Origin of the sequence: Mesorhizobium sp. M7D.F.Ca.US.004.01.2.1 (genome assembly GCF_003997785.1) — a bacterium.
GTDB lineage: Bacteria > Pseudomonadota > Alphaproteobacteria > Rhizobiales > Rhizobiaceae > Mesorhizobium > Mesorhizobium loti.
The window spans coordinates 1-44,109 of sequence record NZ_RZRQ01000011.1 but is presented as its reverse complement, the minus strand read 5'-3'; the positions used below and the strand labels follow the sequence as shown (position 1 = coordinate 44,109).

30 protein-coding genes, 3 pseudogenes and 1 riboswitch are annotated in these 44,109 nt (G+C 63.7%); of the genes and pseudogenes, 15 read left to right on the top strand and 18 right to left on the bottom strand.

Annotated elements, in window-relative coordinates:
- From EN993_RS04115 to EN993_RS04080, 8 genes and pseudogenes are all read left to right on the top strand, one after another.
- Positions 1–243, top strand: a pseudogene (locus EN993_RS04115) (sarcosine oxidase subunit beta); the annotation flags it as partial.
- 17 nt (positions 244–260) lie between these two features.
- Positions 261–536, top strand: coding sequence for a sarcosine oxidase subunit delta (locus EN993_RS04110; RefSeq protein ID WP_127262461.1), 276 nt, complete (start codon positions 261–263; stop codon positions 534–536).
- Positions 536–3,517, top strand: coding sequence for a sarcosine oxidase subunit alpha (locus tag EN993_RS04105; RefSeq protein ID WP_127262460.1), 2,982 nt, complete (start codon positions 536–538; stop codon positions 3,515–3,517). Before EN993_RS04110 ends, EN993_RS04105 begins: the two co-directional genes overlap by 1 nt.
- A complete protein-coding gene (locus tag EN993_RS04100; RefSeq protein WP_127262459.1) occupies positions 3,510–4,133 on the top strand; it encodes a sarcosine oxidase subunit gamma family protein in 624 nt (207 codons plus the stop codon). The genes EN993_RS04105 and EN993_RS04100 overlap by 8 nt, the downstream gene beginning before the upstream one ends.
- 267 nt (positions 4,134–4,400) lie before the next feature.
- A complete protein-coding gene (locus EN993_RS04095; protein ID WP_127262458.1) occupies positions 4,401–6,770 on the top strand; it encodes an aminomethyltransferase family protein in 2,370 nt (789 codons plus the stop codon).
- 255 nt (positions 6,771–7,025) lie between these two features.
- Positions 7,026–8,735 (top strand): APC family permease, encoded by a 1,710-nt coding sequence (locus EN993_RS04090; RefSeq protein ID WP_127262457.1) that lies wholly within the window; start codon positions 7,026–7,028, stop codon positions 8,733–8,735.
- 180 nt (positions 8,736–8,915) lie between these two features.
- The gene (locus EN993_RS04085; RefSeq protein ID WP_127262456.1) at positions 8,916–11,018 is read left to right on the top strand and encodes an FAD-dependent oxidoreductase; all 2,103 of its coding nucleotides are present in this window, start codon (positions 8,916–8,918) and stop codon (positions 11,016–11,018) included.
- Positions 11,019–11,088: 70 nt separating this feature from the next.
- Positions 11,089–12,627, top strand: a complete 1,539-nt coding sequence (locus EN993_RS04080) for a trimethylamine methyltransferase family protein (protein WP_109661961.1) — start codon at positions 11,089–11,091, stop codon at positions 12,625–12,627.
- Here the strand turns inward: EN993_RS04080 and EN993_RS04075 are convergent.
- From EN993_RS04075 to EN993_RS04025, 11 genes are all read right to left on the bottom strand, one after another.
- On the bottom strand, positions 12,624–13,304 hold the full coding sequence (locus EN993_RS04075; protein ID WP_127262455.1) for a TetR family transcriptional regulator C-terminal domain-containing protein: 681 nt from the start codon (positions 13,302–13,304) through the stop codon (positions 12,624–12,626). The genes EN993_RS04080 and EN993_RS04075 overlap by 4 nt on opposite strands.
- A 43-nt stretch (positions 13,305–13,347) precedes the next feature.
- On the bottom strand, positions 13,348–14,910 hold the full coding sequence (locus EN993_RS04070; protein WP_127262454.1) for an ABC transporter substrate-binding protein: 1,563 nt from the start codon (positions 14,908–14,910) through the stop codon (positions 13,348–13,350).
- 1 nt (position 14,911) lies between these two features.
- A complete protein-coding gene (locus EN993_RS04065) occupies positions 14,912–15,940 on the bottom strand; it encodes an ABC transporter ATP-binding protein (RefSeq protein WP_127262453.1) in 1,029 nt (342 codons plus the stop codon).
- Positions 15,937–16,902, bottom strand: a complete 966-nt coding sequence (locus EN993_RS04060; RefSeq protein ID WP_109661953.1) for an ABC transporter ATP-binding protein — start codon at positions 16,900–16,902, stop codon at positions 15,937–15,939. The genes EN993_RS04065 and EN993_RS04060 overlap by 4 nt, the downstream gene beginning before the upstream one ends.
- A complete protein-coding gene (locus tag EN993_RS04055) occupies positions 16,899–17,786 on the bottom strand; it encodes an ABC transporter permease (RefSeq protein ID WP_127262452.1) in 888 nt (295 codons plus the stop codon). The genes EN993_RS04060 and EN993_RS04055 overlap by 4 nt, the downstream gene beginning before the upstream one ends.
- Positions 17,770–18,720 carry an ABC transporter permease gene (locus EN993_RS04050; protein ID WP_109661951.1) on the bottom strand — a complete coding sequence of 317 codons (951 nt, stop codon included), beginning with the start codon at positions 18,718–18,720 and terminating at the stop codon, positions 17,770–17,772. The genes EN993_RS04055 and EN993_RS04050 overlap by 17 nt, the downstream gene beginning before the upstream one ends.
- A 19-nt stretch (positions 18,721–18,739) precedes the next feature.
- Entirely contained in the window at positions 18,740–20,749 is a 2,010-nt protein-coding gene (locus tag EN993_RS04045; RefSeq protein WP_127262451.1) for a CocE/NonD family hydrolase, read from the bottom strand.
- Positions 20,750–20,942: 193 nt separating this feature from the next.
- Positions 20,943–24,089: an efflux RND transporter permease subunit gene (locus EN993_RS04040; protein ID WP_126068296.1), complete on the bottom strand. Its 3,147-nt coding sequence runs from the start codon at positions 24,087–24,089 to the stop codon at positions 20,943–20,945.
- A gap of 202 nt (positions 24,090–24,291) precedes the next feature.
- Positions 24,292–25,434 carry an efflux RND transporter periplasmic adaptor subunit gene (locus tag EN993_RS04035; protein ID WP_109661945.1) on the bottom strand — a complete coding sequence of 381 codons (1,143 nt, stop codon included), beginning with the start codon at positions 25,432–25,434 and terminating at the stop codon, positions 24,292–24,294.
- 46 nt (positions 25,435–25,480) lie between these two features.
- Positions 25,481–26,086: a TetR family transcriptional regulator gene (locus tag EN993_RS04030; protein WP_109661943.1), complete on the bottom strand. Its 606-nt coding sequence runs from the start codon at positions 26,084–26,086 to the stop codon at positions 25,481–25,483.
- A gap of 188 nt (positions 26,087–26,274) precedes the next feature.
- The gene (locus EN993_RS04025; protein ID WP_109661941.1) at positions 26,275–27,915 is read right to left on the bottom strand and encodes an acyl-CoA synthetase; all 1,641 of its coding nucleotides are present in this window, start codon (positions 27,913–27,915) and stop codon (positions 26,275–26,277) included.
- A gap of 190 nt (positions 27,916–28,105) precedes the next feature.
- On the opposite strand from EN993_RS04025, the gene EN993_RS04020 reads away from it, so the two are divergent.
- Both EN993_RS04020 and EN993_RS04015 read left to right on the top strand, forming a co-directional pair.
- Positions 28,106–29,071, top strand: coding sequence for a sugar-binding transcriptional regulator (locus tag EN993_RS04020; RefSeq protein ID WP_127262450.1), 966 nt, complete (start codon positions 28,106–28,108; stop codon positions 29,069–29,071).
- A gap of 91 nt (positions 29,072–29,162) precedes the next feature.
- On the top strand, positions 29,163–31,217 hold the full coding sequence (locus EN993_RS04015; RefSeq protein ID WP_127262449.1) for a bifunctional aldolase/short-chain dehydrogenase: 2,055 nt from the start codon (positions 29,163–29,165) through the stop codon (positions 31,215–31,217).
- A gap of 54 nt (positions 31,218–31,271) precedes the next feature.
- Here EN993_RS04015 and EN993_RS04010 read toward each other — a convergent pair.
- From EN993_RS04010 to EN993_RS03995, 4 genes and pseudogenes are all read right to left on the bottom strand, one after another.
- Positions 31,272–32,116 (bottom strand): annotated as a pseudogene (locus EN993_RS04010) (acyl-CoA thioester hydrolase/BAAT C-terminal domain-containing protein).
- Between the two features lie 98 nt (positions 32,117–32,214).
- Positions 32,215–33,267 (bottom strand): substrate-binding domain-containing protein, encoded by a 1,053-nt coding sequence (locus tag EN993_RS04005; protein WP_127262448.1) that lies wholly within the window; start codon positions 33,265–33,267, stop codon positions 32,215–32,217.
- Between the two features lie 50 nt (positions 33,268–33,317).
- A complete protein-coding gene (locus EN993_RS04000; protein WP_127262447.1) occupies positions 33,318–34,313 on the bottom strand; it encodes an ABC transporter permease in 996 nt (331 codons plus the stop codon).
- An 82-nt stretch (positions 34,314–34,395) separates the two neighbouring features.
- Entirely contained in the window at positions 34,396–35,907 is a 1,512-nt protein-coding gene (locus EN993_RS03995; protein ID WP_127262446.1) for a sugar ABC transporter ATP-binding protein, read from the bottom strand.
- 135 nt (positions 35,908–36,042) lie between these two features.
- Between EN993_RS03995 and mtnK the strand changes: the two genes are divergently transcribed.
- Both mtnK and mtnA read left to right on the top strand, forming a co-directional pair.
- Positions 36,043–37,317 carry an S-methyl-5-thioribose kinase gene (mtnK, locus tag EN993_RS03990; protein ID WP_109663260.1) on the top strand — a complete coding sequence of 425 codons (1,275 nt, stop codon included), beginning with the start codon at positions 36,043–36,045 and terminating at the stop codon, positions 37,315–37,317.
- On the top strand, positions 37,314–38,408 hold the full coding sequence (gene mtnA / locus EN993_RS03985) for an S-methyl-5-thioribose-1-phosphate isomerase (RefSeq protein WP_127262445.1): 1,095 nt from the start codon (positions 37,314–37,316) through the stop codon (positions 38,406–38,408). Before mtnK ends, mtnA begins: the two co-directional genes overlap by 4 nt.
- A 10-nt stretch (positions 38,409–38,418) precedes the next feature.
- Here mtnA and EN993_RS03980 read toward each other — a convergent pair whose 3' ends face one another.
- A complete protein-coding gene (locus EN993_RS03980) occupies positions 38,419–38,958 on the bottom strand; it encodes an Lrp/AsnC family transcriptional regulator (protein WP_127262444.1) in 540 nt (179 codons plus the stop codon).
- Positions 38,959–39,007: 49 nt separating this feature from the next.
- Between EN993_RS03980 and EN993_RS03975 the strand changes: the two genes are divergently transcribed.
- Complete coding sequence (locus EN993_RS03975; RefSeq protein ID WP_127262443.1) at positions 39,008–40,177, top strand: MFS transporter; 1,170 nt, start codon at positions 39,008–39,010, stop codon at positions 40,175–40,177.
- A gap of 67 nt (positions 40,178–40,244) precedes the next feature.
- Positions 40,245–40,389: riboswitch (FMN riboswitch) on the top strand.
- A 77-nt stretch (positions 40,390–40,466) separates the two neighbouring features.
- A complete protein-coding gene (locus EN993_RS03970; protein WP_127262442.1) occupies positions 40,467–40,940 on the top strand; it encodes a 6,7-dimethyl-8-ribityllumazine synthase in 474 nt (157 codons plus the stop codon).
- Positions 40,941–41,210: 270 nt separating this feature from the next.
- Here the strand turns inward: EN993_RS03970 and EN993_RS36925 are convergent, their stop codons facing one another.
- Entirely contained in the window at positions 41,211–41,408 is a 198-nt protein-coding gene (locus EN993_RS36925; RefSeq protein ID WP_164757530.1) for a hypothetical protein, read from the bottom strand.
- Positions 41,409–41,857: 449 nt separating this feature from the next.
- Between EN993_RS36925 and fba the strand changes: the two genes are divergently transcribed.
- On the top strand, positions 41,858–42,922 hold the full coding sequence (gene fba, locus EN993_RS03960; RefSeq protein WP_127262440.1) for a class II fructose-bisphosphate aldolase: 1,065 nt from the start codon (positions 41,858–41,860) through the stop codon (positions 42,920–42,922).
- 60 nt (positions 42,923–42,982) lie between these two features.
- Here the strand turns inward: fba and EN993_RS03955 are convergent.
- Positions 42,983–43,999: pseudogene (locus tag EN993_RS03955) on the bottom strand (VWA domain-containing protein); the annotation flags it as partial.
- Between the last annotated feature and the right edge of the window lie 110 nt (positions 44,000–44,109).

The window sequence follows — 44,109 nt, the reverse complement described above, 5'->3', positions numbered from 1 at the left end:
ATCATGGACATGTCGATGGACGGCTCGCCGATCATCGACAAGACGCCGGTCGACGGGCTCTATCTCAACGCCGGCTGGTGCTATGGCGGCTTCAAGGCGACACCGGGCTCCGGCTTTGTCTTTGCCCACCTTCTGGCGCGCGATGAATCGCACGAAGAGGCCGCACGGTTCCGCCTCGACCGGTTCCGGCGCGGTGCGATGATCGACGAAAAGGGCCAGGGCGCCCAACCGAACCTGCATTGAAGGCGGTCTAGAACAGCATGCGCATTGTCTGTCCCTTCTGCGGCGAACGCGAACTCGGCGAGTTCACCTATCTCGGCGACGCCAAGCCGGTACGGCCGGTGGCCGGCGCCTCGGAAGACGAGGTCTTCGACTATGTCTATCTGCGCGACAATGTCGCCGGCGAGACCAGCGAATACTGGTATCATGGCGGCGGCTGCCGGGCCTGGCTGAAGATCACCCGCAACACGCTGACGCATGAGATTTCTTCAATCGAACCGGCGGCGGGCGCCGGCGCCGCGAAGGTTGGCGCGTGATGGCCGGCGCGCAGACACACCGGCTCGGCAATGGCGGCCTTGTCGACCGTTCGGCACCGCTGAACTTCCGTTTCGACGGCAAGGCTTTCTCCGGCTTCCAGGGCGACACGCTCGCCTCGGCGCTGATCGCCAACGGCGTCAAGCTGGTCGGCCGCTCGTTCAAATACCATCGCCCGCGCGGCATTCTGACCGCTGGTTCGGAAGAACCCAACGCGCTGGTCGAGTTGCGCAGCGGCGCAAGGCGCGAACCGAACACCAAGGCGACGACGGCGGAGCTCTATGAAGGGCTCGAGGCCGCCAGCCAGAACCGTTGGCCGTCGCTGCGCCATGACGTGATGTCAGTCAACCAGTTGTTCGCGCCGATCTTCGTCGCCGGCTTCTACTACAAGACCTTCATGTGGCCGGCGAAATTCTGGGAAGCGATCTACGAGCCGGCGATCCGCCGTGCCGCCGGCCTTGGCCGCGCCGCCGGCATCGCCGATCCCGATCATTACGACAAGGCATGGGCGCATTGCGATGTGCTGATCGCCGGTTCAGGCCCGGCCGGGCTGGCGGCCGCGCTTGCCGCCGGCCGCGCAGGCGCCCGCGTCATCCTGTGCGAGGAAGATTTCACGCTCGGTGGCCGCCTGCTGTCGGATGGCGGCACGATCGATGGTGTGCCGGCAGCCGAATGGCTGTCGCGGATGCTGGCTGAACTGGCTGACATGCCCGACGTCCGCATCATGACCCGCACGACGCTGTTCGGTGTCTATGACGGCGGTACCTATGGCGCGATCGAGCGGGTCAACGACCATTTGCCCTCGCCGCCCGAGCACCAGGTGCGCCAGCGGCTGTGGCGGATCGTGGCGAAGCGCTGCGTCGTTGCGGCCGGCGCCATCGAACGGCCGATCGTCTTTGCCGGCAACGACACGCCCGGCGTGATGATGGCCTCGGCGATGCGAACCTATGTCGCGCGCTATGCGGCGACACCGGCCAAACGCCTCGCGCTGTTCACCAACAATGAGGATGGCTGGCGCACGGTCGAGACGGCGCTCAGTGCCGGACTGCAGATTGCCGCGGTCATCGACGCGCGGCCTGACGTATCGCCGGCGCATCGTTCGCTGGCCTCCAAGGGCGGCTTTCCGGTGCTGCACGGTTCCGTCAGCGGTGTCGATGGCGGCAAGGACGGTGTCAGAAAAATCGCGGTGTCGCTCACCGGCGGCGCGCGCGCCGAAGTCGAAGCCGACGGGCTCGCCGTTTCCGGCGGCTGGAACCCGGCGGTCGGGCTGACTTCGTATCATCGTGGCCGACCAAAATGGCGCGGCGACATCTCCGCCTTCGTGCCCGATGGCGCGCCTCCAGGCATGGTTGCCGCAGGCGCCGCCAATGGCGATTTCGGCCTCGGCGGCTGCCTGAGCCAGGGATTTGCCGCCGGCGGGGCAGCGGCGCGTGACACGGGACATAGCGGCACAGTCGGTAACGCGCCTGTGGCCGATGACGAGGCCTTTTCGCTGACGCCGCTCTGGCATGTTGCCGGCAAGGGCAAAGCTTTCGTCGACTACCAGCATGACGTGACGGCATCCGACATCGAGCTGGCGCAGCGCGAGGGCTTTGAATCGGTCGAGCACCTGAAGCGCTACACGACGCTCGGCATGGCGACCGACCAGGGCAAGACCTCGAATGTCGCCGGCCTCGCCATCATGGCCGCGGTGAGCGGCCGGTCCATTCCCGAGACCGGCACGACGATCTACCGGCCTCCTTACGTGCCAGTCGCCATCGGCGCCTTCGCCGGCCACCATCGCGACGAGACTTTCCATGCGACGCGGCTGACGCCGTCGCACCACTGGGCCGTGGAACAAGGCGCAATCTTCGTCGACACCGGCCTGTGGAAACGGGCGCAATGGTATCCGCGCACCGGCGAGAAAGACTGGCTGGACTCGGTGACCCGCGAGGTCAAGGCGGTGCGCGGCGGCGTAGGCTTCTGCGATGTCTCGACACTCGGCAAGATCGACGTGCATGGGCCTGATGCCGGCGCCTTCCTCGACCGCGTCTACATCAACACCTTCTCCAGCCTCGCTGTTGGCAAAGCGCGCTACGGGTTGATGCTGCGAGAGGACGGCATCGTCTATGACGACGGCACCACGTCGCGGCTGGCCGAGGACCATTACTTCCTGACCACCACAACGGCTAAGGCCGGACTGGTGATGCAGCATCTCGAATTCTGCCGGCAGGTGCTGTTTCCCGAACTCGATGTGCAGCTCACATCCGTCTCCGACCAGTGGGCGCAATTCTCGATTGCCGGCCCGAAAACGCGAGACCTGCTGAGGGAAATTCTCGACCCGGCGGAAGACCTGTCGAACGAAGGCTTTCCGTTCATGGGCGCGCGCGAGGTGACGTTGCGTGGTGGCCTCAAGGCGCGGCTGTTCCGCATCTCGTTCTCCGGTGAAATGGCGTTCGAGATTTCGGTGCCGGCGCGCTTTGGCGATGCCATGGCACGCAATCTGATGCTGGCCGGCGCGCCATTTGGCGTGACGCCTTACGGCACCGAGGCGCTCGGCGTCATGCGCGTCGAAAAGGGGCACATCGCCGGACCGGAACTGAGCGGCACGACGACGGCGGCCGATCTCGGTCTGGGTAAGATGATGTCGACCAAGAAGGATTATATCGGCCGCGTCATGGCCGGCCGCGAGGCGCTGGTCGCGCCGAATCGCCAGGTCGTTGTCGGCATCAAGCCGGTCGACAAGGCGCGCCGCCTGCGCTCCGGCGCGCACATCATTCCGAAGGGGCAGACACCCGGCCCAGGCAATGACCAGGGCTATGTCACTTCGGTCTGCTTCTCGCCGACATTGGATCAGTGGATCGGGTTGGCGCTGGTCGAACACGGCCGCGAACGCATCGGCGAGATCGTCCATGCGCATGATCCGTTGCGCGGCGAAGACTATGACGTCGAACTCTGCAATCCCGTCTTCTACGATCCGGATGGAGGGCGCCAGCGTGGTTGAGTTTTCCTGGGCTTCCCGCAGTCCCCTTGAAAAGGCACTGGTCACAGGCGCGCATGGTGCACGCGGTATCGAGGCCGGCGTTTCGCTGACCGAGATTCGCAATTTCGACCTGATCCAAGTCATGGCGCGGCGCGGCAAAGCGGCTGACATGGCCAAGGCTGCGAAGGTTCGCTTTGGCGTTGCTGCTCCGGATGCGCCGAAGGCGATGACTCCGGATGCCACGCTGATCTGGTCGGGACCGGATCAGTTCTTCGTCTTGTCGAAAGGCGACAAGCACGCGATGCAGACGTTGGCGCCGGCATTGTCCGGATCTGCCTCGCTGTCCGATCAGTCGCATGCACGCGCCCTGATCAGCATTTCCGGAACCAAGGCGCGTGCCTTGTTGGCCAAACTGTCGTCGATCGATTTGCATCCCACGACATTCCGGGTCGGCACGGCGGCGGCAACGTCGATGGATCACACCAGTGTCACGCTGTGGCGTGGGAATGATCGAGATGGATTGGCCGTGTTCAATCTCCTGGTGTTCGCGACCTTTGCCGAGAGCCTGTGGCACACGATGCTGGACTCGGCCGCAGAGTTTGGTGTGGACATCAGCCACAGCGAGAACTTGGCGTAGCGTTTGTGCGCGCCCTTCCCTTCTCCCCTTGTGGGAGAAGGTGGCCTCGCGAAGCGAGGTCGGATGAGGGGTGCTCCAGCTTGGCAAGGACGGTGCTCCGGCCAGCACCCCTCAACCGTCTCGGCGCTGCGCGCCGATCCACCTTCTCCCGCAAGGGGAGAAGGGAAGAAGTGCGCTTCACCTTGCCAAACGCACGCGCACTGCTATTCTTGCTGCTAAAGTAATTTTACACACAGGCAAACTTGTTTCTCGAACCGCAAGGCTGAGATGAGCCAGTCGCCCTACCCCGCAATTGCAGCCGGACCGCCCAAGCCCAGCCTCATCCTGAGGCCCGGCCAAATCGCGCTGCCGCCCGGCATGGAGCGTTATACGATCCAGGGCAACGGCGCGGTGCTCATCGATATCGAGGCCGGCGACACGATCACCGTGCGCAATGTCGAGGGTGGCCAGGCCTGCGAACTTCTGGCCTGGGACAAGACAGGCGCGACCGATCCCGGCATTTTTGGCGAAACATCGAACAGCAATGCCGCCGGCATCAAGGCGCTGCTCGCCGAGGGCGACGACAGTCTCGCAGCCCTGCGTCGCGGGCTCGCGCGCTGGCAGGTGCAGCTTGACCATGCCAAGGCGGTACGCGTCTTCGGCGGCACGACGCCGGCCGGCACCGAACAGAGTTTCACCGTCATACGCGACGGCGCGATGCTGATTGCCGCTCCCGGCGGGCCGATGCTGGTCGATGGTCACGACACGGCAACGCCCCTCACCGTCATCGTTCGCCGCACCACGATCCGTCCGGCGGCGAAATCGCAGCTGGCCGATCCGCTTGCCGATCCGGTGCTCGACCTGCGCGTCCATTCGGCGACGGCGGAATCCTATTTCGTCAAGGCCGGCGACTATCTGCAGATCATCGATGTCGACGGCCGCCAGTGCACCGATTTCCAGTGCTTTTCGGCGCGCAAGCTGGACAGGGGCCTTGACCATCCGCTCGACGTGACGACGACGCGCACGCTGATGGGTGCGAGCTACCCGATGCCAGGCCTGCATTCGAAATATTACGACCAGGACATGGAGCCGCTGGTCGAGGTGGTGCAGGACACATGCGGACGGCACGACGCATTCGCGCTCGCTTGCGCCGCAAAATATTACGACGACATCGGCTATCCCGGCCACACCAACTGCTCGGAGAACTTCAATCGCGCGCTGGCCGACAAGGGCGTCACGCCCCGCGCAGGCTGGATGGCGATCAACTTCTTCTTCAACACCGCGATCGACGCGCATGGCGTCATGGTGTCCGACGAGCCATGGTCACGGCCGGGCGACTATGTCCTGTTGCGCGCGCTGACCGACATCGTCTGCGTTTCCTCCGCCTGCCCCGACGACACGACGCCGGCCAATGGCTGGAACCCGACCGACATCCATGTGCGAACCTATTCCGGCCAGCACAAATTCTCGCGAGCGATCGCCAGACGCATGACGCCTGATTCGGAACCGAAAATGACCCGCGAGACTTCATTTCATTCGAGCTTTGCCAAGCACACCCGCAACTTCGCCGAGTACCGGGGCTACTGGCTCGCCAATTCCTTCGCCAAGGACGGGCCGATCGCCGAATACTGGGCCTGCCGCCAGGACGCGGTGATCATGGACCTGTCGCCGCTGCGCAAATTCGAGGTCACCGGCCCGGATTCCGAGGCGCTGCTGCAGTACACGCTGACCCGCGACGTCAAGAAGCTTGGCATCGGCCAGGTGGTCTATTCGGCCATGTGCTACGAGCACGGCGGCATGATCGACGACGGCACGCTGCTGCGGCTCGGCAAGGATAATTTCCGCTGGGTCGGCGGTGACGACCTGTCCGGCGAATGGCTGCGCGAGACGGCGGCGAAGCTTGGCCTCAACGTTCTGGTGCGATCGTCCACAGACCAGATGCACAATGTCGCCGTGCAGGGCCCGAAGAGCCGCGACATCCTCAGGGAAGTGATCTGGACCTCGCCGCTACAGCCGTCGATCGATGAACTCGAATGGTTCCGTTTTGCCGTCGCCCGCATCGGTGGCGGCAACGGCATTCCGGTGGTCGTCTCGCGCACCGGCTACACCGGCGAACTCGGCTACGAGATCTGGTGCCATCCGCGCGACGCCGAAAAGGTATTCGACGCCATCTGGGAGGCCGGCCAGCCGCATGGGCTGAAGCCGATGGGGCTGCAGGCGCTCGACATGGTCCGCATCGAGGCCGGGCTGATCTTCGCCGGCTACGAATTTTCCGACCAGACCGATCCGTTCGAGGCGGGTATCGGCTTCACCGTGCCGCTGAAGAGCAAGACCGACGATTTCATCGGCCGCGAAGCGCTGATCCGCCGCAAGGAGCACCCGCAGACGAAGCTGGTCGGCCTCGACATCGATGCCAATGTCGCCGTCGGCCATGGCGACTGCGTGCATGTCGGCCGCGCCCAGATCGGCGTGGTCACATCAGGCATGCGCTCGCCGGTGCTCAACAAGAACATCGCGCTGGCGAGGCTCGACGTCACCCATTCGGCCATTGGCACCGAGGTCGAGATCGGCAAGCTCGACGGCCATGCCAAGCGGCTGCCGGCGCGCGTCGTTGCCTTTGCGCATTACGATCCGCAGAAGGCCAAACCGCGCTCCTGAAAGCCGCTTTCGCAGCTGACAAGCCGACCGGCTGGCGATGTCACCGGGCGTTTGAGTCTGTGCGCTCACAAGCGTGATGTGCATGGCGCCACAAAACGCTTGACCTGAAAGCGCGCCGGATCAATCTTCACTGTTAAGAAAAAAATACGACTGAGTGGAAACACGGGCAGCAGCCCAAAGCATGCGTCGATGATGAAGCCTCGCGAAGTCGCGGCCGTCACGAACGGGGAACATCAAAATGGGGAACAAAGACACATGAGCACAATAGCGACTGCCCTGGATCAGCCTGCGGAAAGCAAGCTGCACCGGAATATCGACTGGCGCGGCGCCTTCTGGGTGGCGAGCGGCGTTCCGGCCCTCGTCCTGTTTTCGATCGGCGGCATTGCCGGCACGACCGGCACGCTGGCCTTCGCGATCTGGATCTTCTCCATGATCATGGGCTTCCTGCAATCCTTCACCTACGCCGAGATCGCCGGCCTGTTCCCGAACAAGTCGGGCGGCGCCTCGATTTACGGCGCCACCGCCTGGCTGCGCTATTCCAAGTTCATCGCGCCGCTGTCGGTCTGGTGCAACTGGTTTGCCTGGTCGCCGGTGCTGTCGCTCGGCTGCTCGATCGCCGCCGCCTACATCCTCAACGCGCTGGCGCCGGTGCCGCTGTTCACCGATGCCTCGCCGGATGTCGTCGCCTATATCGCCGCGCATGCCGGAACCAGTGCCGCCGACGCCATCACGGCGGTGACTGCAGCCGCAACGCCAGGGATTCGCAACTGGACGCTTTACAGCCACACGCTGGGACCGGTCTCGTTCACGTTCAACGCGACCTTCTTCATCGGCGCGGTGCTGATGCTGATCATCTTCGCCATCCAGCATCGCGGCATCCTCGGCACCGCCAATGTGCAGAAATATATCGGCCTGCTGGTCATCATCCCGATGCTGATCGTCGGCGTCGTGCCGATCATCACCGGCCAGATCAACTGGGCGAATTTCTCGCCACTGGTGCCGCTGGCGGCCGCCTATGCGCCTGAACCCGGCGCCTGGAACATCGCCGGCTGGACACTGGTGCTTGGCGGCATGTTCATCGCCGCCTGGTCGACCTACGGCTTCGAGACCGCCGTCTGCTACACGTCCGAGTTCAAGAACCCCGGCACCGACACGTTCAAGGCCATCTTCTATTCGGGCCTTCTGTGCATGCTGCTGTTTATCCTGGTGCCCTTCACCTTCCAGGGCGTGCTTGGCCTGAACGGCATGCTGGCGACGCCGATCGTCGACGGCTCCGGCGTCGCCGATGCCTTGGCCGGCATGGTCGGCGGCGGCGCACTGATCCACAGCCTGCTGGTGATGCTGATGATCCTGGCCTTGGTGCTGTGCATCATGACCGCCATGGCGGGCTCCTCGCGCACGCTCTACCAGGGCTCGGTCGATGGCTGGCTGCCGCGCTATCTCAGCCATGTCAACGAACATGGCGCACCGACGCGAGCGATGTGGACCGATCTGGTCTTCAACCTGATCGTGCTGGCCATCGCCTCGGCCGACGCGACGAGCTTCTTCTTCATCCTCGCCGTGTCGAACTGCGGCTACATCATCTTCAACTTCCTCAACCTCAACGCCGGCTGGATCCACCGCATGGACAACGGCCATATCGCCCGGCCATGGAAGGCGCCGAGCTGGCTGCTCGGCGTCGGTGCCATCTTCGCCTATGTCAACGCCATCTTCATGGGCGCCGGCGCCAAGGTCTGGAACCCGATGGCGCTGTGGGCCGGCCTGATCACGGCCGCGCTGATCATCCCGGTGTTCTGCTTCCGCCACTACATCCAGGACAAGGGCAAGTTCCCCGACCATATGCTGGCCGACCTCGGCATGAGTTCGTCCGATCTGGCAGTCAAGAAGGCGGGCATGCTGCCCTATCTGACGCTGGTCGCCGGCGTGGTGGTAATGCTGCTCGCCAACTGGTTCTTCGTCATCTGACGGCAAACTGAAGGGGTCGAGCACGTATCGCGCTCGACCCGAGCCTCCCGGCTGAAGCCCACTCCGATACTATCGGGGTGGGCTTTTTCGTTGCGGCCGGTGACAGGTCCATTGCGTTCCGTCAGTCGTGCGAATATGCTTGTTGTACGATCGTTCAACAAGCATATTCGCGAAGCTCTGATGACCTGCAATCCTCGCTACGAAATCCTGTTCGAGCCGATGCGGATCGGGCCTGTCACCGCGCCGAACCGCTTCTATCAAGTGCCGCACGCCAGCGGCATGACCAACGCCTTGCCACGGGTGCGCGCCGCCTTTCGCGAAGCCAAGGCCGAGGGCGGATGGGGCGTGATCTGCACCGGCGCCTGTTCGATCGACCCCAGTTCGGACGACGCGCCGCTGCCCTTCGCCACGATGTGGGACGACAACGACATCCGCGCCCATGCGCTGATGACGGAGGCCGTGCACCGCCATGGCGCGCTGGCCGGCGTGGAACTGTGGCACGGCGGCGCCTCGGTGATGAACAGGACGAGCCGCCTGCCGCCGCTGTCGCCGTCGGGAATTCCGTGGATGGCCACCCATGTCGGCTTCATGGGCAATTTGCGGCCGAAGACCATGGACAAGGCCGATATACGCGAGGTCTTGAGGTGTCAGGCCGAGGCGGCGCGCAAGGCGCGCACTGCCGGCTTCGACGTGGTCTACGTCTATGCCGGCATGGGCTATCTCGGCTACGAATTCCTGCTGCCGGAATACAATCATCGCGTCGACGAGTACGGCGGATCGATCGAGAACCGGGTGCGCTTCGTGCGCGAGATGATCGAGGTCACCAAGGATGCCGTCGGCAAGGATTGCGGCGTCGCCTTGCGCGTCAGCCTCGAGGAACTGCGCGGCAGGCCCGGCCGCAACCAGCCCTCGGAAGCGCACGAGCTGATCGAACTGCTGGCGGAGCTGCCGGACCTGTTCGACGTCAAGATGGATTCCAGCCCGACCGACTGTTCAGCGTCGCGCTTCACCGGCGAAGGCAGCCATGAGCCGGTGATCGATTTCGTCAAATCGCTGACGAAAAAGCCGGTGGTCGGCGTCGGCCGCTTCACCTCGCCCGACACCATGGTCTCGCAGATCAAACGCGGTGTGCTCGACTTCATCGGCGGCGCGCGGCCTTCGATCGCCGATCCCTTCCTGCCCAACAAGATCCGCGAGGGCCGCGAGGCCGAGATCCGCGAATGCATTGGCTGCAACATCTGCATTTCGAGCTGGCATGACGGCGTGCCGGTACGCTGCACCCAGAACCCGACCGCCGGCGAAGAGTGGCGGCGCGGCTGGCACCCCGAACGTGTCGAGCGCACTGATGCGCCTGAGCGGATCCTGATTGTCGGCGGCGGACCGGCTGGGCTCGAATGCGCGCTGACGCTCGGCCGTCGCGGCCATGAGGTGATGCTCGCCGACGGCAACCGCACCTTCGGCGGGCGGCTGACCTTCGAGAAGACGCTGCCCGGCCTTTCAGCCTGGAATCGCGTCGTCGATTACCGGCTTGGGCGTCTCAGCGAGATGGGCAACGTCTCGCTCTATCCCGAGAGTGTTTTGGGCGCGGGCGAGATCATCGACCTGGCGCCGGATCGCGTGGTGCTGGCGACCGGCGCGCGCTGGAGCAACATGCTCTACTCCTCGCTGGAGATTCCGGTCGGCAGGCTCGATCATCCTGATGTGCTCACCCCGGATGATATCGCCGCCGGCCGGCTTCCGCAGGGACCGACGCTCGTCTTCGATTTCGACAACTACTATATGGGCGGCGTGCTGACCGAACATCTGGCGGCACAAGGCATCCCGGTCAGCTACGTGACCCCCGCAGGTCAGGCGTCCGCCTGGACGATCATGACCAACGAGCTGCCGTTGGTGCATCGCGCGCTGGCGCGGCGCAAGGTGTCGGTGACGACACTGCATCTCCTGAAATCCTTCGACGGCGAGACGGCGACGCTAGCGCATCTGTTCACCGGCGAGGAAAGCCGAATGGCCTGCCGCTCGGTGCTGATCGTCGGACTGAGGCTGCCGCGCGGCGAGCTGTTCGAGTCTCTGACGCAACGAGCGGAGGCGCTTGCCGCTGCCGGCATCCGCAGTGTCGATCGTATCGGCGACACGCTGGCGCCGGGCGCCATCGCGCACGCGGTGCACAGCGGCCATAAGCTCGCTCAGGAGATCGGTGCAAAAATCCGCTGGCAACCCTACCGCCGCGACACGCCGATCGTCGATGCGGTGGCGGATTTCGACATGCGCACAGCTGCAGAATAGAGCAATTCCAGGAGAAGTGTGAAGCGGTTTTCCGTCCGGAATTGCGACAAACAGGGAGTTCAAGAAAACCATGGAGCGCATCACGGCACGTCGCAGGCCCGGCCGCCCGCAGCGCGAGATCGGCGGCATCGAGCAGCGGCCGTGGAAGCAGCTGACGCGGCCCTATGCACCGATCGAGATCCTGTCGGCCGATCAGGTGCAGACGATCCACGAAATGGGCCTCACCATCCTCGAAGAGATCGGCATGCGGGTGCTGCAGCCGCAGGCGCGGCAATTCTACCGCTCGGCCGGCTGCGATGTCGACGACGGCGAGATGCGGGTGCGTTTCGACCGCGCCATGGTCATGGAGCGCGTCGCCATGGCGCCATCGTCGTTCGAGTTGCGTGCCCGCAATCCGGCGAAGAACGTCAAGGTCGGCGGGAAACACTGCATCCTGTCGTCGGTCGGTGGACCCGCCTATGTCATGGACAATGATCGCGGCCGCCGTCCCGGCACCTATGCCGAGATGTGCGATTATCTCAAGCTGATCCAGTCGTTCAACGTGCTGCACCAGGAAGGCGGCGGGCCGTTCGAGCCGCTCGACCTGCACCAGAACACGCGCCATCTCGACCTCTACTATGCCGAGATCACGCTGCTCGACAAGAACTGGCAACCGCAGGCGCTCGGCCGTGGGCGCGCCATCGACGCGCTGGAGATGGTGGCGATTTCACTGGGCACGACGCGCGAGAATCTTGCGCAGGAGATGCCTGTCTTTACCGGCATCATCAACACCAACTCGCCGCTGCAGCTCGACGAGCCGATGGCGGAAGGCCTGATCGCGCTGGCCGAACATGGCCAGGTCAATGTCATCACGCCGTTCACACTGGCCGGTGCGATGAGCCCGGTGACGCTCGCCGGAGCGCTGTCGCAGCAGCATGCCGAGGCGCTGGCCGGCATCGTGCTGACGCAGATCGTGCGCCCCGGCGTACCGGTGATGTATGGCGGCTTCACCTCCAATGTCGACATGAAGACCGGTGCGCCGGCCTTCGGTACGCCGGAATACACGCAGGCCGCGCAGATCACCGGCCAGCTCTGCCGGCTGATCGGCGTACCGTTCCGCTCCAGCAATGTCACCGCCGCCAATTCGGTCGATGCGCAGGCGGCCTATGAAAGCGCCATGTCGCTGTGGGGCTGCCTGATGGGCGGTGCCAATCTGGTGCTGCACGCCGCCGGCTGGCTCGGCGGCGGGCTGACGGCATCGTTCGAGAAACTGATCATCGACGCCGAGATGCTGCAGATGATGTGCGCCTATTTCGACCCGCCGGTGGTCGATATCGACACGCTGGCGCTGGAAGCCGTGCGCGAGGTCGGGCCGGCCGGGCACTTCTTCGGCGCCGCGCACACGATGCAGCGCTACGAACGCGCGTTTTATTCGCCGCTGGTCTCCAACTGGGACAACTACGACACCTGGATGGAGCGCGGCCAGATCACCGCGCGCGAACGGGCCAATGTAGTCTGGAAGCGGATGGTCGCCGAATATGAGCAGCCGCCGATCGATCCCGGCATCGATGAGGCGCTGCGCGACTATATGGAGCGCCGCAAGCGCGAGGGCGGTTCGCCGCTGAACTAGGCATCCCGCAAAGGCCCGACCTGAGCTTCCAGCATCTCGAAGCCGGCGGCTTCGGCGGCCTGCGGCGTCACCACGCTTTCGTCGAGGCACCATTCGAGCCAGAGCCCGTCGACCAGGGCGATGAAATTGCGCGCCAGCGTCGGAGCGTCGACATCCCTGCCACGCGGCACGGCGACCGCGGCGATGTCCTCGGCGAGTTCCGCCCGGTAAGCGTCATAGAGTTCGCGATGCGCCGCCTTGAGGCGTGGGTTGACGGCGATCTCGCCCCACAGCGATAGCCAGATCAAGAGATTGTCACGGCTGAAATAATCGGGCGAAAAATTCGAATGCACCAGGGCGGCAAGTGCGGCCTGCGGCGACCAATCTGATGTCTCGGCGCGGCGGCGCTTGGCTTCGGCGATCTGGTTGTTGACGCTGGCATAAAGCGAGGATTTGTAGACCTCGACCAGCAAGCCATCGAGGCTTTCGAAGTGATGGTTGATGAGGCCGCGCGAAACGCCGGCCTCCTTGCAGATGCGATCGATGGTGAAGGCGCCGATGCCGCCGACCGACAGGCATCGCGTCGCCGCCTCGACCAGCATGGAACGGCGGACATCCGCCTGCTCGCGGCTGAAGCGCGGTGGCGATTTCTTGGCGCCGCGCTTGCGTCTTTCGGGTGCTGGTCCTGCTTCCGTCATGCCCCCAGCTAAACGATCACATCTTTGCTGTCCACGGAAGCGATCATGCCTTCTTCTTGAACAGCACCGGATTGGGGTGGCCGTCCGGATAAATAACCGGCTCGAAACTGGTCTTGTGGATAACGACCAGCGGCTGGTGGCAGATGAAGATGAAACCGCCAGACTGCTCCATCAGGTCCTCCATGCGGTTGGACAATGCGATGCGCTTGGGCTCATCGCTTTCCGCCACCAACTGCTGATAGCTGGTTTCGAACTCCGCGCTGTCGAAGCCCGACCAATTGTAGGCGCCGATCTGGTCGGGGCGGAACCAGACCAGGTTTTCGGAAGGGTCGATGCCACCGGCAAAATCCATCAGCGCCAGATCGATGTTCTTGTAGCCCTCGCCCTGCGTCTTGTCGCCGACACCCCAGAAGGCCGCCTCGTCATAGGGCTGGATCTCGACCTTGATGCCGGCCTGTTCGAGACTGGCCTGGATGATCTGCGCCGTCGCGGTGCGGATGGAATCGTTCATCACCGTCAAGGTCAGCGACAGGTCGCTGACGCCGGCTTCAGTCAGAAGTGCTGCGGACTTCTCGTAGTCGGGTGCGGCGATCAGATTGCTGGCGCGCGCGAACTTGGTGCCGGGCTGGACGACACCGGTGGAACGCTTGGTGAGATCGTCATAGACGCCGGTCAGGATCTGCTCGACATCGACGCCATATTGCACGGCCTGGCGGACTTTTAGGTCCTTGAGGCGTGGGCTCAGCATGTTGATGGTCAGCCAGACATAACGGGTCGACTGCGCCTCGATCAGGCTCGTGTCGGCGGGTAGGCTGGCCTTGACCGCCTTGGTCGCCGAAATGGCGATCTTGGTGTAGTCGAAGGCGTCGGCCTCATAGGCCAGCTGTGCGGCCTGATCGTCGGCGACGACATAGATCTCGACCTTGCCGAAATCCGGCTTCGGCCCAGGCCAGTCAGGGTTGGCGGTCAGCGTCACCTTCTGCTTCTGCTGCCAGTCGGAGAAGAGGTAGGGACCGCATGTCGCCGGCGGCTCGGTGGTGAACTTGCCACCCGCCTTCTCGGTGCCGGCGCGGCTGATGATGTGTCCGCCATAGTAAGGCAGGCTGGTGACGAAGATCGGCTGGTAGGGCTCTTTCAGGTGGATGATGCCGTTGCGTGCATCGACGACCTCGACGCGGTCGAGTTTTTCGAACTGATAGGCCCAGGGCGACGACAGGGCCTTGTCGGCGATGCGCTCGAACGAGAACTTCACGTCATCGGCGGTGACCGCGCCAAATCCACCAGACCATTTCAGCCCGTCGATCAAGGTGAAGGCGATGGTCCTCGGATCTTTCTGTTCGAGCTTTTCGGCGCCCCACAACGACCAGGGCGAGCCTTTCCTGATATCGTCGAAACGGTTCAGCGAGACATAGATACCTCGCATCATGACATCCTCGATGCCGCCATTCATGAAGGCAGGATCGAGGCATTGCAGATCGCCCTCCATGCGGATGCGCAAAGTGTCGCCGGCGGCCGACCAGGCGAAGCCCGGCTTCATCGTCAGGCCGACACCCAGCGCGCCCGCCGCTTTCAGGAATGCACGTCTGTCCATGTTCCATTGTGTCATGTCAGTTTCCCCTGTGGTTTGCGGAAGCGCGTGAGAAGGCTTCCCGTTCTTGCCCGCCTGTCACCAGCGGGAAATGGCAGCGCACCATCCGATCGGTGCCCATCGGTCGATAGGCCGGTGCCTCGGTCTTGCAGCGATCGCGCGCGATCGGGCAGCGTGTGTGGAATTCGCAGCCAGATGGCCGCCGGAATACACTTGGGATCTCGCCAGTGACGGCGGGGTTCTGGCTGCGCCGGCGTGGGTCGGGTATCGGCTCGGACCGGATCAGCGTCGCCGTGTAGGGATTGAGCGGCGCCGAAAACACATCCTGCGTCGGTCCCGTCTCGACCAGCCGGCCGAGATACATGATGGCCAGCCGATCGCTGACATGGCGGATCATTGCCAGATTGTGGGTGACGATCATGGCGGCGAAACCAAGCTCGCGTTTCAGCTCGCCGATCAGGTTGAGCACGTCGCCCTGCACGGAGACATCGAGGCCGGCGGTCGGCTCGTCGGCGAGCAGCAGATGCGGCTTCATTGCCAGCGCGCGGGCGACGCCGATGCGGCGCGCCTGCCCGCCCGACAGCTCATGTGGAAAGCGGTCGACGAAGGAGGCCGGCAGGCCGACCAGCGCCAGCAGCGCTTTTGCCGCGGCGCGGCGATCCGGCATCGGCACGCCTTGAATGATCTGCGGCTCGGTCAGCAGTGTGCCGATGCGCAGGCGCGGGCTGAGCGAGGCAACAGGGTCCTGGAACATCATCGCCGAGCGCCTTCGCATGGCGCGGAAATCGGCCGGCGTCGCCACGTCCCTGCCCTCGAAGGTGATGCGGCCGGCAGCGGCGCGCACAAGGCCAAGAATGGTGCGGGCAAGCGTCGTCTTGCCGGAACCGGACTCGCCGACCAGCCCAAGCGTCTCGCCCGGCATCAGCGACAGCGTCACGCCGTCGATGACATTGAAGCTCGGCAAGGGGAACGGATTGATCAGGCGGCTGAGCAAACTCTTACGTGCGAAGGTCACCGACAGATCATTGATGGCGAGCAGCGGGCTCATGGCGTCACCGCATGGCAGCGCGCGACATGCGAGGCGGACAGTTTCACGAGTGGCGGCGCGACCGAACCGCATGGCGCGAACGCACGATCGCAGCGCGGCGCGTAGACGCATCCCATTGGCGGTTGGGTCAGATTGGGAAGCGAGCCGGGAATGGTCGGCAGCCTGTCCAGTCGCTCGTGGAAGCGGGCAGGATCGCAGGCGAGCAGCGCTTGCGTATAGGGATGCCGCGCATCGTGGAAGATGGCGTCGACCTCGCCGCCCTCCACCACCTCGCCGGCATACATGACATAGACGCGGTCGCAGAGCTCGGCGATGACGCCGAGATGGTGCGAGACAACAATGATGATGCCGTTGTAGTCGCGCCGGAGTTCGCGCAGCAGATGGATGATCTGCGCCTCCATGGTCACGTCGAGCGCCGTCGTCGGCTCGTCGGCGATGAGCAGGCCGGGATCGGTCAACAGGGAGGCGGCAATCGCCACGCGCTGGCGCATGCCGCCGGACAGTTCGTGCGGATAGCTGTTCATCCGCCGTTCGGCATCCGCAATGCCGACGCGGCCGAGCATGGCGGCGATGCGCGCCCGCTTCTGCGCACGGCCGAGATCCTTGCGGTGGTGCTGGAAGTCGACGAGCTGGTCGCCGATGGTCAGCACCGGGTTGAAGGCGGTCATCGGATCCTGGCTGACCAGCGCGATCTCGTCACCACGCAGCAGGCGCTGATGGTGCGCGTCGAGCTTTGCCAGGTCGACGCCGTTGTAGCTGATCGATCCGTCGATGCGGGCATTGGCCGGCAACAGGTTGGCCAATGCGGTGACCAGCGTGGACTTGCCGCAGCCGCTCTCACCGACAATGCCGATCACCTCGCCGGGATGCGCTTCGATGTCGACATGACGCAAGGCATGCACTGCGCCATGCGGCGTCTCATAGCGGACGCTGAGATCGATGGCGGAAAGCGAGCCGGTCATGCCGGCCTCCGCAATTGCAGGCGCGGGTCGAGATAGTCGCGCAGGCCCTCGCCGAGGAAAGTGAAGCCGAGCGTTGCGAGCACCAGCGGCAGCCCGCCGAAGATGACCATGAACGGTGCCGAGCGGATCGAGGTGTAGCCATCATAGAGGATCGAGCCCCAGGACGGTGTCGGCGGCCGCACACCAAGGCCGAGGAAGCTAAGGCCGGCCTCGACCATGATGACGACCGGAATGTCCATCGACAGAAGGATGATCAGCGGGCCGACGACATTGGGCAGGAGGTGGATGAAGATGATGCGCGTTGCACTGGCGTCGAGCAGGCGCTCGGCGAGGATATAGTCGCTGTTCTTCAGCGCCAGCGTCTGCGCCCGGATCAGCCTGGCATAGCTCGGGAACGAGGTCGCGGCGATGACGATGATCAGCGTGCCGGTGCCGGCGCCGAGCACGGTGATGATGGCGAGCGCGAACATGATCATCGGGAGCGAGTTCAAGCTGTCGAAGCTCAGCACCAGGATGGCGTCGAGCCAGCGCGGCCCGTAGCCGGCGATCAGGCCGAGCAGCAGGCCGATGGCGCCGGCGATGGCCACCGAGACCATGGCGATGGTCAGCGCCGTGCGCGCGCCAAAAATGACGCGCGACAGGAGATCCCGGCCGAGATGATCGGTTCCGAACCAGTGCGCGAGCGATGGCGGCTGCAGCTTGTGCAGCACATCGATCTTGATCGGCGAATAGGGCGCCAGCCATGGCGCGAAGATTGCGGTGATGAGGAAGCCGGTGACCAGGATCAGCGCCACGCAAGTGAACGGATCGGCAAGCAGCGCCCGCAGCGGCGGCAGCCTTTGTCGGTCCGGAAGGGAGAGCGAGGCGTCAGCCACGGAAGACATCGCGCACCCTCGGGTCGAGCCGCGCAATCAACAGATCGGCGGCGATGGTGATGGAGACGTAGATGGCGGTCATGATCAGCACCGTGCCCATGACGACCGGATAGTTGCGGGTGTTGACGGCGTCGGTGATGAGCTTGCCGATGCCGGGTCGAGCGAACACCGCCTCGACGAAGACGGCGCTGGACAGGATGCTGCCGAGGCCGACGGCGACCAGCGAGATGGTCGGGATGATGGCGATGCGCAGCGCGTATTTGGAGACGATCTTCCATTCAGGCAAACCAAACGAGCGCGCGGTGCGGATGTGCGGTTCGCCCATCACCTCCATCATCGAGGCGCGCACCATGCGGGCGATGTAGCCGATCCAGCCGAGCGCTATGGCTGCCGCCGGCATGATCAGCGCCTTGGCCTGGCTGACGAAGTCACCGGCCTCGCCGGCACCGATGGCCGGCAGCCAGCGCAGCGTCACGGCAAAGAGCAGCAGCGAATAGATGGCGACGACGAAGGACGGCACGGCGATGACGCCGACCGACAGCACGCCGATGATGGCATCGGCTGTTGTGCCGCGCCGCATCACGGACAGGCAGCCGAGCGGAACGCCGATGAGAAGCGCGACGGTGAGCGCGGTCAGCCCGAGGATCAGCGTGTTCGGCAACGCTTCCAGCACCAGGGTGGAGACGGGCCGGTTCGACCAGACATCGTAGCCGAGATTGCCGGTCAGCGCGTTGCGGAAGAATTCGACGATCTGCCACCAGACCGGCTGGTCGAGGCCCATGCGCTCGATCAGCAGCCGCTTCAATTCCGGCGTGGCGCGTGGACCAAGCGCCACGGTTGCAGGATCGCCCGGAACCAGGAAAACGGCCGCATACATGGCGATCATGACAAGCACGAGGATCAGGAGGCCGAGACCGATGCGCTTCACTGCATATGCAAGCATGGTCTCCTCTCCGCTCCTGTCAGGCGAAATCGCGCCTGATGCGCCGCGTCGCCGAGGCGCTGTGGACGAGCGTGCCCTGTTCTCGGGCCTCGAGCCGCCAGCTCAGGTTGAAATGGGTTTCGTCCGATGTCAGTTCGGTGACTGCCATGGCTTCGATGTCGGCATCGCCGCTGGCAATCGCCCAGCAGTATTCGGTGACGAGCTTGGCCGACAGCGGATCGTCGGCACGGATGCTCATCGTATCGCTGTTGGCCGAGAATACGGTGGTAGCGCGATCGTCATAGCGCCGGCGTCCATGGTCGGAACTCAGCGCGATGGTCTGCACGCCCGAGCCGACATCGTCGGTGACGATGCGACGGTCGAAGCCGTCGTCAAACGTCGTGGTCGGGACCGGCGGCGCCGTTTCGGCGGGTTCAAAGCGCACGTCGCGGTCGCGAGCCGACGGCGGCCGCACCGGCAGCATCACCGTGCTGTCGCCGCTCGCCATCGACAGCGTCGACAGTTTCGGCTGCGGCCACAGGATCGGCCAATGCTGGTTGGCCAGCGCCAGCCGGATGCGGTGGCCCTTGGGCACCGTGCGAGCGAAATCATTGAGCTTCAGCCGCACGCGGAACGGTGTTCCGACTGGACACGGCTCTGGATGCTCGTGGCTGTCTCTGTGGCTGAGGTTGAGCACGCCATAGGTCATCAGCGCCGAGGTGCCGTCGGGATAGACATCGCACAGCCGGGCGGCGAGGTTGACATGCGGCTGGTCGACAATGACGAGCAGATCGAGTTCCGGCGCGCCGAGCAAGGTCAGGTCGCTGTCGAGCGGGGGCGTGTCGAAGCACAACGCCAGCCCGTCCTCACGACGCTGGTCGATGGGCATATCCGGGCAGGAGCCGCCATAACCGCCCCAGCGGCCGCAGTCTCGCCCGGCGGTGGCCGGCGAGCGCACGGAAAGCACGGCACCCGGTGCGGGTTCGCTGCCAAGCCCAGTGGCGTTCAGATGCAAAGCGCGGCGTTCGATGCGCGGCGACGGCCACTGGTCCTCGGCGGCCCAACTGCCGGCATGATCGGGGAGATAAAAAGGTTGTGGCCGTTCTTCGCCGGTGATCCAGACGCGATAGAGTGGCTCGTTCATGATGCCGGTGTCTTCGCCGCAGAGCCAATGGCGCCACCAGCGCATCGCCTCCTGCAGATAGCCGATCAGCGGCCCAGGCGCACCGCGACAGGGATAGGCATGCGACCAGGGGCCAACGATGCCGAGCTTCGGCCCCGGCAGATGTTCGAGCAGGCGCGGCACGAAGTTGGAGTAGCTGTCCTCCCAGCCGCAGACGGCCATGACCGCGCATTCGATCGCCGCGTGGTCTTCGCAGACCGAGCCCTGCCGCCAGTAGTCGTCGCGGCGCTGATGCGCCAGCCAGATTTCCGACAGTGAGCTTGTCGCCGCAAGGCGGTCGGCCCACATGGCGCGCCAAGCGTCGCCGACGATCTGCGGGTCGGGCGCCATCGCCTTCTTTACCAGCATGAAGTTCGACCACATCTCCTGCTCGGTCAGCAGCGCGCCGCCCATATAGTGGATGTCGTCGGCGTAGCGGTCGTCGGTGGCGCAGTTGGTGATGATGGCTTTCAGAGCCGGCGGCCGGCGCGCCGCCACCTGCAGCGCGTTGAAGCCGCCCCAGGAAATGCCGGTCATGCCGACATTGCCGTTGCACCAGGGTTGTGCGGCGAGATGGGCGATGATCTCGCAGGCGTCCTCCTGCTCGCGCGGCAGATATTCATCGGCCAGATCGCCGTCGGAATCGCCCGAGCCCCTGATATCGATGCGGGCGCAGGCGATGCCGTGGCCGGCAAGCCAGGGGTGGATATCGATGTCGCGGGCCACGGTGCCGTCGCGCCGGCGATAGGGCACCATCTCGACGACGACAGGCACCTTGGTATTGGTGCGCGGGCGCCACAAAGTGGCGGCGATGCGCGTGCCGTCGGCCAGCGTGATCCAGAGCGGATCGACGGTTTCGACGGCAAAGGGGAACTCGGTCCGTACCACGGCAGGCACTCGTTAAATCGCCTTGTTGAACGTTCGTACAACAAGGCGATTTAAGGCGCAATCCCGCCGCGCGCTTTTTGGCGCCGAATGCCGTTTAAGCTCTGCGCCGTTCGGGCGGACCAGCGAGAGATCGTGGCGTTGGATGGTGGAAGCAAACCTTGCCGGCCGGACGGTATCGCCCGGCCTGCGATCTTTATTCGGCGGCCAGCGCCAGTTGCGGCTTGTCGGCCTTTTGGCTCAGCTCCAGATCGTCGGTCGGCTCCGCGGCACCGCGCTTCTTGGGCTCGCGGCCGAAGAACAGGGCATAGCCCGCCGGCAGCACCAGGATGGTCAGCACGGTGGCGACGACGATGCCGCCCATCATGGCGTAGGCGAGCGGCCCCCAGAACACGGCGCGCGAGATCGGGATCAGCGCCAGCACGGCCGTCATCGCCGTCAGCACGATCGGCCGGAACCGGCGTACAGCCGAGCCGATGATCGCTTCGGAGCGTTCCATGCCCTTGGCAATGTCCTGGTCGATCTGGTCGACCAGGATGATCGAGTTGCGCATGATGATGCCGAGCAGCGCGATGACCCCGAGGATGGCGACGAAGCCGAACGGCGCACCGCTGATCAAAAGGGCGGCGGCAGCACCGATGATGCCGAGCGGACCGGTCGCCAGCACCAGCATCGCCTTGCCGAAATTCTGCAGCTGGATCATCAAGAGCACGACGATGATGGCCAGCATGATCGGTGCCTTGGCGGCGATCGAGGCCTGGCTTTCCGCCGAATCCTCGGCACCGCCCTGGATCTCGATCTTATAGCCGGGAGCCAGACCGTCACGCAGGCCCTGCATGTCCTTGTAGAGCTTGGTGACGACGTCGTTGGACTGCACGCCGTCGGGCAGCGTTGCCCGCACGCTGATGGTCGGCAGGCGGTCGCGGCGCCATTCGATGCCTTGCTCCAGCACCGGGACAACCTTGGCCACCTGCGACAGCGGCACGAAGCCGCCGAAATCGGTCGGGATGTAGACGGAGTCGACCGAGGACAGCAGGCTGCGGCTGGCATCCGGCTCGCGGGCGACGATGGACACCGTCTCCTCGCCGTCGCGGAAATCGTCGAGCGGCGCGCCGGACATCGATGCCTGCAGCATCTGGCGGATGCGCTGCGAGGTGACGCCGAGCGCGCGGGCACGATCCTGGTCGATGACCAGCTTCATCGCCGGCACCGGCTCCAACCAATCGTCGTGCACGGCGCCAAGCAGCGGATCCTCGCGGAACTTCGCCTTCACCTGGTCGGCGATGCGGCGCACCTCCTGCCGATCCGGCCCCATGACGCGCATCTGCACCGGCCAGCCGGTCGGCGGACCGAGGAAAAGGCGGTCGACCTTGGCGCGGATGGACGGGAAGTCTTGCGCCAGGACGGTGCGCAACTTGACGATCAGCCGTTCGCGGGCCGGTTCGTCATTGGCCATGACGAGCAGTTGGGCGAAGTTGGGATTGCGCAGTTGCTGGTCGAGCGGCAGGAAGAAGCGCGGCGCGCCTTCGCCGATATAGGTGGCGATGAAACGCTTGTCCTTGTCGTCCATCATCTTGCTTTCGAGCGCCTTGGCCTGCGCCTCGACTTCCTTGATGCTGGTGCCTTCCGGCAGCCAGAGGTCGACGAGGATTTCCGGCCGCGACGATTGCGGGAAGAAGTTCTGCGGAATGAACTGGAACGCCCACAGGCTGGTGCCGAAGGTCACCAGCGTCATCACCAGGACGATGATGCGATGGCGCACCGCCCAGCCCACCGTAGCGCGAAGCCGGCGGTAGAAGCGCGTGTCGAAGACATCGTGATGGCTGCCGGCATGCTTGCGCTGCTTGAGGATCATGTTGCCGAGCCACGGCGTGAAATAGACCGCGACGAACCAGGACACGATCAGCGCGATGCCGACGACATAGAACAGCGTGCGGACATATTCGCCAGCCGTGGAAGCCGCGAAGCCGACCGGGATGAAGCCGGCGGTGGTGATCAGCGTGCCGGTCAGCATCGGGAAGGCGGTCGAGGAATAGGCGAAGCTCGCCGCCTCGATCTTGACCAGCCCCTCCTCCAGCTTTCGCTCCATCATCTCGACGACGATCATGGCGTCGTCGACAAGCAGGCCGAGCGCGATGATCAGCGCGCCGAGCGAGATGCGCTGCAGGTCGATGCCGAGTTCGTACATGATGGCGAAGGTGGCGGCGAGCACCAGCGGAATGGCGATAGCGATGACCAGGCCCGAGCGCCAGCCGATTGACAGGAAAGAAACGACCAGCACAATCAGCAGCGCTTCGCCAAGCGCATGCATGAATTCGGCCACCGCATCCGTGACGACGCCCGGCTGGTCGGAAATCTGGTCGACCGAAACGCCGTAGGGCAGCGCCTCTTCGAAGCGCTTGTAGGTAGCCTCGACATCCTTGCCGACATCGGTGACCTTGAAGCCCTTGGCCATGACGACGCCAAGTTGCACGCTATCATGGCCATTGAAGCGGTATTTGCGCTGGAACGGATCTTCGAGCCCCGACGTCACCGTGGCGATGTCGCCGAGCCTCGTGACCTGGCCGCCGGCGCGCAGGCGCAGGTTCCTGATGTCCTCGACCTTGCTGACATCGCCCTCGACGGAAATGCGCACCGAATTGGTGCCGGTGTCGACGGAGCCGGCCGGGTCGACATTGTTCTGTCCCTTGATCGCGTTCTGCAGGTCGGTCAGCGTCAGGCCGCGTTCGGCCAGCGCCTTGGACGAAACGTCGATATAGAGCTTTTCCGGCTGGTCGCCGATGATGACGGCCTTCTCGACGCCGGGCGTCGTCAAAAGCATGTCGCGTGCCTGGATGGCGAATTTCTTCAGTTCGGGATAGCTGAAGCCATCGCCGCTGATCGAATGCAGCGTGATGAAGGTGTCGCCGAACTCGTCGTTGAAATATGGGCCGAGCAGGCCTTGCGGCAGATCGCCCTGGATATCGCCGACCTTCTTGCGCACCTGGTAGAAGGCGTCCGTGACTTCGGCGGCGTTGGTGTCGCCCTTGATCTGCACCGTGATGATGGCGCTGCCGGCGCGGGTGAAGGAGCGCACGAAATCGAGATGCGGCGTCTCCTGCAGCTTGCGCTCGATCTTGTTGACGACCTGGTCTTCCATCTCCTTGATCGAGGAGCCCGGCCAGATCGCCTGGACGACCATGACCCGGAAGGTGAAATCGGGATCTTCCTTCTGGCCCATGCGCATCAGGCCGAGCGCACCGGAAATGATGATCAGGCCGAACAGGAACCGTGCAATGGACGGATGGCCGATTGCCCAGCGCGACAGGTTGAAAGGCCGCTTCTCTTCCGTGGAATTGGTCATCGATGCTGGTCCATCTTTTCAAAGCAACAAGATCGAATGCTTGGTAGTGGCTTCCGGGCGGCAAGGCTCTCCGAGCGGAGAAACGCTCATCGCGGTGGGACGCGAAAATCGATGTGGGGGTTACATCAATCGAGCGCCTCGGTTCGAGCGCTTGCCGCCCGGAAACCAGCGGCTGCGGGAACGCGCAGCCGGTTGTCTGTCGTTAGCGCACCTGCTTGGCGTCGCCGTCAGCCGCAGATGCGGACTGCAGTGCCGCATCGCCGGCGAGTTTCACCTTGAGGTTCTCGGTCATGAACTGCGTGCCGGCAGCGACCACGACGTCGCCGGGCTTCAGTCCCTCGGCAACACGCACGCCACCGGCGGCGAACGCGGCGACTTTGACCGGACGGGCGTGAACGGTGTCGGCGCCGCGATCGACGGTCCAGACGATCGACTGGCTGCCTTGCTCGGCCAGTGCGCTCAGCGGGATCGACACGAGCTGCCGCTCATTGGCCGCCGAGGCTTCGATGCTGGCGGTCATGCCGAGAAGCACGCGCGGATCGTTGGGCAGGCTGACGCGAACGGCGAAGGTGCGCGATTGCGGATCGGCGCTGCCGGCGACCTCACGGACCTTGCCGTCGAGCGCCAGCGCGTCGTCGGACCAGAAGCCCGCCTTGACGATCTTGCCCGGCTTGAATTCGGCGATTTCCATTTCCGGCACGGCGATCAGCACTTCCTTTTCGCCGTCGACGGCAACAGTGACAACCGGCGCGCCGGACCCAACCACCTGGCCTACATCGGCGCTGACCGCGGTGACGATGCCGTCCCTGTCGGCCTTGAGATCGGTATAGCCGACCTGGTTCCTGGCCTGGGCAAGCGTCGAGCGAGCGGAATCGCGGGTGGCGACAGCCTGGTCGTAGCTCAGGGTCGCCTGCTCGAGCTGCGATTTCGGCGCGAACTTCTTGTCAAACAGCTGCTCGGCGCGCTTGCGGGACAGCTCTGACGTCTCGACCTGCCGATCGGCGGCATCAAGGGCTGCCTGCGCACTCTTGACCGACAGGTCGTAATCGATGGGATCGATGCGGGCGAGCACGTCGCCCGCAACCACATGCTGGCCGATGTCGACGAGGCGCTCGGTGATCTTGCCGTTGACGCGGAAAGCCAGTGCGCTTTCGGTGCGAGCCCGCACCGAGCCGGAATAGGAGAGCGTGCGGGTGTCATGCGCCTGGGCGATCTCGACGACCTTGACCGGGCGGATGATGTCCTTGACTTCGGCTTTCTCTTGGCTGCAGCCGGCAAGCCCGAGCGCCGCGACAATCAGGCCGGCAACTGGCAGCTTACGGAGGATGGAATTGGACAAAGACATCTTGGTACTCCGACTGGAGATGAATGGTCGACACCGGCTGGCGGGGCTATTTCAGTGCCTTGATTGCATAATCGATGAGGTCGTCGGGCATTGCCCGGTTGGTCTTGGCAAGGCACTGCGCCACCATCTGCGGATGGCACAGGATGACGGTTGCGGCGCCGAAGCAGCGCGACGCGATCACGGGATCCTGCTCCCTGAACTCACCGGCCTCGATGCCATCGCGGATCACTTCCGCAAACAGGTCGTGAATGCTGTCGACATGCTTGTCGATCACGCCCCAGTCGCGTTCGAGGGCAACGATGACCATCTCGTGGACCTTCTGGTCGTCGAGCATGACCTCCATCGTCATCTTGTATTGCGCATGCACGTAACGCCGAAGCCGCTCCTCGGCGTTGACCGGCAGGTGCATGATCTCGTAGGCCATCTTGTAGCTGGCGCCGAGCATCCGGCCACAGACGGCCTGGTGGATTTCGACCTTGGAGGCAAAGAAACGATAGATGTTGGCCGGCGACATGCCGAGTTCACGGGCGATGTCGGCGACATTGGTCTTGCCGTAGCCGTAGTGCCGGAACAGCCGCTCGGCGCAGTCGAGAATGCGCGTCACATTTTCCTGTCGGGCGGCGTCGGCGACTATGGTGGCGGCTTCGGACATGATCCTCTGTCAATTTACGAGTGACGAATTTCAACTTTCGTCATTCGTAAATCGAAATGGACGGTCTGTCAACGCAGATTCTGTGTACGCGTACGATTGGTGACAGATGGTGACATCCAATAGACGTCACGAAGCGGCCCGAAGATGCGAGCCACTGAAAATATTTTCCGCGAAAGGCCGTCGGCGTTTCAGGTGACCTTGGCCATCTCGCGCAGCCGGAACTTCTGGATCTTGCCGGTCGAGGTCTTCGGGATTTCGGCGAAGATCACCGCCTTCGGCACCTTGAAGCGCGCCAGCAATCCCCGGCAATGTTCGATGATCTCGGCCTCGGTCGCCGCCTTGCCGGGCTTCAGTTCGACATAGGCTACAGGCACCTCGCCCCATTTGTCGTCAGGCCTGGCGACGACGCCGCAAGAGGCAACGGACGGGTGTTTGTAGAGCGCGTCCTCGACCTCGATCGAGGAAATGTTCTCGCCACCAGAAATGATGATGTCCTTGGAGCGGTCCTTGAGCTGGATGTAGCCGTCGGGGTGCATGACGCCGAGATCGCCGGAATGGAACCAGCCGCCGGCAAAAGCTTCGTCGCTCGCCTTGCCGTTCTTCAAATAGCCTTTCATGACGATGTTGCCCCGGAACATGACCTCGCCGATGGTCTCGCCGTCGGCCGGTGTCGCCTGCATCGTTTCGGGATCCATGACGGTCAGGCCTTCGAGCGCTGCATAGCGCACGCCCTGCCGCGCCTTCTTGGCGCTGCGCTCGCCCTTTTCGAGGTCGTCCCAGGCGCCATGCCATTCGTTGACGACCGCCGGGCCATAGGTCTCGGTCAGGCCGTAGAGATGGGTGACGGCAAAGCCGGCATCGGCCATCCCCGACAGTACCGCTTCCGGTGGCGGCGCTGCGGCCGTGTTGAAGGTGACCGTCTGCGGAAATGCGCGCTTGTCCTCGTCCCTGGCATTGATCAGCACCGACATGACCACCGGCGCGCCGCACAGATGGGTGACGCCCTGATCGGCAATCGCATCGTAGATCGGCTTCGGCCGCACCCAGCGCAGGCAGACATGGGTGCCGGCCTGGACGGCGAGCGTCCAGGGAAAACACCAGCCGTTGCAGTGGAACATCGGCAACGTCCACAGATAGACCGCATGCTTGGCCATGCCGGCATGGATGGTGTTGGTGTAGGCCATCAGGGCCGCACCGCGATGGTGGTAGACGACGCCCTTCGGATTGCCTGTCGTTCCGGAGGTATAGTTCAGCGAAATGGCATCCCATTCGTCGTCGGGCATCGACCAGGTGAAGTCCTCGTCGCCGCCAGCAACAAACGCCTCATAGTCCAGAGTGCCAATCCGCTCGCCTTTCGGATACGGCGCGTCAGCGGCGTATTCGGGATCGTCATAGTCGATGACCAGCGGCTTGACCTTGGCCAGTTCCAGAGCCTGCTTGACGACGCTGGAGAATTCGCGGTCGACGATCAGCACCTTGGTCTCGGCATGGTCGAGCTGGAAGGCGATGACCGCCGCATCAAGGCGCGTGTTGAGCGAATGCAGCACCGCCTTGGTCATCGGCACGCCGAAATGCGCCTCCAGCATCGGCGGCGTGTTGGACAGCATGACGGTGACGGTGTCGCCCTTGCCGATGCCGCGCTTGTCGAGCGCCGAGGCAAGCTTCAGCGACCGGCGCCAAAAGGTGCGATAGTCGATGCGCTGGCGGCCATGGATGATGGCGATCTGGTCGGGATAGGTTTTGGCTGCGCGCTCCAGATAGGTAAGCGGCGTCAACGGCTGATGGTTGGCCGCGTTCTTGTCGAGATCCTGTTCGTATGGATTGCCCATCCCATGCTCCCCGCGTTTTTCTTTTAGACCTTCTAATCACAGGCTGGGGCCGCGTCACCATCAACGATGCCTCGCTATAGCGCATTTGGAACAATGATGATCCAGATTCGCCCGGCAAAAGGGCATCGCATACCTTTGCCCAATTTGACTTTTGTCGAGAGCCGTGAATAATGTCAGCCGAGGAGACGGCATGGCGATCCGACCGGCAGAACAGCTCATCCACAAGGCCGCCTGGCTTTATTATGCCCATGGCCTGCGGCAGGACCAGGTGGCGAGCCAGCTTAACATTTCCCGTGCCTCGGTCGCCATGTATCTGCGCAAGGCGCGCGAAACCGGCATCGTCAACATCTCGACCTCGACCCAGCTTTTCACCGATGACGTGCTGGCGCGCAAGCTCGAGGATGCGTTGGGCCTCGACGCCGTCTGGATCGCGCCGGAAAATGACCATATCGCCGACCCGTCGGCGGAAATAGCCGTGCTGGCGGCAAGCGTCTTTCTCGAGCTGGTCAAGAAGGGCGACCGCATCGGCGTCGCCTGGGGCCGCACCGTCTACATGATCGCCGACATCATGTCCTATGCCGACCTGCAGGATGTCACGGTGGTGCAGCTCTGCGGCAATCTCGGCGCGCCCTATTCCTACCGGCCCGACCAGTGCACCATGGAAATCGCGCGACGTCTCAACGCCAAGGGGCTCAACTTCTACGCGCCGCTGGTGCTGTCGACGGAAGAGCTGGCGCGCGCGCTGCGTGCCGAGCCGGTGATCCGGGAGCAATTGTCGGGCGTGCGCGACTGCGACCTGGCGCTGTACTCGGTCGGCGCGGTTGACGCCGACAGCCATCTGGTCAAATGCGGCGCGCTCACTCCTGACGAAATGGCTGGCCTGCGCAGCCGAGGCGCTGCCGGCGTCATTGCCGGGCAGATCATCGACGCCGAGGGCAAGGTGCTCGACTGCAGTTATAACCGGCGTGTGATCTCCGCCGAACTTGCCTCGCTGCGCGCCATCGCCAGGCGGCTGATGGTGGTGCAGGAGGACAGCAAGTTCGAACCGCTGCTCGCGGCGATCGCGGGCGGCCTTTGCACGCATCTGGTGGTCGGCGCGCGCATGGCGCAGCGGCTTCTGGATCATGCGGCCGCCACGACAGAAAAGGCCTCCTAGGAAACCGCCATCTCCGTCGCCGGCGCATTGTCATCAAAGCGTCGCGGCATTCCTGTTTCACCATCAAAGACAGCAACCGGACGAAGCGAACATGAAGAACCTGTGGAATGACGATGCAGCCGAAAAGCTCGTTGCCGACTATGCAAAGAAGGGTGTCGGCCGCGACCTGGCGCTGCGCGTCTACACGACCCGGCTGCTCGGCGGCGAACCAAGGCTGGTCCTGCATGGTGGCGGCAACACCTCCTGCAAGACGACGGCGACCGATCTTGTCGGCGACCAATGGGAAGTGCTGTGCGTCAAGGGCAGCGGCTGGGACATGGGCGTCATCGAGCCGCAGGGCCTGCCGGCGGTCAAGCTCAAGCCGCTGCTCAAGGCGCGCGCGCTGAGCAAACTGGCCGACGAGGACATGGTCGCACTGCAGCGCGTCAACCTCATCGACCCGTCCTCGCCCAACCCTTCGGTCGAAACGCTGCTGCATGCCTTCCTGCCGCATAAATTCGTCGACCACACGCACTCGACCGCTATCCTCGCCATCGTCGACCAGGAAGACTCGAAGCCGCTGGTGAAGACGGTGTTCGGCAGCAAGATGGGTTATGTGCCCTACATCATGCCCGGCTTCGACCTCGCCAAGGCGGCCGCCGATATTTTTGATGCCGACCCTGATGTCGAGGGCCTGATCCTCGACAAGCATGGCATCTTTACCTTCGGCGACGATGCGAAACAGGCCTACGACCGGATGATCCATTATGTGAACGTCGCCGAGGACTACATTGCCAATCACGGCAAGCCGAAGGCGGCGAAGGCAGCACTACCGGCAAAGCTCGCGACACCCGCGTCCATCGCACCGATGTTGCGCGGCACGGTGGCGGTAGCACGTGGCGAAGGCCGCTTCGACCGCATGATCAGCGATTTCCGCACTTCGCCGACAATCGTCGATTTCATCAATTCATCCGAGATTGCCGACTATGCCGGACGCGGTGTGTCGACGCCCGATCTGTCGATCCGCATCAAGACCGGGCCGATGGCGCTGCCGGCGCCCGATGCCGATAAGGCCGGCGACTACAGATCCGTGATCAAGGACCACGTCGACGCCTTCGCCAAGGACTATCGTGCTTATTTCGAAATCAATGATGCGCTCGACGACGTCAAACGCACCATGCTCGACCAGATGCCGCGCCTGACACTGGTGCCGGGCCTTGGCATGTTCGGCCATGGCCGCACGCTGAAGGACGCGAAGATCGCGTCGGATGTCGGCGAAATGTGGATCGAAGCGGTGCGCGGCGCCGAGGCGGTCGGCCGTTTCCATCCGCTCTCCAAGGCAGACCTTTTCCCGCTCGAATACTGGTCGCTGGAACAGGCCAAGCTCGCTTCCAACAAGCCGAAGCCGCTGACCGGCCAGGTGGTTCTGATCACCGGCGGCGCCGGTGCGATCGGCGCGGCGACAGCAAAACTGTTCGCCGACAATGGCGCCCATGCCGTCGTCGTCGATCTCGACGCCGAAAAGGCCGCCGAAGCCGCGAAGAAAGCCGGCAACAATTCGATCGGTGTCGCCGCCGACATCACCGACCCGGCACAGGTGCGCGCCGCCTTCGACAGAGCGGTCGCCGTGTTCGGCGGTGTCGACATCCTGGTGTCCAATGCCGGGGCGGCCTGGGAAGGCCGTATCGGCGAGCTCGACGATGCACTTTTGCGCAAGAGTTTCGAGCTCAACTTCTTCGCCCACCAGTCGGTGGCGCAGAACGCAGTGCGCATCATGCTCGAACAAGGTACAGGCGGCGTGCTGTTGTTCAACACCTCCAAGCAGGCGGTCAACCCCGGCCCGAAGTTCGGCGCCTATGGCGTGCCGAAGGCAGCGACGCTGTTCCTGTCCAGGCAATACGCGCTCGACTACGGCGCGCACGGCATCCGCTCGAACGCGGTCAATGCCGACCGCATCCGCTCAGGGCTTCTGACCGACGCCATGATCGCCAGCCGTTCGGGCGCGCGCGGCGTGTCGGAGAAGGACTACATGTCCGGCAATTTGCTCGGCCAGGAAGTAACGGCGCAAGATGTAGCGCAGGCCTTCCTGCACCACGCGCTGGCCGATCGCACCACCGCCGACGTGACAACGGTCGATGGCGGCAACATCGCGGCAGCGCTGCGTTAGGCAGAGCCGGCCGAGACTGGCGCAAAAACAGGCGAAGATATTCGGGATCTGCGGCTACAGCAGTTCTCGGATGCCTTCCCAAGCCATTCTGCCCAACTGTGAATCGGCCTCGTCATTGCCGCCATGTGCATGCAATGTCGAGCGTGGTGTGCCCTCTCCCGGCAACAGAATGCGGTGACCCGCATCGGGCGATGTGACGAGACGTGTGACTTTGCCTGCGTTGTCTCGCCGCCGAACAATGTCTGTCGCGAACCATAGGGAGGGCCACAGCGCATCGTCGCCACCGGCGACAAGCAGTATCTCGGCCGACGCGGTCTCGACGGGGATGGTTGCCGCCTTTGCTTCGCGCTCGAAGGTTTTCAAACAATGTTCGAAAAGCGCTCGGTAGGACACCAGGCCATCCACAGACTCTCGGCTCCAATTCGGATCCGTAGGCACGAACGGCAGGGGAGTACCGTCGAGCGACCATGAGGATCGTTCGGGCCAACTGACGCCGTCCCGGCCTGCACCGATATTTCCCCAAACCACCGACGATGGGCTGATGGCGACCACGGCGTTGATGCGCGGGTCATGGACCGCCGCGAGCAATGCGGCCTCGGCACCTTTGGATGTGCCGACATAGACGATGCGATTGCATCCTGTTTCAAGGAGGTAGTCGGTTGCCGCAAAGAAGGTTTCGAGGGGAATTTCGCATATTCCGGGAGCCTGGCTCTCGCCGCCAAACCACAGCAGGGTAAGGCCGACGAGCGCTCGTTTGCAAAGAGCCGTGCGCGCCCGACATCGACGCGGCCACTCGATCCACCCAACACCACGACGCCAGTGGTGGCGTGCGGGCATCGAAACAATGTTCCGGCGACGGCGCCGGACAGGTTTTCCTCGATTGCCGCCTGGACTTCCATATGCACCGAACCTTGGGCCGGAACCTGCGCCGGCGGCAAATATTCGGCAAAAAGGCCGCCTGCAGCAAGCGGCTGCAAGCGGCCTTCGATAGCGAAACCTACTTCGCGTTCGGGTTCGGCATCCAGGCCGGCATCGCCACATCGGCATGGGCGAACTGCGGCAGCTTGGCAGACAGGTCCTCCATGTTCTTGATGTCCTTGTCGATGAGGTCCTTCTGGGTGATCAGCGTCGGCGGCACGACGACGTTGTGGCCGGGATCTTCACCGGCCAGCAGCTGCGCCAGTGCACGCACCGAGACCTGGCCGACGACGGCCGGGTTGGTGGCGGCGGTCGCTGCCCAGGCGCTGTCGGGCTCGCGCATCGCTGCGATATCCGAAGTCGAGATATCGGCCGAATAGATCTTGATGCCTTTATTGAGGCCGGCCTCATCGACAGCGATCTTCACGCCCTTGGCGAATTCGTCATAGGGAGCGAACATCACCTTGATGTCGGGATGAGCCGACAGCACCGAGCGCGCCTGATTGGCGACGGAGTTGGCGATCGGATTGTCGAGCGTGCCGAACATCGCGACTTCCTTGATGCCGGCATACTTCTTCTTCACGTCGACCCAGGTCTCGTTGCGGCGGTCGAGCGGCGCAATGCCGGCGACGTAGACATAGCCCGCATTCCAGCTCTCGCCATTGTCCTTGACCGCCTGCTCGAGCGCCAGGCGCGCAAGGTCGCGGTCGGACTGTTCGACCTGCGGGATCTTGGGGTTTTCGACATTGACGTCGAAGGCCACCACCTTGATGCCGGCATCCACTGCGCGCTGCGCGGCGTCCTTCATCGACTCCGTCAGGCCGTGCTGGATGATGATACCCTGCACGCCGAGCGCGATGGCCTGATCGACCATGTCGGACTGAAGAGCCGCATCCTGGCGGCTGTCGAGCACGCGCAGGTCGATGCCGAGCGCCTTCGATTGCGCCTCGACGCCCGAGAGATAGGCCTGGAAGAAGTCACCGGTCGAGAGATAACGCACCAGCGCGATCTTGACGCCAGGCTTGTCGAAAGGCGCCGGCTTGTCCGCGGCCAGAGCCGGGAACTGCATCAGCATGGTTGCGCCGGCCAATCCGAGCGCCACCTTCCCCAGAAGTCTTCTTGTAATGCTCACCTTGTTTTCCTCCACTCTTGTTGAACCCAAAATCCTGTTCCGGTCGAAAGCTACCTCCTGCCTCTGCCTGAAAGCGCAAAGGTGAAGACAAGGGCGATGACCAGAACCACGCCCTTGACGAAATCCTGCGTGTAGTAAGGCGCGTTCATCATCGTCAGGCCTTGCAGCAAGATGCCGACGAACAGCGCGCCGATGGCGGTGCCAAAGGCGTTCGGCTTGGCGGCGCCAAGCACCGCGTAGCCGATCAGCGCCGCGGCAACTGCATCGAGCAGCAGATTATTACCCGAGGCGATGTCGCCGCGTCCAAGCCGGGCAGCGAGCAAAATGCCGCCGATCGAGGCAAAAACACCTGAAATAACGTAGGCCCAGATCTTGTATGCCTTGACAGGCGCACCGGCGAGTTCGGCGGCGCGCTCATTGCTGCCGACGGCATACATCATGCGGCCGAAGCGGGTGTATTCGAGGAAGAACCAGATCAGCACGGCGAGCACGAGCAGCACCACGACCGACACCGGAATGAGGTTCGGGATGAAGAAATCAAAGCGGTGGCGGCCGAGCGCCAGGAAAGCATCGCTGAACTTGCCGTTGGCGACCGAACCGTCGGGCATGGTCATGCCGGTGGCGATCGAGCGGCCTTCGGTCGGAATGCGCTGCAAGCCGACGAGCAGGAACATCATGCCGAGCGTCGCCAGCAGATCGGGCACACGCATGTAGACGATCAGCCAGCCGTTGATCAGGCCGACAATGGCGCCGATCAGCAGGCAAACGACCACCGCGACAAGGGCGTTCTGCTCCAGCACCACCATCACATAGGCCGCTGCCATCATGGCGGAGGTGGCGACCGAGCCGATCGACAGATCAAAGCCGCCGACGACGAGCGTGGCGGTAACGCCGAGCGCCAGAACGCCGGTGATGGCGACCGACTGGAAGATGAAGACAGCACTTTGCGGCGAAACGAAACCGTCGGCGGCGATCGAGAAATAGGCGACGAGCCCGAACAAGAGCACGATGAAGCCGTAGCGGATGGCGTGGTCGCGCAGCGTCATTCAGCGCTCCCGCGCGCTGCTGCCGTCTTTACCCAACTCGAACCCATACTCTCTCCATTCCAATTCCTGTTAGCCACGCCCTTCAGGCCGCACTGTGCAGCGGTCCGCCCGCAACCTCGGCCAGCAAGCGATCGAGATCGACGTCGGCGTTGCGGTGTTCGCCGACGATGGTCTGCTCCGACATGACCAGGATGCGATCGGCGGTCTCCAGCGCCTCGTCGAGCTCGGTGACGAACAACAGCGTGGCGCGGCCGTTTGCACTGGCCCTGAGCTTGGCGGCGATGTCGCGCCGGGCGGAAATATCGACGCCCTGAAACGGCTCATCCAGAATGAACAGTCTTGCATCCTGAGCCATCCAGCGGGCGACCATCACCTTCTGCTGGTTGCCGCCGGACAGCTCCGACATCTCGTCCTTCTCTGAACGACAGACGATGCCCAGTTCCTCGATCTGCCTGCGGGCCGTGATGCGTTCGAGACGGCGCCTCAGGATGCCGAAGCGCGACATGCGCTTGTGAAACGGCAGGCTAATATTTTCCTGGATATTGAAGCCGCCAACGATGCCATTCTCGCCGCGGTCCTTGGCGACGAGGAACACGCCGGCGGCGATCGCCTCGCCGGTTGTTCCAGGCGCATAAGGCTTGCCGTTCATCATCATGGTGCCGGACAATGGCTGGCGCACGCCAAACAGCGTCTCGGCAAGCGCCGTCTTGCCGACACCGACGAGGCCGGTGATGGCGACGACCTCGCCGTCGCCGAGCGTCAGCGAAATCGGCCGGGCACCTGGTGCTATGCGCAGGCCATCTATCTTGAGGACGGCATTGGCCGAATCCCTGACAACGATCTGGTCGAGATGGATCTTGCGGCCGAGCATGGCGTTGACCGCGCCTTCATAGTCGAGCGGCTTCTTGTCGAAAATGCCTGAAATGATCCCGTCTCGCATCGAGATGATGCGATCGGCCAACCGCCTGATGTCCGACATGCGGTGCGAGATGTAGAGGATCGCCACGCCTTGCTCGCGCAGCCTGTCGATCAGCGCAAACAGCCGATCAGCCTCGGCGCTGGAGAGCGATGAGGTCGGCTCATCGAGGATCAGCACTTTCGGCTGATGCGCCAGCGCGCGGGCAATCGCCACCATTTGGCGATCGGCCAGCGAAAGATCACTCACCCGCGCCTTCAAATCGATGGCCAGCCCCATGCGGTCGGCAACCGCCTTGGCCTCTCGGCGCACACGGACCGGATTGAACAGGGTCGGTGCGCCGCTACCGCTCAGCCTGTCGAGAGTGAGATTGGTGGCTACGTCGAGATCGGCGACGACACCGTCATTGATGTTCTGGTGAACGGTGACGACGCCGGCGCGGATCGCCTCGGCCGGGGTTTTCGGTGCAAAATCCTGGTCGGCGAGCGCCATCGTGCCGCCGCCGCGCTCATAGACGCCAGAGATGATCTTGACGAGGGTGGATTTGCCGGCGCCGTTGGCGCCCATCAGCACGGTCACTTCACCGGCATGCAATTCGAGCGAGACGCCGCCAAGCACCTCGTTCTGGCCAAAGGATTTCCTCAGTCCCTCTACGCGGAACACGGCATTGCCGACCATGCGTTCCTCCCTGACATGACGCTATGGGCTGCATCGGCAATTGTCAACACGATTGACAATTGCCAGATCGCTTCCTAGCTTGGCCCAGCCGCCATGCCTCCGTTATGTTCGGAGCGCATATGCGGGAGGATGACGATGACTGAAGAATTGCCGTTCGAAGCACTGTCGGTCGAGACCCTGGCTGCCCGCCTCGGTGACAACGACGCGCTATGCGCGAAGATCGGCAAAGACACGACACGCTGGAAGGTCCGCGAGGTCGGCGACGGCAATCTCAACCTGGTGTTCATCGTCGAGGGCGCCAGCGGTGCGGCAGTGGTCAAGCAGGCCCTGCCCTATGTCCGCCTGGTCGGCGACAGCTGGCCGCTGCCGCTGAAGCGATCCTTCTTCGAATATCACGCGCTGACAAGGCAGGAGGCGCGCGCGCCGGGCTCGGTGCCGGCGATCCATTACTTCGATGAAGGCCAGGCGCTGATCATCATGGAATATCTTGCGCCGCCGCACATCATCCTGCGCCGCGCCCTAATCGACGGCCGCCAGTTGCCGAACATTGCACGGGACATCGGCCTGTTCATGGCCCGCACGCTGTTTCGCGGCTCCGACCTGCACATGGCGGCCAAGGACCGCAAGGCCGATCTGGCGCTGTTCGCCGACAATGTCGAACTCTGCGACATCACTGAAAGCCTGGTGTTCTCCGACCCCTATTTCGACGCCAAGATGAACCGCCACACCTCGCCGCAACTCGACGGCCTCGTCGCCGAACTGCGTGCCGACCGCGACCTCAAGGTCGAGGCGCAGCGGCTGAAGCACATTTTCGCCGCCAATGCCGAAACGCTGCTGCATGGCGATTTGCATTCCGGTTCGATCATGGTCACCGACCAGGAAACCCGGATGATCGATCCGGAATTCGCCTTCTACGGTCCGATGGCCTTCGATGTCGGCATGCTGCTCGCCAATTTCTGGATGTCGTTCTTCTCGCAGCGCGGCCACCAGCAGAGGGGCAAGCGCGACGCCATGCGCGCCTATCTGCTCGAGGTGACGACCGAGACCTGGTCGGTGTTCCGCGCCGAGTTCTCGCATCTGTGGCGTACCGAGCGCACCGGCATGCTCTATCAGAAGAGCCTGTTCGAGGATCAGGGCGACAGGCTCGGCGCCGAGCAGGCGCTCGACCATGTGCTGCACCAGATCTGGACCGACCTGCTCGGCTTTGCTGGCATCGAGGTGCACCGGCGCATCCTCGGCCTCGCCCACAATGCCGATTTCGAGACCATTGCCGACGAGGATCTGCGCGCCAGTTGTGAGGCAAAGGCGCTGAAATTCGGCCGTCACATCGCAGTCAACCGGCGCCAGATCCACAGCATCGACGAGGTCAACCAACTGGCCGCGCTGATCGAACAGGAGAGCAGCATTTGAACGTCGGCGACCGCCATTATCGCACCATCTGGCTGAGCGACGACGGGCGTTCGGTGGAGATCATCGACCAGCGCTGGCTGCCGCATGATTTCCGCATCGAAAAGATCGGCAGCGTCGCCGGCATCGCCACCGCCATCCGCGACATGTGGGTGCGCGGCGCACCTCTCATTGGCGTCACCGCTGCCTATGGCGTCGCCATGCAGATGGCAGACGATCCGTCGGATGCCGCACTTGATGCCGTCTGGGAGACCCTGCACGAAACGCGTCCGACCGCGATCAATCTGCGCTGGGCGCTGGATGAGATGCGGCGCTTCCTGCGGCCCCTGCCGACGGAACAACGCGCCGCAGCCGCCTACCGGCGCGCCGGCGAAATCGCCGACGAGGATGTCGAGCTCAACCGCGCCATCGGCGAGAACGGTCTTGCCATCATCAAGGCGATCGCGGCGCGCAAGCAGAAGGGCGAGCCGGTCAACATCCTGACCCACTGCAATGCCGGCTGGCTGGCGACGGTCGACTACGGCACCGCCACCGCGCCGATCTACCTGGCCACGGAGGCCGGCATTCCGGTCCACGTCTATGTCGATGAAACACGGCCACGCAACCAGGGCGCACAGCTGACCGCCTGGGAGATGGCCGGGCACGGCGTGCCGCACACGCTGATCGTCGACAATGCCGGCGGTCATCTGATGCAGCGCGGCGAGATCGACATGGTCATCGTCGGCACCGACCGCACCACCGCAGATGGCGATGTCTGCAACAAGATCGGCACCTATCTGAAGGCACTCGCCGCCGCCGACAATGATGTGCCGTTCTATGTCGCGCTGCCGTCGCCGACCATCGACTGGACGGTGCATGACGGACTGGCCGAGATCCCGATCGAGCAGCGCTCGGCCGACGAGGTGTCGCTGGTCTGGGGCAAGACCGCTGCCGGCGAGATTGCCCAGGTGCGCATTTCGCCCGAGACGACGCCCGCGGCCAACCCGGCCTTCGACGTGACGCCGGCGCGGCTGGTGACCGGCCTGATCACCGAGCGCGGCGTTGCCAAGGCATCGCGCGAGGGCCTGAAGGCGATGTTTCCCGAGCGCGCGTAGCCGCTCGCTTCTAGTACAGAGGCTCGGCCATATGCTTCGGGGTCGGCCATGTCTCGGTAATGCCCGGCTGCACCGGCCGCTCCAGATAGGTCGATAAAACCACATAGCTGCGCGTCGAGGTGACCCCCGGCGTTTCGTACAGGCGCGCCAAAAGGCCTTCGAGTGCCCTCGTGTCTTCCGTGCGGACCTTCAGCAGCATGCAGGTATCCCCGGCGACGGTATGGATCTCCTCGACTTCGGGATATTGCGAGACCGCCATCAGTTCGGGTGTCTTTCCCCAGCCCCTGGTGTCGATATGGACAAAGGCAAGCAAAGCCTTTTTCACCGCCCGGGGATCGATGATGGCGACTGTGTTGCGGATGGCGCCGCTACGCCGGAGCCGTTTGACCCGCTCATGCGCTGCCGGTGGCGACAAGCCCACGCGATCGCCGAGTTCGGCGTAGCTGATCGTGGCGTCATCGACCAGGACGCCTAATATTCTTCGGTCTATCGCGTCGAGGTCGCGGGCCGCAGGCCTGTTCTGCAGAATGCCATCTGTTTCTTCATCCATGGCGAAATTCCTGGTTCTCTGCTGAATAGAATACGGCCATTATGCTGATATGTCGAACATTGATCAAGTTGCACCATTGACTGCCCGAGCACCGATTCCGGCGCTTGCCTATCTGCTGACCGGATGCATCGCCGTGATCGGCTCGAACTCGCTTGTGCTGGGTCCGATTGCACCTGCCGTGGCCTCGTCGTTCGGTACCAGCGTGCCGGCCGTGATGATTGCGGCGGCCGCGTTCGGCCTCGGCACTTCCGCAAGCGCCCTGTTCCTGGCCCGCTACATCGACCGGCTCGGTGCACGCCGGATGCTGCAGGGCGCCCTGTTGCTGCTGGCACTGACGCTGGTCGCAAGTGCCGCCGCACCCACGGTGCTCCTGCTGGTCGCGGCACAGCTGCTCGCCGGCATTGCCGCCGGCATCGCCATGCCGGCGATCTATGCCAGCGCGGCAGCCATCGCCCCACCGGGCAGGGAGAGCGGCACGATCGGTGTCGTTCTGACCGGATGGACGCTCAGCATGGTGGCGGGCGTCTCGCTGTCGGCCGTGCTTGCCGATCTCGTGCATTGGCGTGCCGTCTTTGCCGCGGTCGCGGTGCTTGCGGCCCTTGCATGGGTGGGGCTGACAGTGACCTCGCTCAGCGACATCAGGAAGGCCGGGCCGGCGCCCGCCCCGCTGGAAGCGCTCGGCATTCCCGGCATCGTGCCGCTACTGATCGCTTGCGCCGCCTTCATGACCGCCTTCTACGGTGTCTATGGCTATCTCGGCGACCATCTTCATGTCGGGTTGGGCGAGCCGGTCAGCGCCAATGGCCTGGCGGCGCTTGCCTATGGTGTGGGTTTCGGCATGGCAGCACTTCTCGACGGTGTCATCGACCGGATCGGCGCGCGCCGCGTCATGCCGTTCGCTTATCTTCTTGTCGCCGCCGTCTATGTCGCGATTGCAGCGGCGAGCAACAGCTTCAGCCTGATCCTGGCCATGGTGGCGATCTGGGGACTGGCCAATCATTTCGGATTGAACGTCCTAGTGACGCGCCTGTCGGGGCTCGATCCGTCGCGGCGCGGCACGATCATGGGCCTGAACAGCGCTGTGACCTACCTCGCGGTCTTCGTCGGCACCACCAGCTTCGGACCGCTTTATTCCAACTTCGGCTTTGCTGTCTGCGCGATGGTTGCAGCACTGCTCATGCTGGTTGCCGCATCGGCGGCGGCGTGGCGCACGCGGTAGTCGAACGTGCTTGGCCCAACCCTCTCACGGTTGACAGCGGCGCCCTGCCCTTCCATACAAAGCCCGTTAATGTTCTCAGGGCGGGGTGAAAGTCCCCACCGGCGGTAAAGGCTTCGGCCTGAGCCCGCGAGCGCTTTCCGGTTTCGGAAAGGTCAGCAGATCCGGTGTGATTCCGGGGCCGACGGTTAGAGTCCGGATGGAAGAGAACGAAACGGAAGCCGGCCCGCTTTTCGCGGGCTTAATCCGTATCGTGCGTCCTGATTCTGGTTCGAAACGGAAGGATGGACCCATGAATCAGCATTCCCATAAAGACTACGAAACTGTTCGCATCGCCGTTGTCAGAGCACGCTGGCATGCCGACATCGTCGACCAGTGCGTAAGGGCTTTCGAGGCGGAGCTGGCCGACATCGGAGGCGAGCGCTTCACCGTCGATGTCTTCGACGTGCCGGGCGCTTATGAAATCCCCCTGCATGCCAAGACCCTGGCCGGGACCGGCCGCTATGCCGCGATCCTCGGCACCGCCTTTGTCGTCAATGGCGGCATCTACCGGCACGAATTCGTCGCCAGCGCGGTAATCGACGGCATGATGAACGTGCAGCTGTCGACCGGCGTGCCGGTGCTGTCGGCGGTGCTCACCCCGCACAATTACCACGACAGCGCCGAGCATCACCGCTTCTTCTTCGAGCACTTCACCGTCAAGGGCAAGGAAGCGGCCAATGCCTGCGTGCAGATCCTGGCGGCACGGGAGTTGATCGCGGCGTGACGTAACGCGCAGATCGCACGCCGCTCTCCCTAAATCGGCCTGCTGCCTCCCTGCGGGCAGCAGGCTCTTACTGGCTTGAAAAGGTCCAGCGGAACTACAGGCTGTTGAGCCGGGCTATATCCGCGGGAGTGGCTCGACGCTCGACAATGGTGCGGCCTGACGCATCTTTTGTCTCAAGCCTACCGTTCTCTATCTCCTCCTTGGTCCCGTCAGGATGAGTGACCTCGATCTTGTTGCCTTCCACTTCGACTTTGTCGCCAGTCGCAGCGTTCACATGCTCGTGTCCGTGGTGACCGCTGTCGTTTGCGCCGTGATCGTCACCTGGCCCATCATCGCCACCACCCCCGGGCCCAGAATTGCCACTGTCATGGTCACCGCCGTCATCGCCACCCCCGGAACCGGAATTGCCACCGGAACCCGAGCCGCCGGAACCACCACCGCCATGGCCTTCTCCGCCACCACCGCCATCCCCACTCTTAGCGTAAGCCGCCGCGGGTCCGATCTTGGACGCGGCGTCCAGACTGAGATGATAAGGCGCTACGGTCAGGGCCAACGCTGTCGAGGCGCGCAGTGCGAACCAGATGAACCGGCTTGAGGTCGATTTATGCATGGCTGGATTCTCCGTTGCTAACCTGGAGGCAACGCAGCCAAATGTTCGAATATTCCTGAGCTTGCGCAGGAAAGGCTGTTGAGACAACGCGCAGGACCTATGCGTGCGATATCTCAGACCAAAGTCCGACCTGCTCGCGCACTGGATGACCAAACAGGCAGGATTTCAGCGCTGCAACAAGAATTGCGATCGACAGGGCCTGTGAAGGTTGCGATTGGCTCGAAATCCGGCCAGAAGCATCCAGGGCCGACCGGCGACCGGCCGGCCCGCGACGTTGCGCTTGAAACCAGATACGGGAGACTATTGGGTGGCTCGCATAACACTGAGACAATTGCTCGACCACGCCGCCGAATACGGCTACGGCGTACCCGCTTTCAACATGAACAACATGGAACAGGGCCTCGCCATCATGGAGGCCGCCGAGGAGACCAAGTCGCCGGTCATCCTGCAGGCAAGCCGCGGCGCGCGCGCCTATGCCAATGACGTGGTGCTGGCCAAGCTGATCGACGCGCTGGTCGAAATCCATCCCGACATTCCGGTCTGCATGCATCTCGACCATGGCAACAACGAAGCCACCTGCGTCACCGCGATCCAGTACGGCTTCACCTCGGTGATGATGGACGGGTCGCTGAAGGAAGACGGCAAGACACCTGCCGACTACACCTACAATTCCGGCATCACCAAGCGCGTCGTCGACATAGCGCATTGGGGCGGCGTGTCCGTTGAAGGCGAGATCGGCGTGCTCGGCTCGCTGGAGAGCGGCGGCGGCGAGCAGGAAGACGGCCACGGCGTCGAAGGCGCCATCAGCCACGACCAGTTGCTGACCGATCCCGAACAGGCGGTGGAGTTCGTCAAGGACACCCATGTCGATGCGCTGGCGGTTGCAATGGGCACCAGCCATGGCGCCTACAAATTCTCGCGCAAGCCCGACGGCGCGGTGCTGGCCATGAACGTCATCGAGGAGATCCACCGTCGCCTGCCCAACATGCATCTGGTCATGCACGGCTCGTCCTCGGTGCCGGAGGATCTGCAGGAGATCATCAACAAATATGGCGGCCAGATGAAGCCGACCTGGGGCGTGCCGGTCGAGGAAATCCAGCGCGGCATCAAGCACGGCGTGCGCAAGATCAACATCGACACCGACAACCGCATGGCGCTGACCGGCGCGATCCGCAAGGTGCTGACCGAGAACCCGAGCGAGTTCGACCCACGCAAGTACCTGACGCCTGCCATGGCCGCCATGCGCAAGCTCTGCAAGGAGCGTTTCGAACAGTTCGGCACCGCCGGCAACGCGCAGAAGATCAAGCCGCTGCCGGTCGCTGAGATGGCCAAGCGGTATAAGTCGGGCAGTCTCGACCCGAAGTTTGGCTGAGATCCAGCGATCTCTACCAGAGCTGCCAGGAGCATCCTGGCAGCTCTGGTACCAGCTGTTTCACTCCGGCGCTTCGGATTCGGCACGAACAAGCTTGATGTCGGCGCCGGCCGCCCATGCGCCGATATCCTCGCGTCGCAATGCCGCCGCCATCATGTCTGGAAACAGATCCGGCGTGCAGGCAAAGACCGGAATGCCGAGCGCGGCCACCGAGCCCGCCATCTTCGGATCATAACCGGGCCTGCCTTGGTCGGTCAGCGCCAGAAGCACCACGACATTGACGCCGGAGCGAACCAGTGCTGCAAGCCGCCGCAGCAGTTCCTGACCGTTGCCGCCCTCATAAAGGTCGGTGATGAGCACCATATGCGACTTGGTCGGCCGCTCGATGCGGTCCGCGCAATAGGCGACGGCCTGGTTGATGTCGGTGCCGCCGCCAAGCTGCACGCCGAACAAGACTTCAACAGGATCGCTGAGCTCCTCGGTCAGATCGACGATCGCCGTGTCGAAGCAGACAAGCTTGGTCCGCACGACCGGCAGAGAGGCCATCACCGCGGCGAATATCGAGGCGTAGATCACCGAGCTTGCCATCGAGCCCGACTGGTCGACGCACAGCACGACCTCATCCAGGTCGACCAGCCTTCGCTGTTTGCGCATGAAGCCGACCAGCTTCTCCGGCACGATGGTTTTGTGCTCGGGCTGGTAATGGCGAAGGTTGGCTGAGATCGTACGCGGCCAGTCGATGTCGCGCTGGCGTGGGCGGTTGGTGCGTTGCGACCGGTCGACCGCGCCGCGTATCGCCTCGGCCGTCTTCTGCTCCAGCCGCTGCATCAACTTGGCGACGATATCGGCGATGATCGTACGCGCAATGTCCTTGGTCTTGGCCGGCATCACGGAGCGCAGCGAAATCAGGTCGGCGACGAGATTGACGTCCGCCTCGATCGCCTTGAGGAATTCCGGCTCCATCAGCATCTGCTTCAGGTTGAGCCGTTCGAAGGCATCCTTCTGGACTATCTGCACGACCTGCGCGGGAAAGAACGATCTGATATCGCCCATCCACTGCGCCACCCGTGGCGCAGTGGATGGGCGATATCAGATCGTTCTTTCCCGCGCAGGTCGTGCAGATAGTCCAGAAGGATGCCTTCGAACGGCTCAACCTGAAGCAGATGCTGATGGAGCCGGAATTCCTC

Bases quoted from the DNA above. Each gene is read 5' to 3' on its own strand.
- EN993_RS04110 (WP_127262461.1), top strand. From the start codon at position 261: ATGCGCATTGTCTGTCCCTTCTGCGGCGAACGCGAACTCGGCGAGTTC.
- EN993_RS04105 (WP_127262460.1), top strand. From the start codon at position 536: ATGGCCGGCGCGCAGACACACCGGCTCGGCAATGGCGGCCTTGTCGAC.
- EN993_RS04095 (WP_127262458.1), top strand. From the start codon at position 4,401: ATGAGCCAGTCGCCCTACCCCGCAATTGCAGCCGGACCGCCCAAGCCC.
- EN993_RS04090 (WP_127262457.1), top strand. From the start codon at position 7,026: ATGAGCACAATAGCGACTGCCCTGGATCAGCCTGCGGAAAGCAAGCTG.
- EN993_RS04085 (WP_127262456.1), top strand. From the start codon at position 8,916: ATGACCTGCAATCCTCGCTACGAAATCCTGTTCGAGCCGATGCGGATC.
- EN993_RS04080 (WP_109661961.1), top strand. From the start codon at position 11,089: ATGGAGCGCATCACGGCACGTCGCAGGCCCGGCCGCCCGCAGCGCGAG.
- EN993_RS04075 (WP_127262455.1), bottom strand. From the start codon at position 13,304: ATGACGGAAGCAGGACCAGCACCCGAAAGACGCAAGCGCGGCGCCAAG.
- EN993_RS04070 (WP_127262454.1), bottom strand. From the start codon at position 14,910: ATGACACAATGGAACATGGACAGACGTGCATTCCTGAAAGCGGCGGGC.
- EN993_RS04065 (WP_127262453.1), bottom strand. From the start codon at position 15,940: ATGAGCCCGCTGCTCGCCATCAATGATCTGTCGGTGACCTTCGCACGT.
- EN993_RS04060 (WP_109661953.1), bottom strand. From the start codon at position 16,902: ATGACCGGCTCGCTTTCCGCCATCGATCTCAGCGTCCGCTATGAGACG.
- EN993_RS04055 (WP_127262452.1), bottom strand. From the start codon at position 17,786: ATGTCTTCCGTGGCTGACGCCTCGCTCTCCCTTCCGGACCGACAAAGG.
- EN993_RS04050 (WP_109661951.1), bottom strand. From the start codon at position 18,720: ATGCTTGCATATGCAGTGAAGCGCATCGGTCTCGGCCTCCTGATCCTC.
- EN993_RS04040 (WP_126068296.1), bottom strand. From the start codon at position 24,089: ATGACCAATTCCACGGAAGAGAAGCGGCCTTTCAACCTGTCGCGCTGG.
- EN993_RS04035 (WP_109661945.1), bottom strand. From the start codon at position 25,434: ATGTCTTTGTCCAATTCCATCCTCCGTAAGCTGCCAGTTGCCGGCCTG.
- EN993_RS04030 (WP_109661943.1), bottom strand. From the start codon at position 26,086: ATGTCCGAAGCCGCCACCATAGTCGCCGACGCCGCCCGACAGGAAAAT.
- EN993_RS04025 (WP_109661941.1), bottom strand. From the start codon at position 27,915: ATGGGCAATCCATACGAACAGGATCTCGACAAGAACGCGGCCAACCAT.
- EN993_RS04020 (WP_127262450.1), top strand. From the start codon at position 28,106: ATGGCGATCCGACCGGCAGAACAGCTCATCCACAAGGCCGCCTGGCTT.
- EN993_RS04015 (WP_127262449.1), top strand. From the start codon at position 29,163: ATGAAGAACCTGTGGAATGACGATGCAGCCGAAAAGCTCGTTGCCGAC.
- EN993_RS04000 (WP_127262447.1), bottom strand. From the start codon at position 34,313: ATGACGCTGCGCGACCACGCCATCCGCTACGGCTTCATCGTGCTCTTG.
- EN993_RS03995 (WP_127262446.1), bottom strand. From the start codon at position 35,907: ATGGTCGGCAATGCCGTGTTCCGCGTAGAGGGACTGAGGAAATCCTTT.
- mtnK (WP_109663260.1), top strand. From the start codon at position 36,043: ATGACTGAAGAATTGCCGTTCGAAGCACTGTCGGTCGAGACCCTGGCT.
- EN993_RS03980 (WP_127262444.1), bottom strand. From the start codon at position 38,958: ATGGATGAAGAAACAGATGGCATTCTGCAGAACAGGCCTGCGGCCCGC.
- EN993_RS03975 (WP_127262443.1), top strand. From the start codon at position 39,008: ATGTCGAACATTGATCAAGTTGCACCATTGACTGCCCGAGCACCGATT.
- EN993_RS03970 (WP_127262442.1), top strand. From the start codon at position 40,467: ATGAATCAGCATTCCCATAAAGACTACGAAACTGTTCGCATCGCCGTT.
- EN993_RS36925 (WP_164757530.1), bottom strand. From the start codon at position 41,408: ATGGCGGTGGTGGCGGAGAAGGCCATGGCGGTGGTGGTTCCGGCGGCT.